The organism is Aquitalea sp. ASV11 (assembly GCF_016429185.1).
Lineage (GTDB): Bacteria > Pseudomonadota > Gammaproteobacteria > Burkholderiales > Chromobacteriaceae > Aquitalea > Aquitalea pelogenes.
This window is the reverse complement of sequence record NZ_JAELUD010000002.1, coordinates 57,441-115,111: the sequence shown is the minus strand read 5'-3', so window position 1 is coordinate 115,111 and position 57,671 is coordinate 57,441. Positions and strand designations below refer to the sequence as shown.

At 55.8% G+C, this 57,671-nt stretch carries 53 protein-coding genes, 1 tRNA gene and 2 pseudogenes (2 of these 56 cut by a window edge); 31 read left to right on the top strand and 25 right to left on the bottom strand.

Going from position 1 to position 57,671, the window contains the following annotated elements; all coding sequences use genetic code 11:
* The 9 genes from JHD62_RS01580 to JHD62_RS01540 form a co-directional block, all read left to right on the top strand.
* A protein-coding gene (locus JHD62_RS01580) for a hypothetical protein (RefSeq protein ID WP_199101491.1) crosses the window boundary here: on the top strand, nt 1-375 show its 3' portion. 18 nt of this gene lie to the left of the window's left edge; only the last 375 of its 393 coding nucleotides appear in the window; its start codon lies off the left edge, out of view; the stop codon is at nt 373-375.
* A gap of 9 nt (nt 376-384) precedes the next feature.
* Nucleotides 385-1,200: a hypothetical protein gene (locus JHD62_RS01575; RefSeq protein ID WP_199101490.1), complete on the top strand. Its 816-nt coding sequence runs from the start codon at nt 385-387 to the stop codon at nt 1,198-1,200.
* Complete coding sequence (locus JHD62_RS01570; RefSeq protein WP_199101489.1) at nt 1,197-1,721, top strand: phage tail assembly chaperone; 525 nt, start codon at nt 1,197-1,199, stop codon at nt 1,719-1,721. Before JHD62_RS01575 ends, JHD62_RS01570 begins: the two co-directional genes overlap by 4 nt.
* Entirely contained in the window at nt 1,661-2,065 is a 405-nt protein-coding gene (locus tag JHD62_RS23030; RefSeq protein WP_370541008.1) for a Com family DNA-binding transcriptional regulator, read from the top strand. The genes JHD62_RS01570 and JHD62_RS23030 overlap by 61 nt, the downstream gene beginning before the upstream one ends.
* Entirely contained in the window at nt 2,037-2,867 is an 831-nt protein-coding gene (locus JHD62_RS01560) for a DNA cytosine methyltransferase (RefSeq protein ID WP_199101487.1), read from the top strand. Before JHD62_RS23030 ends, JHD62_RS01560 begins: the two co-directional genes overlap by 29 nt.
* Nucleotides 2,868-3,062: 195 nt before the next feature.
* A complete protein-coding gene (locus tag JHD62_RS01555; RefSeq protein ID WP_199101486.1) occupies nt 3,063-4,568 on the top strand; it encodes an ATP-dependent endonuclease in 1,506 nt (501 codons plus the stop codon).
* Nucleotides 4,547-4,993: a hypothetical protein gene (locus JHD62_RS01550; RefSeq protein WP_199101485.1), complete on the top strand. Its 447-nt coding sequence runs from the start codon at nt 4,547-4,549 to the stop codon at nt 4,991-4,993. Before JHD62_RS01555 ends, JHD62_RS01550 begins: the two co-directional genes overlap by 22 nt.
* Nucleotides 4,990-6,654, top strand: a complete 1,665-nt coding sequence (locus tag JHD62_RS01545; RefSeq protein ID WP_199101484.1) for an ATP-dependent helicase — start codon at nt 4,990-4,992, stop codon at nt 6,652-6,654. The genes JHD62_RS01550 and JHD62_RS01545 overlap by 4 nt, the downstream gene beginning before the upstream one ends.
* 406 nt (nt 6,655-7,060) lie before the next feature.
* Nucleotides 7,061-7,300: a hypothetical protein gene (locus JHD62_RS01540; RefSeq protein ID WP_199101483.1), complete on the top strand. Its 240-nt coding sequence runs from the start codon at nt 7,061-7,063 to the stop codon at nt 7,298-7,300.
* Between the two features lie 1,470 nt (nt 7,301-8,770).
* Here the strand turns inward: JHD62_RS01540 and JHD62_RS01535 are convergent.
* The 5 genes from JHD62_RS01535 to JHD62_RS01515 form a co-directional block, all read right to left on the bottom strand.
* A complete protein-coding gene (locus JHD62_RS01535) occupies nt 8,771-9,307 on the bottom strand; it encodes a GNAT family N-acetyltransferase (protein WP_199101482.1) in 537 nt (178 codons plus the stop codon).
* 310 nt (nt 9,308-9,617) lie between these two features.
* Complete coding sequence (locus JHD62_RS01530) at nt 9,618-10,355, bottom strand: metallophosphoesterase (protein WP_199101481.1); 738 nt, start codon at nt 10,353-10,355, stop codon at nt 9,618-9,620.
* Between the two features lie 106 nt (nt 10,356-10,461).
* Nucleotides 10,462-10,710 carry a hypothetical protein gene (locus tag JHD62_RS01525; RefSeq protein ID WP_199101480.1) on the bottom strand — a complete coding sequence of 83 codons (249 nt, stop codon included), beginning with the start codon at nt 10,708-10,710 and terminating at the stop codon, nt 10,462-10,464.
* A 169-nt stretch (nt 10,711-10,879) separates the two neighbouring features.
* Nucleotides 10,880-11,719, bottom strand: coding sequence for an oxaloacetate decarboxylase (locus JHD62_RS01520; RefSeq protein ID WP_199101479.1), 840 nt, complete (start codon nt 11,717-11,719; stop codon nt 10,880-10,882).
* A 275-nt stretch (nt 11,720-11,994) separates the two neighbouring features.
* Entirely contained in the window at nt 11,995-12,777 is a 783-nt protein-coding gene (locus JHD62_RS01515) for a helix-turn-helix domain-containing protein (RefSeq protein ID WP_199101478.1), read from the bottom strand.
* Between the two features lie 100 nt (nt 12,778-12,877).
* Between JHD62_RS01515 and JHD62_RS01510 the strand changes: the two genes are divergently transcribed.
* The gene (locus JHD62_RS01510; protein WP_199101477.1) at nt 12,878-13,636 is read left to right on the top strand and encodes an alpha/beta fold hydrolase; all 759 of its coding nucleotides are present in this window, start codon (nt 12,878-12,880) and stop codon (nt 13,634-13,636) included.
* Between the two features lie 3 nt (nt 13,637-13,639).
* Here the strand turns inward: JHD62_RS01510 and JHD62_RS23025 are convergent.
* Nucleotides 13,640-13,939, bottom strand: a pseudogene (locus JHD62_RS23025) (LysR substrate-binding domain-containing protein); the annotation flags it as partial.
* Nucleotides 13,940-14,640: 701 nt separating this feature from the next.
* Between JHD62_RS23025 and JHD62_RS01500 the strand changes: the two are divergent.
* Nucleotides 14,641-15,345 (top strand): hypothetical protein, encoded by a 705-nt coding sequence (locus JHD62_RS01500; RefSeq protein ID WP_199101475.1) that lies wholly within the window; start codon nt 14,641-14,643, stop codon nt 15,343-15,345.
* Between the two features lie 178 nt (nt 15,346-15,523).
* On the opposite strand, the gene JHD62_RS01495 is transcribed toward JHD62_RS01500, so the two are convergent.
* From JHD62_RS01495 to JHD62_RS01485, 3 genes are all read right to left on the bottom strand, one after another.
* Nucleotides 15,524-16,363 (bottom strand): metal ABC transporter permease, encoded by an 840-nt coding sequence (locus JHD62_RS01495; protein WP_199101474.1) that lies wholly within the window; start codon nt 16,361-16,363, stop codon nt 15,524-15,526.
* Nucleotides 16,356-17,087: a metal ABC transporter ATP-binding protein gene (locus tag JHD62_RS01490; RefSeq protein ID WP_370541013.1), complete on the bottom strand. Its 732-nt coding sequence runs from the start codon at nt 17,085-17,087 to the stop codon at nt 16,356-16,358. The genes JHD62_RS01495 and JHD62_RS01490 overlap by 8 nt, the downstream gene beginning before the upstream one ends.
* 62 nt (nt 17,088-17,149) lie before the next feature.
* Nucleotides 17,150-18,025, bottom strand: coding sequence for a metal ABC transporter solute-binding protein (locus JHD62_RS01485; protein ID WP_199101472.1), 876 nt, complete (start codon nt 18,023-18,025; stop codon nt 17,150-17,152).
* Between the two features lie 157 nt (nt 18,026-18,182).
* Between JHD62_RS01485 and JHD62_RS01480 the strand changes: the two genes are divergently transcribed.
* From JHD62_RS01480 to JHD62_RS01425, 12 genes and pseudogenes are all read left to right on the top strand, one after another.
* Complete coding sequence (locus tag JHD62_RS01480) at nt 18,183-18,854, top strand: DUF1826 domain-containing protein (RefSeq protein WP_199101471.1); 672 nt, start codon at nt 18,183-18,185, stop codon at nt 18,852-18,854.
* 34 nt (nt 18,855-18,888) lie between these two features.
* Nucleotides 18,889-20,100: a zinc metallochaperone GTPase ZigA gene (gene zigA / locus JHD62_RS01475; RefSeq protein WP_199101470.1), complete on the top strand. Its 1,212-nt coding sequence runs from the start codon at nt 18,889-18,891 to the stop codon at nt 20,098-20,100.
* Between the two features lie 269 nt (nt 20,101-20,369).
* Nucleotides 20,370-20,774 carry a Fur family transcriptional regulator gene (locus JHD62_RS01470; RefSeq protein ID WP_199101469.1) on the top strand — a complete coding sequence of 135 codons (405 nt, stop codon included), beginning with the start codon at nt 20,370-20,372 and terminating at the stop codon, nt 20,772-20,774.
* Between the two features lie 51 nt (nt 20,775-20,825).
* A complete protein-coding gene (zigA, locus tag JHD62_RS01465) occupies nt 20,826-22,043 on the top strand; it encodes a zinc metallochaperone GTPase ZigA (RefSeq protein ID WP_233160494.1) in 1,218 nt (405 codons plus the stop codon).
* A gap of 58 nt (nt 22,044-22,101) precedes the next feature.
* Nucleotides 22,102-23,016, top strand: coding sequence for a GTP cyclohydrolase FolE2 (folE2, locus tag JHD62_RS01460; protein ID WP_199101468.1), 915 nt, complete (start codon nt 22,102-22,104; stop codon nt 23,014-23,016).
* Nucleotides 23,017-23,155: 139 nt separating this feature from the next.
* Complete coding sequence (locus JHD62_RS01455) at nt 23,156-23,755, top strand: 6-pyruvoyl tetrahydropterin synthase family protein (RefSeq protein WP_370541007.1); 600 nt, start codon at nt 23,156-23,158, stop codon at nt 23,753-23,755.
* On the top strand, nt 23,752-24,312 hold the full coding sequence (locus tag JHD62_RS01450; RefSeq protein WP_199101466.1) for a hypothetical protein: 561 nt from the start codon (nt 23,752-23,754) through the stop codon (nt 24,310-24,312). The genes JHD62_RS01455 and JHD62_RS01450 overlap by 4 nt, the downstream gene beginning before the upstream one ends.
* Before the next feature lie 26 nt (nt 24,313-24,338).
* Nucleotides 24,339-25,067: a PIG-L deacetylase family protein gene (locus JHD62_RS01445; RefSeq protein WP_199101465.1), complete on the top strand. Its 729-nt coding sequence runs from the start codon at nt 24,339-24,341 to the stop codon at nt 25,065-25,067.
* A pseudogene (thrS, locus tag JHD62_RS01440) lies at nt 25,064-26,983 on the top strand (threonine--tRNA ligase); the annotation flags it as partial. The gene JHD62_RS01445 and the pseudogene thrS, both read left to right, overlap by 4 nt.
* Nucleotides 26,984-27,093: 110 nt before the next feature.
* Entirely contained in the window at nt 27,094-28,485 is a 1,392-nt protein-coding gene (locus tag JHD62_RS01435; RefSeq protein WP_199101463.1) for a dihydroorotase, read from the top strand.
* Nucleotides 28,486-28,507: 22 nt separating this feature from the next.
* Complete coding sequence (gene hisI, locus JHD62_RS01430; protein WP_199101462.1) at nt 28,508-29,017, top strand: phosphoribosyl-AMP cyclohydrolase; 510 nt, start codon at nt 28,508-28,510, stop codon at nt 29,015-29,017.
* A gap of 12 nt (nt 29,018-29,029) precedes the next feature.
* Nucleotides 29,030-29,998 (top strand): succinylglutamate desuccinylase/aspartoacylase family protein, encoded by a 969-nt coding sequence (locus JHD62_RS01425; RefSeq protein ID WP_370541006.1) that lies wholly within the window; start codon nt 29,030-29,032, stop codon nt 29,996-29,998.
* A gap of 783 nt (nt 29,999-30,781) precedes the next feature.
* Here JHD62_RS01425 and JHD62_RS01420 read toward each other — a convergent pair.
* From JHD62_RS01420 to JHD62_RS01370, 11 genes are read right to left on the bottom strand one after another with little or no spacing between them, the layout of a single operon-like run.
* Entirely contained in the window at nt 30,782-32,998 is a 2,217-nt protein-coding gene (locus JHD62_RS01420) for an ATP-binding protein (RefSeq protein ID WP_199101461.1), read from the bottom strand.
* A gap of 9 nt (nt 32,999-33,007) precedes the next feature.
* Nucleotides 33,008-34,207, bottom strand: coding sequence for a methyl-accepting chemotaxis protein (locus JHD62_RS22945; RefSeq protein ID WP_199101536.1), 1,200 nt, complete (start codon nt 34,205-34,207; stop codon nt 33,008-33,010).
* A 2-nt stretch (nt 34,208-34,209) separates the two neighbouring features.
* Nucleotides 34,210-34,575: a response regulator gene (locus JHD62_RS01410; protein ID WP_089085452.1), complete on the bottom strand. Its 366-nt coding sequence runs from the start codon at nt 34,573-34,575 to the stop codon at nt 34,210-34,212.
* Nucleotides 34,572-34,823 carry a hypothetical protein gene (locus tag JHD62_RS01405; protein WP_178970577.1) on the bottom strand — a complete coding sequence of 84 codons (252 nt, stop codon included), beginning with the start codon at nt 34,821-34,823 and terminating at the stop codon, nt 34,572-34,574. The genes JHD62_RS01410 and JHD62_RS01405 overlap by 4 nt, the downstream gene beginning before the upstream one ends.
* A complete protein-coding gene (locus JHD62_RS01400) occupies nt 34,814-37,168 on the bottom strand; it encodes a chemotaxis protein CheA (RefSeq protein ID WP_199101460.1) in 2,355 nt (784 codons plus the stop codon). The genes JHD62_RS01405 and JHD62_RS01400 overlap by 10 nt, the downstream gene beginning before the upstream one ends.
* Complete coding sequence (locus tag JHD62_RS01395) at nt 37,168-37,539, bottom strand: response regulator (protein ID WP_089085449.1); 372 nt, start codon at nt 37,537-37,539, stop codon at nt 37,168-37,170. The genes JHD62_RS01400 and JHD62_RS01395 overlap by 1 nt, the downstream gene beginning before the upstream one ends.
* Before the next feature lie 11 nt (nt 37,540-37,550).
* The gene (locus tag JHD62_RS01390) at nt 37,551-38,393 is read right to left on the bottom strand and encodes a protein-glutamate O-methyltransferase CheR (protein ID WP_199101459.1); all 843 of its coding nucleotides are present in this window, start codon (nt 38,391-38,393) and stop codon (nt 37,551-37,553) included.
* A gap of 4 nt (nt 38,394-38,397) precedes the next feature.
* Entirely contained in the window at nt 38,398-39,012 is a 615-nt protein-coding gene (locus tag JHD62_RS01385; RefSeq protein ID WP_199101458.1) for a HEAT repeat domain-containing protein, read from the bottom strand.
* A complete protein-coding gene (gene cheB, locus JHD62_RS01380; protein WP_199101457.1) occupies nt 38,978-40,102 on the bottom strand; it encodes a chemotaxis-specific protein-glutamate methyltransferase CheB in 1,125 nt (374 codons plus the stop codon). The genes JHD62_RS01385 and cheB overlap by 35 nt, the downstream gene beginning before the upstream one ends.
* 19 nt (nt 40,103-40,121) lie before the next feature.
* Complete coding sequence (locus JHD62_RS01375; protein ID WP_199101456.1) at nt 40,122-41,690, bottom strand: chemotaxis protein CheW; 1,569 nt, start codon at nt 41,688-41,690, stop codon at nt 40,122-40,124.
* 23 nt (nt 41,691-41,713) lie between these two features.
* The gene (locus tag JHD62_RS01370; protein ID WP_199101455.1) at nt 41,714-43,636 is read right to left on the bottom strand and encodes a methyl-accepting chemotaxis protein; all 1,923 of its coding nucleotides are present in this window, start codon (nt 43,634-43,636) and stop codon (nt 41,714-41,716) included.
* A 672-nt stretch (nt 43,637-44,308) separates the two neighbouring features.
* On the opposite strand from JHD62_RS01370, the gene JHD62_RS01365 reads away from it, so the two are divergent.
* Together JHD62_RS01365 and JHD62_RS01360 are read left to right on the top strand one after the other, a co-directional pair.
* A complete protein-coding gene (locus JHD62_RS01365) occupies nt 44,309-47,164 on the top strand; it encodes a PAS domain-containing methyl-accepting chemotaxis protein (RefSeq protein ID WP_199101454.1) in 2,856 nt (951 codons plus the stop codon).
* Nucleotides 47,165-48,625, top strand: a complete 1,461-nt coding sequence (locus JHD62_RS01360; RefSeq protein ID WP_199101453.1) for a chemotaxis protein CheW — start codon at nt 47,165-47,167, stop codon at nt 48,623-48,625.
* A gap of 108 nt (nt 48,626-48,733) precedes the next feature.
* Here JHD62_RS01360 and JHD62_RS01355 read toward each other — a convergent pair whose 3' ends face one another.
* Nucleotides 48,734-48,928 (bottom strand): hypothetical protein, encoded by a 195-nt coding sequence (locus JHD62_RS01355; protein ID WP_199101452.1) that lies wholly within the window; start codon nt 48,926-48,928, stop codon nt 48,734-48,736.
* A gap of 307 nt (nt 48,929-49,235) precedes the next feature.
* Between JHD62_RS01355 and JHD62_RS01350 the strand changes: the two genes are divergently transcribed.
* The 3 genes from JHD62_RS01350 (at nt 49,236) to JHD62_RS01340 (ending at nt 51,884) form a co-directional block, all read left to right on the top strand.
* Nucleotides 49,236-50,855, top strand: coding sequence for an EAL domain-containing protein (locus JHD62_RS01350; RefSeq protein WP_199101451.1), 1,620 nt, complete (start codon nt 49,236-49,238; stop codon nt 50,853-50,855).
* A gap of 443 nt (nt 50,856-51,298) precedes the next feature.
* Complete coding sequence (locus JHD62_RS01345) at nt 51,299-51,574, top strand: hypothetical protein (RefSeq protein WP_199101450.1); 276 nt, start codon at nt 51,299-51,301, stop codon at nt 51,572-51,574.
* Between the two features lie 34 nt (nt 51,575-51,608).
* Entirely contained in the window at nt 51,609-51,884 is a 276-nt protein-coding gene (locus JHD62_RS01340; protein WP_199101449.1) for a hypothetical protein, read from the top strand.
* A gap of 44 nt (nt 51,885-51,928) precedes the next feature.
* Here the strand turns inward: JHD62_RS01340 and JHD62_RS01335 are convergent, their stop codons facing one another.
* The 3 genes from JHD62_RS01335 to JHD62_RS01325 all read right to left on the bottom strand — a co-directional run bounded on the left by JHD62_RS01335 (nt 51,929) and on the right by JHD62_RS01325 (nt 53,951).
* Nucleotides 51,929-52,147 (bottom strand): hypothetical protein, encoded by a 219-nt coding sequence (locus JHD62_RS01335; protein ID WP_199101448.1) that lies wholly within the window; start codon nt 52,145-52,147, stop codon nt 51,929-51,931.
* A 519-nt stretch (nt 52,148-52,666) separates the two neighbouring features.
* A tRNA-Ser gene (locus tag JHD62_RS01330) sits at nt 52,667-52,757 on the bottom strand.
* 63 nt (nt 52,758-52,820) lie between these two features.
* Complete coding sequence (locus JHD62_RS01325) at nt 52,821-53,951, bottom strand: GNAT family N-acetyltransferase (protein WP_370541004.1); 1,131 nt, start codon at nt 53,949-53,951, stop codon at nt 52,821-52,823.
* A gap of 73 nt (nt 53,952-54,024) precedes the next feature.
* Between JHD62_RS01325 and JHD62_RS01320 the strand changes: the two genes are divergently transcribed.
* The 3 genes from JHD62_RS01320 to lolA all read left to right on the top strand — a co-directional run bounded on the left by JHD62_RS01320 (nt 54,025) and on the right by lolA (nt 57,465).
* Entirely contained in the window at nt 54,025-55,620 is a 1,596-nt protein-coding gene (locus JHD62_RS01320; protein ID WP_199101447.1) for an NAD+ synthase, read from the top strand.
* A gap of 68 nt (nt 55,621-55,688) precedes the next feature.
* Nucleotides 55,689-56,696, top strand: a complete 1,008-nt coding sequence (locus JHD62_RS01315) for a hypothetical protein (protein ID WP_199101446.1) — start codon at nt 55,689-55,691, stop codon at nt 56,694-56,696.
* Between the two features lie 160 nt (nt 56,697-56,856).
* Entirely contained in the window at nt 56,857-57,465 is a 609-nt protein-coding gene (lolA, locus tag JHD62_RS01310) for an outer membrane lipoprotein chaperone LolA (protein WP_045848680.1), read from the top strand.
* Nucleotides 57,466-57,495: 30 nt separating this feature from the next.
* On the opposite strand, the gene JHD62_RS01305 is transcribed toward lolA, so the two are convergent.
* A protein-coding gene (locus tag JHD62_RS01305; protein WP_199101445.1) for an alpha/beta hydrolase crosses the window boundary here: on the bottom strand, nt 57,496-57,671 show its 3' portion. It continues 742 nt past the right edge of the window; the window shows 176 of its 918 coding nt (coding positions 743-918); its start codon lies beyond the right edge, outside the window; the stop codon is at nt 57,496-57,498.

The following is a 57,671-nucleotide window of genomic DNA, read 5'->3' as shown; positions in this document are numbered from 1 at the left end:
CCGGACCAGCTGTTTCACGATGGCGACCCGTCAACCGGCGCGCTGGGCAGCATCGTCACCGCCGCCTGGCTGAACAGCATGCAGGGCGAGCTGGTGAGTGTGATCGAGGCGGCCGGTATCAAGCTGGATGCCGCCAGGACCGACCAGCTACGCCAGGCGATTGCCAAGCTGGTGAGCGATGCCGCCGCACCGGTCAAGCATGGCCATGCGTGGGCAGACATCAGTAAGACGCCTACCACACTGGCAGGCTATGGCATTACCGATGCTGCCAGTAGTCATGAACTGGCCCAGGCGCTGCTTACCCTGCTGCCCCGGACCGAGTTTGCCGGCCAGTGGGACAGTCGCCTGGCCCAGCGCATGACCTTCCAGTACTGAGGCCACGCCATGCCCAAAACCTATCTCGACGGCAGGGAAATCAAGCGCTGGTGGCTGGACGGCCGCGAAGTCAGCCGCAGCTATCTGGATGGCCGCCTGGTGTTCCAGAAAGAAACCGTCATCCGCATCAGCGCCCACGACCACGGCGTCACAGCGCAGTCCGTACTTAACCGCATTCAGAATGCCTATGGCGGTGCGCCGCCAGCCGGGGCCTGCATCCGCTTTGTCATTGAATCCGGCATTCAGCTGGTGGCTGCCAATGTCGGCGAATGTTTCCAGCTGGACAGCAGCTGGTGGAACGGTGTGCTGGCCAGTTGCCAACTCATCATAGAAAACCACGGCTTCATTCTGGGTCGGGGTGGCCAGGGTGGCGATACCGGCGCCGGTTGGCAAAACGCCGGAGAGACCGGAGGCCCGGCCATCACCAGCCAGGGTGTGCCGCTGCTGGTGGCCAATTACGGCGTGATTGCCGGTGGTGGCGGTGGCTCCGGGGCCACCGGCTGGTATGACGGCGGCAGCGGCAACTACAACTCCACCGGCGGTGGCGGTGCACCTTTCGGATCGGGTGGGCCAAACAATAGCGGTAGTAATAACAAATGGTGGGGTAGTGCCGCCAGCTTCGACACGCCGGGCCGCAGTGGTGCCGGTAGCGGCGGTGATGTGCCGGGCGGCAACTGGGGCGAGCCAGGCGGTGACGGTCTGTTCAAAAAAGCAGGTGGCGCACGTAGCGCCGTGCCCGGTGGTGCAGCCGGGGCCGCCATCATTTGCAACAACGCCGCCTTTGGCTGGATCAAGCGCGGCGACATTCGAGGAACTACACCATGAACAGCCTGATTTTTGATGGCCACATCACCCGCCTGCAACGCGCAGGTGACACCTTCCACACCAAACAACAGCCAGTGCTCACCCCACGCCCGGCCACCAAAGATGGTACCGAACAGGGCCTGCCGCTGCGCATCCGCTACCTGCCCACCTCACCGGCCGACAAGTCGGTGTGTGAGCTGGATGACGCCGACTACACCTGGCAGCTGACCGCCCAGCAATGTGCCGAGCTGGATAGCTTCATTGCCGACTTCGACCCGGCCAATGCCATCGCCTGGCCAGCACCGCTGCCGCCAGATGAACAAGAACGGCTGACCCGTGCCGAACGCGACCGCCGTCTGCTGGCCACCGACTACCTGCTGATGCCGGACTACCCCATCAGCGCGGCCGACCTGGACGCGGTAAAGGCCTACCGCCAGCAGCTGCGGGACTTGAGCAATGCGCCAGACTGGCCACAGATTGAATGGCCAGCACTGGCTTTGACGGGAGAGGAGCAAGCGGCCACAACAAAACAAGCCGAGTAGAAATAGAGAGAGACAGCGACCGGATGGGTGCGTCAACACCCACCCGGCCAGCTGACCCGCAGAACGACCCTGCAAGTCACCCCAAGGCTGCCACTTTCTGCGCAGAAAGCCCGGACAGTCTAACGGTTAAACGGTCCTGGACCACCTTGCCGATGTCACTACCCGAAATCCGCTGCGGCCACTGCGGCCGCAAACTCGCCGAGGGCCACGTGCTGGTCCTCAGCATCAAATGCCCGCGCTGCCGGGCACACAATCATTTGAAGGCCGCCGAGCCTCCTGCCAGCGCGTCATCGCACGCCACTGCAAAGGAAGCACATGCATGGCCCACAACCCACCATCGGTAGCCTGTTCGCCGGTATCGGCGGCTTCGACATCGGCTTTGAAAACGCCGGTTTCACCACCGCCTGGCAAGTCGAAATCAACCCCGTCTGCCGCGCCGTCCTCGCCGACCGTTTCCCCCACGCTCCCCAGTTCGACGACGTGCGCACCGTCGGCAGCCACAACCTCAGCGCCGTTGACGTCCTGGTCGGCGGCTTTCCCTGCCAGGACCTCTCCACCATGGGAGCCCGGCAAGGCCTGGCCGGCCAGCGCTCTGGCCTGTTCTTTGAAGTCTGCCGCCTCGCCCGTGAGCTACAGCCTCGCTGGCTGGTCCTTGAAAACGTCACGGGGCTGCTCTCTTGCCGAGATGGCCAGGATTTCCAGACAGTCATTTCCACGCTTGCCGAATGCGGGTATCTGGGATGCTGGCGGGTGCTGGATGCTTCATGCTTCGGAGTCCCCACAAAACGCCGTCGCGTATTCATTATTGCCGGTCTTCACGAACAGCCCCCCATCGAGCTGCTGGCTGACGCCAGCCCAATGGCAACAGTTCCTGGCGCGCCGCCAGCGCAACAATCCGGGCTCAAGCCTTTCCCTACACTACTTGCCGGACAAGCCCCCAGCCAGATCCCTATCCATGGTGCAGGCCTCATTGCTCAAGCCGACGGATGGGATTCGATGGCTGACCGGGCCAGAGCGTCTGAGCATCATGGGCTTTGCCTCGGACTGGATGCGACCAACTTTGCAGAGGCTCAAGCTGCCGGCAACGCCGTTGTGCCGCAAGTCGTGGAATGGATCGCCCGGAAGCTGAGGGGGACTTATGTGTAGGGCAGGAGGGTAAGCAGGAGGAAGGGGGCGGAAGCCCCCTTCTGTTTGGCTGGATGTCGGCCAAAGCAGACATTTATGCTCTTATGCTAGCATGACTGGTGTCAGCTACAAGCTGTCACTCGGCGAGTTATCGACTGATGAAACCAGACGTTTCGACGCCACAATTTACTCGCTCACCCAAAGAGGCCAAGAGGCATGAAACTGCAGACGCTTCGCCTGTGTAACTTCCAATCTTTTGGTCTAGTGCCCACTGATATCTCGCTTGAAGAAATCACCTACCTGATCGGCCCTAATGGTTCTGGAAAGACGGCTGCGCTACAAGCTTTGTGTCGGTTATTTGCCTTCGATCCGTCACTGCGTCGGATTCTGCGCTCGGACTTCCATGTTCCCCTCGATGAAGAGGTTGCCCCTGATGAGCGATACCTCTGGATCGAGGCTGACTTTCTCTTTCCGGAACTCGCAGAAGATGAAGACAACTCGACTGTAGCTCCACACTTTGGCCATATGCGACTGGACGAACCCGATGGCATTCCTCGCGTGCGCTACCGCCTCAGCGCCACGATGGGTGTGGACGGCGATATCGAAGAAACCTTGGTGTACGTGTTGGACCTAAATGCCGATGGTTCGCCGCTCAGTACCGCACAGGTTCCAAGAGCCGAACGCAACCATATCCATGTTCATTACCTACCTGCACGACGCGACCCGGCCGACCATATCGCTTATGGCGCCAATGCGCTTCTGGGACGCATGTTCCGCGCCGTACACTGGGATAACGAGCGTGTCGCAATCAAGACGCTGACCGATCTGATTAGTGACAGCTTGGCAGCCAACCCCTCTGTCAATGCGTTCAGTGAGAGTCTGAAAACAACATGGGCCATCCTGCACAAAGGCAAGTTCTTCGCTGATCCCAAAATCACATTTATGTCCTCCGAGATTGAAGCCTTGTTGCGCCACATGTCGGTTTCATTTGCCCCTGGACACGATGAGAATCTAGTCGACTTTTCTCGGCTGAGCGATGGTCAGAAGTCGATGCTTTATCTGTCTCTCGTGCTATCGTCTCAGGCCATCGGGCGCGCAGTTCTTGCAGGCGAGGACGAGTCTTTTGACCCGGACAAGTTGCGCCCACCTATTTTTACGCTGATTGCAGTTGAGGAGCCTGAGAATAGCCTTTCTCCCCACTACTTGGGGCGAATCGTCAGTGCCTTGAATGTCATGGCGGAGAACGAGGATGCTCAAGCCCTCATCGCTACTCATGCGCCATCGATGCTGCGCCGAGTAACGCCTGAGCACATCCGCTATCTGCGGCTTACGGAGGCACGACTATCACGTATCACGCACATCCAGTTGCCCGAGGCGACCGATGAGGCGCACAAATTTGTACGTGAAGCGGTTCAGGCATTCCCCGAGATCTACTTCTCGCGTCTTGTTGTCTTGGGCGAAGGGGATAGCGAAGAGATCATGTTGCCACGCCTGCTTCAGGTCAAAGGTGTACCAGTCGATGAGTCCGCAGTCACAATAGCGCCACTGGGAGGCAGGCACGTCAATCACTTTTGGCGCCTACTTTCTGCACTGCAAATCCCGTACCTGACGCTGCTTGATTTGGATGTAGCCCGCTATCAAGCGGGGTGGGGCGAATCAAATATGTCAATGATCAACTTGCGAAATTTGAGCCGGCAAAGGTGCTTCCCGAAGATTGGATAATTGCAAAATGGAATGATGATAATGTGCCGTTGCGCACTCATCATTTCTTCAAATATGAAGACGGGCTAAAAAATGTATTCGAAAAACTTGAAGAAGGTGGCGTATTCTTCTCATTTCCGATGGACCTCGATTTTGCAATGCTTCTTGCCTATCCAATGGCCTACAACGTCGAGGAGGAAGCACCCGACGAGTCAACCATCAAAGCCGTTTTGGGCAAGAGTCACTTCGATTCATCCCAATACAGCAAAAAAGAACTTGAACTCTTCGGCACTTATCATCAACGCTTCAAACTTGGCAGCAAGCCAGCGGCGCACATCGATGCGTTGGCTCAGCTAAGCAACGAGGAGTTGCTTGAAAAAATGCCTGAGTCGCTTGGCAGACTGGCTGACGCCGTCATCGCCAAACTCGCCGAGCTGCCCGAGTGATTGCGGGCGATGCATGGCAGCCCGCGGATGGGCTGACGCTTGAACCCAATGCGCTGCGTGCAGCTAAGGCTCGGAAGCGCTGCCTCGCGCTCACGGCTGGACCAGGCGCCGGCAAGACCGAGATGCTTGCACAGCGGGCAGACTTTCTCTTACGCACAGGCACCTGCCGATATCCCAAGCGGATTTTGGCGATCTCATTCAAGGTAGATGCCAGCAAGAATCTGAAGGAACGTGTTCAGCGTAGATGCGGTTCAGACCTCGCCTCGCGTTTCGATAGTTACACCTTCCATGCGTTCGCCAAACGCATTATTGACCGATTTCGTCCCGTACTGACTGGCAAGGATGCTCTTGAAGCAGGCTACAAAATCGGCAATCAAAAGATCACTAACAAACAGATCGAGTTCAATGATCTCGTACCACTCGCGATCCAGATACTCAAGAAGTCGAAATTCGCCAGAAACGCTATCCGTCAGACCTACAGTGATGTCTTCCTCGACGAGTTTCAGGACTGCACGGGTCAGCAGTATGAGCTGGTAAAGATCGCCTTCCAAGGCACGCGCATTCGGCTTACAGCCGTCGGAGATACAAAGCAGAAAATCATGGGCTGGGCCGGCGCGCTGGATGGCATCTTCAAAACGTTTGCTGCAGACTTTTCTGCAGCACCGCTCAATATGTACCGCAACTTTCGCTCGAAGCCACGCCTGCTGCGCATGCAAAACGAGGTTATCAGAATGCTTGACCCTTCCTCTGTTATGCCCGAGGAACAGATCGTTGGTGATGACGGGGAGATTTTGGTCTGGAGCTTCGAAAATAGCCGCCAAGAGGCGGAATACTTGGCAAATCGGATAGTTGAGTGGGTTGGGGTCGAGCAGATTCCGCATTCAGAAATCGCCGTGCTAATAGCCAGGCAACCGGAACTGTATGCTGACCATCTCATGGCAGCTCTGGAAACCAGAGGCATCCCTTATCGTAATGAGCAGCAGATTCAGGACATCACAACAGAGCCAGCCGCGCGTTTGGTGGTCGATTACCTGTCCTGCATCTATGGCAAGCGCGAACCCGAAGCCTGGGTTCGGTTAATGAACCAACTGCTCCCTTTTGCCGATGATGAAATCCAAGCAAACGTTCGACGGGATTTCGACCGATTGATCAAGGCACAGCGCAAGAGTGCATTGCTCCTTCAGTCGATTGATGAACCCTCGTCTGGGTGGTGGGAGTCGGTGCGAGGTTTTTTGAAGAAAATACCCATCGAAACTCTTGTGGCACTTTCTTCTGATTATGAATCGACTGATCGGCTTAGAAATGTTGTTCGAGACACAAAAGCACACATCGAAGAGTTGCTCAAACTCGAACCAGACTTGCCCAAAGCCCTTGAGCGCTTTTCGGACGATCAGTCGGTACGTATCCTGACTATTCACAAGAGCAAGGGCTTGGAGTTCGACTCAGTCATCATCCTTGGCGTCGAAAATCAAACCTTTTGGGGTAAAGCCGACGAAGAACGTTGCGTATTTTTTGTCGGGGTGTCACGCGCTAAAAGGCGCCTTGTACTTACCCATGCAACTCAACGTGAGCGGCCTGTTGGACATACCAAACGCTGGGATGTTGTCCGCGATGCACAGAGCGAATATTTAGGCTATGCCATTCCGTTAGTAAGCCAGTAACAATCCACCGTTGGCAGTATTTCAGCAAGCCATCTCGATACCAAGGGGAGCCAAACCAGACTGGTTGGTTAGGATAAAAGTAGCCATTTTCTTTTTGGAGCATGAATGGCTGCTAAAGCTGACGACCTGATACAGTGGCTACTTGGCTGGCAGCAGATCGGCCTAAACGGTCGGCCAAAGCAGCAACCGGGAAAGTCAACTTAAGGCTGGACGCACTCGGTCGATCTTCTCCGGCTTGTGACGGCTTTGTTGCCCCCTGGCGACATTCAAAAGCTACCGCCCTGCCGGCTTGGGCATCTGCTACTGTCATTCACGGCGCAGAATTCTGTATCCTGAAGATCTCAACCGATTAACTGCGCGCAGGGTATCTTTGCCCCTGACATCGGGGAGATTTGGAGAAGGCACGATGACATATCACGATTTTCCGCGTGCTGAGCGCTCGCAAGTTACAGGCATCAAGGCCGACTCGCTTACTGCAGCCCACAAGCTGGCGATGGTCGGCAATGACGGTGAAGTCTATGCGGTTCCATTGTTCGATCTGATGCTGAATCCAGCGAACGGGACAATCAGTTTTCGGTGCAAATGGGCCGGTGGAATGACCCGAATTGCCAATCTTTCTGATCGCATCGAAGTCGTGCGCACCTAACGGGAAGGATATGAACGAAAATCGTGAGGCGATCTCTAAGGATCGCTTTGTCGCTGCACAGTGGTTGCGGCAGTCAGCCGGGGGCTTTCTGACGTGGTCACGTGCTTCAGGTGAGGCGCAAAGCAGAGCGTCTACGATGGGCGAAGCCATTGCCCGTGTGGTACACCCATCGTGGTATTCCCACACACCGGGTGCGGTAGCACGAAGTCTTCCTGAATCTCTCAGAAATTGCGACTCGCTGTCCTTTTCTCAGATATCTGAGGCCGTTGCTTACGCAGGTTTGCATCTGCTAGACCGGTATGGGCGCGTAATGCAGGTACTAGAATACCTAATGCAGATCGGCAGGCTTCCACTTAGAAAGGCAGGCCTCAAGGTCTTAGAGGTTGGCTCCGGGCCTGCTCCTGCGCTCTATGCTGCTCATGACTTCTATTCCATGCTTCGAAACTGGCCTGGCCGAGGCAGTACTCGGATTGCAGGCGTCGCGTATGCGGATTCCTTAGAGCGTGGTGAGGCCTGGGACCCAATCCTTCACCACATCTCGGAGCATTTGTTGGTGATTCGAGGGGATATCCAAGGTGCAAGCGGACTACCTTTTCGGCGTGCTATTGGTGACTTCTCCGGCTTCGACACTCAGCGACGACACCACGAGGCAATTGCTCACCACGCCAGACGGCTTCTCTGCGACTTTGCTTCTGCTGACGAGCCCATCTCGCTAAAGACGGCATTCGGAATGGCATATCAGGACGGTGGGGGAGTCCCGTCAGCGTATGACTTAGTCTTCGTGTGCAACTTCTTGACGCAACGATCAATGACGCATCACTTCAATGAGGAGCTGCAAAGGCTAGCTCGCGCGCTGACGCCCGGGGGCGTGCTAGTAGTGATGGGCGCAACGGGCAAGCAATATCCTGCAATCTACGAAGAGGTGCGTCACATCGCTTCGGTAGCTCGGCTGACAGACATTAGCCCAGCCGACGTTTTTGATGCGAACCGCAGCCCATATTTGCAACTCGTGAGTGAACACACGCGAGCCAACGTTGCGGCAGCACTCTCCGAGTGTACTGACGAAGAACGACATGATGTCTGTTCGAGGCTACCGGAGGACCTCTGGAACCAGGCCGTTAATTTTGTGCTCCCTAAATACCAAGTACTTGTCTTCACTATGCAGAAGAGGCCTTGATCGGGGGGGATATCTTGATGACTTCACTGCCAGGCGATGACAGATCAACGACCGCCAGCAGTCCTTTCTCCCGTCCGCCACGATTGGCCGCAACCGCTGCTCAGCAGTCGTTCACGTAATACAACTTCACCGTCCGCTTGGCCGAACTGCCGCCTACCAGGCCTCGCTACGGGCTGTTAGTCGGCCTAAGCGGACGCTCGTCCTTTCAACAATGAATGGCCGCTGTTACATCAGAAAGAAGCCATCGAAGTAGCTAGCTAACCAGGGGCAATTCAAACGTTGTCAACTCTGCGTCATCCGGTAAGTTCAATAATTCGTTCCATCAGCAGACCTGGCCAGCCATCAACGTTGAATGGAGCAATGCATGTATAACCACAGGATTCATAAAAGCGAATCAGGTTGCCACTCCCTCCGCCATAACAATCAACCCGTAAGCGGTTCAGACCGGAAAGTCTGGCCTGGTCATCAGCAAATGCCATCAGTCGTCGACCAATCCCACGCACGCTTGAGCGGCGTGAAGCAATAAGTAGTCGCACGTAAACTTCAGGCTCATCAGCAGCGGGTACATAAGGCATGGCATCCCCCAGTACTAACGCAGCACATATTGAGCCATCTTTATTCTCTGCAACCCATGCACCAGGCAGTGAACATGCCTCAGTAATCTGTGCAATTCGTTGTGGTTGATTTGACCAAGGCTCCGTACCCCATTGCTTCGGATTGTTGATCTCAATAAACCAAGCGATGCATTCATCGAAAATACCTAACAAGCCCGGTGCATCCACCTTGCTTGCAGGACGAATTTTTATCCCATCAGGTTCTGTACTCGTCATGAGATGTTTTTTGTTCCGTTTCAAAATAGGTATTAATAAGCAGTACGCTCACTTACCTGGAGCATCGTGCTTAGTGGCCAGCGGTTGAATGATCGCAATCATGCTAGCATGATGCCATTTTCATTGACTAAGCCGAGTGGTGAGAGTGTCTGAAATTTTATGTAAACCAGCAATTGCTCACCGCCCAATCGATAGGCGGCGTCGGCCGAACGGCTGCCGGCCAAGCTGAAGGACTGTCAGTCGGTCGGCCAAAGCAGTTTGTGAGATTAGCTGGTAATAACGACCGCTTTACACAGAATTTCGGGCACGCTCACCGAACATAACCTGTTTTAAGCGGATGAACCCAATCTATACGATCATTTTGTGCTGCAAGTTCAGCAGCTGCATCCCAATCGTATTCGATAGCCAGCAACTGCGATGACCAGCCAGTAGTGCTTCGTTCAACGATGGCATAGCGTGCATGTGGCGAGCCCGTTTCCATGCGATGCAGATATGGATGTTCGTCTTCATATGCCTGCAAGCCAACACTACCTGGGTTGACGATGAGTCGGCCATCATCCAGCCTGACCGAGCGCGGTAGGTGAGTATGGCCGCAGAGAATCAAGGATGCATCAAAGTGTGCAAGCCGCTGCGCCACTTCATGTTTCATTGCAGAGCGACAACCAGACGCAGTAACCACTTCCAGCAGATAGGCCAAGTCACTATCTGGCGTGCCATGCACCATCAGTACATCATCAAACAGGCGTAGGGATTCCGGTAGACCGGCCAACCAATGCGTGTGCTTGGGCTGTAGCAGCGAATGGGCCATTTTGTCGGATGGGCCCATTCGGGTAGGGTCTCCGGCAAGTACTTGCCTTTCGTGATTACCTCGAATCGTCGGGAGGCCAAGCGGAATCAAGCGGTCTGCCGTTTCCACAGGTTGCAGCGCGCCTGACAGGATATCGCCAAGGTTTACGATGAGATCGATATCTCGTTGGGCAATGTCATGCAATATGGCGTCAAGTGCGCCAAGATTGCCGTGGATATCAGATAAAACTGCAATTCTCATTGAGTGATTCCGAATAAATGCTCAGCCAACGCAGAAGTTGGTCGCTCTTTGTGTAACCGTCTAATCGCGTGCTTTCGACCCGAAGCGGAAACAATCGAATACCCAATTAGAATTCTTGAAAGGGTGGCTCTATCTCCCCAAGCTCCCAGGTTTTCAACACTACTAACTGCTTTGATGCATCAACATGATATGCGACGAAAAATCCTTCCCATAGCTGGCTTTTAACCCACTGCATCCCCATTGCCGCGTCAACAGGTGTCCAGCCTGGAATGTGAAAAGAAAACTCAAATTCTTGCTCGCCTAACTCTTGTTTGAGTCTTGCGAGAAAATTTTCAGTTTCATCGCGCGTCGCCATATGCGTGCATTCTCGCTGTAGTAAATGACCAACAATATCGGTCCTGATTTTTCGGTAATCAACAGGGAGCGCCGACAACGGCCGTTATTGGCCGATATGAGTCAACGTATACGTATTGATGCGATTAAATTGAATTCCACCCCGGCCATCATTCTAAATTCTTATATCTTCAAGACCAGCCGGGAGATTCCACCATCAGTGTGTTTGTTTCATCAAAGGAAATAGATTTGTTGGCAAATGAGAACGTGCCATCCTCAATAATCTCTCTTGCTGCGTTGATCACTCCGCTCAACGCAGCGCGGCTAAGCGATGAGCCAAGGCTGACACGTTTGACTCCGAGAGCGGTTAGCTGCTCCATGGTGTAGGGATACCCACGCAGCCCCATTACCACATTGACCGGCTTGGTCACGGCGGAGCATACCTCGCGGATGGCTTCGGCATCGGGTAGGCCGGGGGCAAACAAAACATCAGCTCCTGCGGCTTCGTAGGCTTGTAAGCGGCGGATCGTCTCATCGAGATCCGGTTTGCCGTGCAGAAAGTTCTCTGCACGTGCCACTAATACAAATGGAAACGGCAGCTTGCGGGCCGACTCTGCCGCAGCGGCAATACGCTCTACCGACAAAGAGAAATCATAAATGGGATGTTCTTTTTGTCCGGTTGCATCTTCAATCGAACCACCAACCAGTCCGCATTCGGCAGCCAGATGGATTGTTTCTGCCACCACTTCTGGTGCATCTCCAAAACCATTTTCCAAATCGGCTGCTACAGGTAAATCCGTTGCTGCGACAATCAGCTGCGCATTGGCTAGGGTTTCAGTACGAGTGAGGGCGCCTTCGGCATCGCGTCTACCCAAGCTGAAGGCCAAACCTGCACTGGTTGTGGCCAAGGCTTCGAATCCCAACGATGCCAGGATACGAGCAGTGCCAGCATCCCATGGATTGGGAATGACAAACGCCTTCGCGCGCTGATGCAAGGCTTGAAAGCGTATTGCTTTATCGAGCTGATTCATTCGGGGACTCCCAATCAAACAGATGAAAACTCTATTTGAAATGCATGGCGTGGTGATACTGTTCTAGAAAGGGCGGCTTTGCCGAATTTTGGATGTATGCACTGCACATCTGGAACAGCCACTCCTAGCCGCCAGTGGCCATGATATCACATTGTCATTATCGACTACATTGGCCAAACTGCCGCAGAACTAGTCGGCGCGCACCAGGCTGTTGGTTGAAGTTGCCTGTCGACCTGGAGGAGAGTCCTGGTCGGCTTGCACATGGTTTTGCAGCATCAGTTGGCTTGCATTCTGACGTAAGCCTGCGGACTCACCCCAACTGTTTTGCGGAACAGGGCCGTGAATGCGGATGGGCTGCCATAGCCCAGCTCCAGCGCCACGGTAGTCACACTTTGCCCTCCCTCAAGCCGCCTGATGGCGGCCAGCAAACAGGCCTGCTGCCGCCATTGCATGTAACTGATGCCAGTTTCCTTCCTGAAAAACCGGGTAAAAGTGCTACGGCTCATGGCCATGCGCGCGGCCATGGCATCGGTATCCATCTGCAGTGTTGGGGCTGCCAATAGTGACCTGCACAACGCGGCAAGGCCTTCATCCATTGGCAACGGGGCATGCAAGGGCAACACGGTGGCCATCGATATCTCGGTGAGCAACAATCCCATCAGGTGATGGCTACGGCCCTCCATCGGGTACACCAAGGGGAGTTCAACCGCCTGCAGCAATAGTTGGTTCAGCAATGGACTGACCGCACACACCTGGCAGTGCGTGGCCAGGCCAACCCTGTCTGCTGCATCCACACTCACAAAGGTGTTGAGCATGACAACAGGCCCCAGCATCTGCATTTCGTGTTCGACACCCGCAGGCACCCACACAGCTCGCCCTGGCGGAACCAGCCAATGCCCGAAACGGGTCATCACACTGACGGCACCCTGCTGGGCATAAGCCAGCTGCCCTCGCCGGTGGCGGTGAGCCGGATAGCGGCTGCCCGCAGCAAATGCGCGCTCAATCACCACGACATCGCGGGGCACATCGCCCAGTAATTCAAGTTCGGCATCTCTCATGCCCCAAACTCTATGACATTTGACCTAGCAGCGAAAGCAGGTCAAACAGCTTGCGCTTACCCTGTGTGCTTTACACCATGCACTTTACACAGGGGGAATAATGCCGAACTCGTATCATCGCGTGGGAAATGGTTCACACCATGTCATCGTTCTGCATGGCTGGTTTGGTGACCGCCATTCGTTTGCACCACTGGAAGACTTGCTGGATCAACATGCATTCAGCTATCTGTTCATGGACTATCGCGGTTATGGCGACATGCGAGACAGCAAAGGTAACTTCACTATTGATGAAATTGCCCATGATGCTTTGGCACTGGCCGACACGCTGCAACTTGACCGCTTCAGCCTGGTGGGTCACTCAATGGGAGGAATGGCAATCGAGCGCATAGCCAGCCTGCAAGCGCAGCGGGTGATATCGATGGTGGGGATTGCCCCGGTTCCCTGCGGCGGTGTCACGCTGGACGATTTGGCCATCAGTCAGCTACACGCCGCAGCAAGCAGTACCGAGAAGCGCCTCGCCATCATTGACCGCAGCACAGGGCATCGCTTACCCCGAAAGTGGCTGGAATGGAAAGCGGCCTACTCATGGCAGCACGCCACCCAGCAAGCCTTCGCGGCATACCTGGCAGCCTGGCTGTACACCGACTTCAGCCATGAAATAACAGGCAAGGCCATCCCATTCAAACTGATTACCGGAGCACACGACCCGGTGTTCAACCGTGCATTGATGCAAGCCGCCACCATGCAACGCTACCCAAATGCCAGCCACGAAGAACTAGCCAATGCAGGCCATTATCCGATGAATGAAACACCGCTAGCGCTGCTGGGCAGCATGGAAGCGTTTTTGCAGCAGGCATAAAGTTTAGATGCTAAACGTACTGACCAAGGTGTCGATAAAGCTCCGTACTTTTGCCGTTGGTTTGCGGTGGGAAGGGTAGAGCACATGCATGGGCCTGGAAGGGCCCATGTAGTCGGGGAGAACCTGGATCAGCCGTCCTGCATCGATTTCAGGTACCAGTACGTCTGCGGGGCCCAGCATAATGCCAAAGCCTTCTGTTGCCGCATGCAGCAAGGCTTTCCAGTTATCGCTGCGCAAGCGGCCCTTGATTTTAACCTCATGGGTAGAACTGTTCCTGGTGAAGGCCCAGCGGCATGGCATGGCATGGCCGGTCTGTAAACAGAACCGGCCATATTTTTTGAAGGACTAACCGACCGCTTTGGCCGACCAACAGCCGGTGAGGTAACTTGGTTGTCGGCATTTCGGCCAAAGCGGCCTTTCCTCAGGTAGATGGGTACGGCTGGTTTACACAGAATTTCGGACATGCCCCTTTCTGGACCACCGCCAAATCGTACAACTAAGGGCTACAACTTATATGCTACCGTCGCTGTGAACATGGTACAAGGCGACTGCTCCGCAACGCGGGGTAGTCGTCAAACCCGTACATACCGGATATGTGTTCGCACCAGGCTTTCCCTTCATCACGACGCCTGCTTTGCTGACTGCCAAGCCGATATCCGCGCCGCCCATGCGCCTGCAAGGCCATGGCATGTCCGGTTCCAGCACCCCTCCCATCCGCCCGCTCCCAAGGGCATGCCTCGATAGGCTGACTCACCTTGCCAGCCGGCAACAGACCGACTTACTGCAAACTATCATTCAAATATCAATATTTTACGTATGAATCTGTCACAAAAAGCTGACGGCAAAACCTGCTTAAATCATTAGCAGCAACAAGAATCAATTAATGATATGTAAAAACAATAAAAAGAGTTTCTGTTATTTCATGATCTACTATAATCATCAGACATATCGTTAAAGCACCGTCCCGTCCTTTTCAGCCATCACCCGCTTACCAAGGAATTGACATGTCCAAACTGGCTTTTATTGGCACACTGATCGGAGCAGTCAGTCTCCCCAGCGTAGCTGCCGCGTTGAATGAAACCGACAATGTGACCATCAGCCAGGTACACAGGGTCGTAGCTGATTCGCTGCTGAACGGCCAGATTATTCAGCATTGTCAGCATAATCATCCTGAAAAAGCCTACCAGGCCATGCTTGGGAAGGAAGCCTTGCTGACAGAAAAAACCCTGGAGACACTGGCAGACAGCCTGCGCGACCATCAACAGTTCAAACAGGCTAGCCAGGTATATGCGTTGCTGGGTGAGCGTAATGGAAGCATCACCGCCAAAGCACAAGCTTCCATGAGCCTGGCCGATGCTGGTGATGTTGCAAACGCCTTGAGCATGCTTGACCAGGCACAGCCGTCCACCTTGAGTGACTCCCGCGATCTGACACGTGCCCATGCTTACATTCTCATGCAGCAAGCCGATTCGACGCGCACGCTGGATTACATCCAGCAAGGTCTGCGCCGCCTGAATAATGATGGTGTTTTGCTGCAACTGAAGCATGAAGTGCTGGCAAAAATGGGGCTGGAGACCATGACGGCAAGCGATGATCAGAACCTTCAATCAGTCCGCCAGGTGCAGATTGCCAACGGTACTTACCAACCTGTCCATCAAAGCAGTGGCATTTGTCTGTGTCAGCTTTGCCGTCCGGGACGTTTCTCCTGACGCAGTGATAACAAGCAACAAGCCCTGACAATGTCAGGGCTTGTTTTACATAGCGCAAGCGCCCATCAGCAATACTGCCATGCAACACACTTCACTCCACCGTTGCGGCGGGCCAGTGTCCGACCATCACGGGCAGCATCCTAAATGCAGCAACCAGCCGCAGATGATGCTGATCAAATCAGGCCGCCTGGCCTGCCCCACCCCCAGCCGATGGTGGCAGCCGGCGGCGGTTGCCCGGCATGCGCAGTACGGTAACCACCAAGTAAGCACTGCCACTGAGCGCCGAGATCCAGAAGCTGCTAGGCCAATCCGTATAGAACGCCAGGGTAATGCCCAGCCATGCTTCGGCCAGTGCCAGCAGCGCTGCCAGCAACACCCCGCTACCCAGGTGTGAAGTCAGCTTTTGCGCAGTTGCCGCAGGCCCTACCATCAGCGTGAATACCAGCAAGACGCCAACAATCTGGATACATTCCGCCGTGGTCAAGGCAACAATGGCCAGAAACAGCATGGACACCTGCCGCAGGGAAACGCCTTTGGCCTCTGCCAGCTCGGGTTGCAAACTGGCAAATACCAGGGGACGGGCCATGATGGCCAGCAACAGCAGGCAAGCCATGCCCAGCCATGCCAATGTCCACAGCGTTTCGGTATTCACCCCGAGGACGTTGCCAAACAGCAAGGCAGTGGCTTGTGTGGCATAGGCAGTAAAGAAATGAAGAAACAGCATCCCCAGTCCCAAAGCCAGTGACAGGATGGTGCCAATCACAATATCACTGCCCTGCAGGCGCTCACCCAGTGCCCCCATGGAGACACCACCGAGCAAGGTGACCCAGATCAGCCCCCACATGGGCGACAAGCCAAGCAGCGCTGCGCCAGTTGCACCGGCGAAACCAACGTGTGACAAGGCATGGCCGGCAAAGGTCTGCCCGCGCATGACCAGAAAGAACCCCACTACCCCGGCCAGCACGGACACCAGGCCGCCAGCAATGAAGGCGTTCTGCATGAAATCGAATTCAAGCATGGTGACAGTGCTCCTCTTTTTCCACTTCGACGTCCCCAGCCATCACGAAAATGCGGTTTTTCATGCGAATCACATCAATGGTGGAACCATACAAGCGCGATAACACCGGCGTGGTAATCACCTCGTCCACCTTGCCCAGCGCCGCCTGACCCCGTCCCAGATACAAAACCTGATCGATGGCACCAAGCAGCGGATTGAGCTCATGCGCGCTGAAGATCACGGTAATGCCCAGCTCTTGCTGTACCTGTTTCACCAGCGTCACCACCCCATGCTGGTGGTGCGGGTCCAGACTGATCAAGGGTTCATCCAGCAGCAGCAAGCGTGGCCGGCCCAGCAAGGCTTGCGCCAGCAACAGCCGCTGCCGCTCGCCCCCCGACGTTTCCATGAGCGGGCGCCGTGCCAGCTCGGTGGCCCCCACCATGTCGAGCGCCCAGTGCACTTCCTGGCGCGCGGCGCGGCTCAGGATAGGCAGTCCCCAGCGGTGGCCATTGCAGGCACTGGCGACAAAGTCCCAGCCACGCAAACGCATATTGCCGGCCAGGCTACGCAGCTGCGGGATATACCCTACCGCAGCATTACCGCGCGAGGCGGGCTCACCCAGTACCTGGATGCTGCCGCTGGCGGGTTGAATCAGGCCGAGTACCGTGCGCATCAGCGTGGTCTTGCCCGCCCCGTTGGGGCCGAGCATGCCAATGAACAGCCCTTGGCCAATATCCAGACTCACGTCCGACAAGACCGCTCTTCCAGCGCAAGAGACGGTCACCTGTTGTAAGGAAAGTGCCTGCATCACTTGCCGGACGACAAAGCCTGATTCAGCGCGTTCAACTGGCCGAGCATCCAGTCCTGATAATGCTTGCCGGTCGGTGCGGTCTCGGTAACGCCCACCACGGGAACCTTGGCTTCCTTGGCAATCTTCTGCACACGCTTGGCCGATTGGTCCGAAGCCTGGCTGTTGTAGAACAGCACTTTTACCTTGTGGGTTTTCAGGTCGTTTTCGAAGGCGGCAACATCACTGGCACTGGGCTCGGTGCTATTCATGACGGCCAACTGGAATTTCTCATTACGCATCTTGAAGCCAAGCGCGCTTGCCATATAACCGAAAACAGGCTCGGTGGCGGTTACCGGTGTGCCGGCGTATTTGTCGTGTATCGATTTTACTTTGCTGTTGAGCACCTGCAGCGAATCCAGGAAGCGCTTCAGGTTCTGTTGGTATTCGGCCTTGTTGGACGGATCAGCAGCCTCCAGCTCCACTGCAATCGCTTTCGCCACCAGCGGCATGGTGGCCGGGTCGTACCACAGGTGCGGGTTATCACCGGTTTTCTTTTGCATCAATTGACCCGCAACGATTTCCTTGCGGCCGGGTGCTTTGGCGGCTGACAGCAGCTTGGCCATCCACGGGTCGTAATCGATGCCGTTGTATACCACCAGTTTGGCTGCACTCAGGGCCTTGGCTGTTGATGCACTGGCTTCGAACAGGTGTGGGTCCTGATCCGGATTGCTCAGAATGCTGGTGACATGCACATGTTTGCCGCCAACTTGCTGGGCAACATCACCATAAAAATTTTCGCCGGCCACAACGTTGATCGGCAGGCCGGATGCCTGGGCAAGCAGCGGTGCGCAGGCCAGGGCCAGGAGTGAAGCAAGGCGGGTGATGCGATTCATGACTATTCTCACTTTCCGGTGTTATGTTATAACGCTTTGTCGATTTTATGTAATGATATAACATTGTGCAAACTATTTTTACGCCCGCCTCCCCCCGCCTGGCAGAACATGAAAGCCACTGACGGCGGCGGGCAGCGCGATGACAAGGACACCCACGATGACTGTCGCCCTCAACCCAACACCCTGCGCGACACCACCTACAAGGTCACTGTTCGAAGCAAGCCGACTGACCGACCTGGTGCACATTTTCGACGAAGACATACAGCTTTGCCTGTATCCACGCAGCCCGATAGAACCCATCACCCGCTACTTTGCCGCAGCAGGCGAGCAAGGCTTGCTCGGGCTGGGATTCCGACTGGTGGCCACCCCCGGCCAGGCACTGGATATTCCGGGCCTGGCCGCCCTGCCCGGACGTGACGCCCTACTGCAGGACATGGCTTATCTGCTTGATATCTATGCCGAGTTGATTGGCTGTCCGCAGGTTGGCATACGTCTTGAAGTGCTCGACCGCGCCATGTGCCCGCGCTTTCATGTCGACCGGACAGGTGTGCGCATGCTGTGCACCTACTACGGCCAGGGTACCGAATGGCTAAGCGAAGACGCCGCCGACCGCAGCAAGCTCGGCCGCCTGGCTCAGGGCATGCCGGATGAGACTTCCGGACTTATCCGTAACCCCAAGGCCATCCGGCAGGCTCCGCCCTTTGCCCTGCTTCTGCTCAAGGGAACGCAATGGCAGGGCAATGATGGCCGTGGCGCGATTCATCGCTCACCGGCACCGGACCCACTTCAGCCATGCCGCGTGCTACTGGCGCTGGACGCCATTTGGTAGCCCGCCACCCAATTTGAACTCCCAAGGAACAACCATGCAAAAACTCCCTGTCACCGTGCTGTCCGGCTTTCTTGGCGCCGGCAAAACCACCCTGCTCAATCACATCCTCAACAACCGTGAAGGCAAGCGGGTTGCCGTCATCGTCAACGACATGTCGGAAGTCAATATCGACGCCCGCCTGGTGCGCGAGGGTGGCGCCGCCTTGTCGCGTGCCGAAGAAAAACTGGTCGAGATGAGCAATGGCTGCATTTGCTGCACCTTGCGCGAGGACCTGCTGATTGAAATTGGCCGACTGGCACGCACTGGCCGTTTTGACTATCTGCTGATTGAATCGACCGGCATTGCCGAACCGTTGCCAGTGGCAGAAACCTTCACCTTCCGCGATGACGACGGGGCAAGCCTGTCGGATATTGCCCGGCTGGACACCATGGTGACGGTGGTCGATGCACACAATTTTTTGCGCGATTACAGTTGCCGCGACCAACTGACTGACCGTGGCGAAAGCCTGGGCGAAGAAGACGATCGCGCCGTGGTGGATTTGCTGATTGAGCAAGTGGAATTTTGTGACGTCATCGTGCTGAACAAAACCGATCTGGTCAGCCCACAAGAGCTGGACCGCCTCGACGGCATTCTGCGCTCACTCAATCCGCACGCCGACATCGTGCACAGTGCGTTTGGCACAGTACCCCTCACGCGCGTGCTCAATACCGGTCGCTTCGATTTCGACAAGGCATCAGAGGCCGCCGGATGGCTGGCCGAGTTGCGTGGCGAGCATGTACCGGAGAGCGAGGAATACGGCATCAGCAGTTTCGTCTACCGTGCCCGCCGGCCATTCCATCCACAACGGCTATGGGACTGGTTTGCCTGCCAATGGCCGGGGGTGATACGTTCGAAAGGCTATTTCTGGTTGGCCAACCGGCCGGATTTTGCCGGCAGTTGGTCTCAGGCGGGTGCCATCTCGCGTCATTCCTGTGCCGGCCTGTGGTGGGCAGCGGTCGCCCGGGAAGACTGGCCGGACGACCCGGAAAGTCTGGCAATGATTGAGGCGCGCTGGGCAGCACCCTGGGGCGACCGCCAGCAGGAACTGGTGCTGATCGGCATGAAGATGGACCAAGCCGCACTGATTGCCGGGTTTGACGCCTGCCTGATGACCGATGCCGAACTGGCAGCCACGGAAAAAAGCTGCTCCGGCCTGGCTGATCCTTTCCCTAGCTGGGCGTTAAATCCGGAAGAAAGCGTAGCCTGAGACAAGGGGAAAATCTTCATCGATGCTGAAAATGCCCTCATGCTCATGGTAATCGCGTTCCGGCAAGGCACCATGCTTGCCGGAATACGCGGAATGCTAGAGAGCATGCCACCGATCAGCCGAAAATTAAGCACCTAACCCTGACCGATCCAAACTGGATTGACTGAGACTCCATACGTTTTGTTTGCATACTTAATTTGTTTTTTGTTATGTTATAACATAATTTTTCTACCTCAGCACAGCACCCACCCGCTCGACAGGAGAGCTCCGTGCAACTGACTACCAACCAGCAACGCGTCCTGGCTGTGCTGCAACAAGCCAATGGTCCGCTCACGGCTTACGCTTTGCTAGACCGGCTGCGCGAACAAGGATTCAAGGCTCCCGCACAGGTGTACCGCGCTCTGGAACGCCTTGCCGAACATGACCTGGTACACCGCCTGGAGAGCCTGAATGCCTATGTTTCATGTGCACATCCGGGTTGTTGCCAGCATGACTTCAGAGCCTTTGCAATCTGCGACAGCTGCGGACATGTTGATGAATTTGCTGACCTGGAGCTGCAGCGTTGCCTTGCCAACTGGGTAAAGAACAATGCCTTCACCTTGCACAAATCCATCATTGAACTGCATGGCGAATGCACAACATGCCACGCAGCCCGCGTCGTGGAAGGGCGCTGAGCGCCATCGCCAATATCTGCCACAAAGCACGCTTTCTTTCGGGACTTCATCATGAGTAGCCTATCTCCAATGTCACCTCAGAGCACCAGACTTCCTGTCACTGTCCTGTCCGGCTTTCTTGGTGCTGGCAAGACCACTTTGCTCAACCACATCCTCAACAATCGTGAAGGACGGCGTGTCGCGGTCATCGTCAACGATATGAGCGAGGTCAACATTGATGCCGCCTTGGTACGTGATGGCGGCGCCGAGCTGTCACGCACCGACGAGAAGCTGGTGGAGATGAGTAACGGTTGTATCTGCTGCACCTTGCGTGAGGATCTGCTGGTGGAGGTGGATCGCCTCGCCAAGGAAGGCCGCTTCGACCAGTTAGTCATCGAATCCACCGGAATTTCCGAACCCTTGCCCGTAGCCGAGACCTTCACCTTCGAGGGTGAGGACGGACGCTGTCTGGGTGAAGTGGCCCGGCTCGACACGATGGTGACGGTGGTTGATGCCTTCAATTTCCTGCGCGACTACAGCTCGCGGGACAGTATCCGCTCGCGTGGCGAATCACTTGGTGAGCAGGATGAGCGCACGGTGGTGGACTTGCTGATCGACCAGATTGAGTTCTGCGATGTGATCGTGATCAACAAGACTGACCTGATCAGCGACGAGGAGCGCGAGAGGTTGCTGGCGATCCTGCGCAGCCTTAACCCGCGCGCACGCATCGAGGTGGCTGCCTTCGGCAAGGTGCCGCTCGATCGCGTGCTGGATACAGGCTTGTTCGACTTTGACGAAGCCTCCAAGGCTCCCGGCTGGTTGCAAGAACTGCGTGGCACACATACCCCGGAAACAGAGGAATACGGCATCCGCAGTTTCATCTATCGCGCGCGTCGTCCGTTTCATCCGCAACGCTTCTTCGACTGGGTGGAAAACGAATGGCCCGGCGTGGTGCGCTCCAAGGGTTTCTTCTGGCTTGCTGCTCATCCGACACTGGCAGGCAACTGGTCGCAAGCCGGCGCGGTAGCACGACACGGCCCTGCCGGCTACTGGTGGGCCGCCGTGCCTCCCGAACACTGGCCGGATGACCCGGAATTCCTTGCCCATATCCGCGAGAAATGGGAGGACCGCGTGGGCGATGCCCGCCAGGAACTGGTGCTGATTGGCATAGACATGGATGAGGCTGCCTTGCGTGCCCGTTTTGATGCCTGTCTGCTGACTGACGAAGAAATGGCCCAGGGCCCCAAGGCATGGACAACCTGGCATAACCCTTTCCCCGATTGGCCCTGATTGGGCCGTACACCCCATGCCCTGAAACGGGCTGGGCCACCCCTACTGGATGTAAAGCATGAATGCAGCACTTCCCGATATTTCACTGACCGACATCGCTCCCCGTCTGAGTCCACTGGCCTGGGTCGGCATGCAGGGCATCGATCTGCCCGTTACCGTGGTCGAATCCGCCTACCAGCGCACGCTGCATGCGCGGGCCGATGTGCAGGTTGATCTGCCGTCCCCACAGGTAAAAGGTATCCACATGTCCCGGCTTTACCAGCTGCTGGATACGCTGGGACAGGACGAGGCATTGTCTCCAGCAAGCCTGCGATACTTGCTCCAGGCCATGATAAACAGCCATCAGGACTGCGATACCGGCAACGCACGGCTGGGCCTGAATATGGCACTACTAGTGCAGCGTCCGGCACTGGTTACCCAAGGATTGTCCGGCTGGAAATCCTACCCAGTGCGCATCGATGCGTCGCTGATCCGTGACAGGTTCACCTGCCGTGTGCAGGTTACTGTGGGTTATTCCTCGACTTGCCCTTGCTCTGCTGCCTTGTCACGTCAGATCATCGAACACAGCTTTCTGGCTGCCTTTGATCAGCAATCCCCGGTCAAGCCGGCCGACGTGGCTGCCTGGCTGCATCAGCATGCCACGATGGCAACGCCGCATAGCCAGCGCAGTGAGGCGCTGGTGGCGGTGGACGTGACGGATGCGGCAGAAACACTGGGCATCCTCGCACTGATCGACCACATCGAACAGGCTGTAGGCACTCCCGTGCAAACGGCAGTCAAACGCGTCGACGAACAGGCATTCGCGGCGCTCAATGGCCAGAACCTGATGTTTGTCGAGGATGCAGCACGACGCATCGAGGCCGCACTGACCGACTACGCGAATCCCAGCGTGCATGTCCGCCATCTGGAGAGTCTGCACCCCCACGACGCGGTTGCCTGGGCAGTGCCGATGCGTGACGGAGTATCCGCATGAGTAGCACATGGTCTGGCAGCCTGACTCCCGTCAGCAGCAAGCCCACTTCACGCCAGTACGGGCAGCTTACCTGCCGCAGCCACGGTGATACGCCCCCCCCGTACGCGAATACTGCTGCCACAGCGGGCAATACTGAACAGTGTGGTGGCCAGTGCTGATTCGCAAGCTATTCAAGTTTGAAAGTGCGCATATCGTGCGCGGATGCAGCACCAGACGGTGTTCGCACTCCATTCATGGCCACTCGTACAAGGTGGAACTGCTGCTGGAAGCGCATGCGTTGGACAACGGCCAGATGGTCTATGACTTTGGTTTGCTCAAAGGCCATGTGCGTGACCTGATCGATGCTTTCGATCATGCCCTTGCGCTCTGGTCTGGAGACGAACCTGACTATCTCTCCAGCATGCGCCAGCACTCTGAGCGCTGGGTACTCCTTCCCGTATCGCCAAGTGCAGAGCAGTTCTCACGGCTGTTCTTTCGTTTGGTCGATGCGGTACTGACCCTCACAGAGATGGCCAATGGTGAAGCCCAAGTGCGGCTGCACTCGGTCATCGTTCATGAAACCGAAACCGGTTATGCACAGTGCTTCCGGGAAGACGCGCACAACCCACGCATGGGGTGTATCGACCTGGACGCCATCGTGTTCTCACCGGCGATCACCCAAAACTGGCACCAACCCGACCTGATGGCATGCATCAAGCGCGGTCAAGCCTTACCCCCGCTCATGGACCCATCCACATGATCAGAAAAAACCCGCGTGGCGACCTGCCGCAGATTCATCCCAGCGCCTTTGTCGATCCAACCGCCATCCTGTGCGGACTGGTGGTTGTCGAGGAAAACGTGTTCATCGGCCCCTATGCCGTCATCCGTGCTGACGAGATGGACGCAGATGGGCATATCGACCCCATCGTGATCGGCGCCCATTCCAATATTCAGGACGGGGTAGTGATTCACTCCAAATCCGGCGCGCGTGTACAAATCGGCCAGCGCAGTTCCATTGCCCATCGTGCCATTGTCCACGGGCCCTGCACCATCGGCGATGGCGTGTTCATCGGATTCAACAGTGTTCTATTCAATTGCACTGTCGATGACGGCTGCGTGGTTCGCTACAACGCCGTCGTTGATGGCGTTCATCTGCCTGCCGGTTTTTACGTGCGCTCGACCGAACGCATCGGGCCGGAAACCGACCTCTCTTCGCTGCCGCAAGTTCCCGCTGCCGCCAGCGAGTTTTCCGAAGACGTAGCGCGCACCAACAACCAGCTGGTGCAGGGTTACAAGGCCATCCAGAACGAGTTCTAACCATTCAAAAAGAAAAGAAGATACCCATGTCGAACAAGCAAACTGCCCTGGTTGTCAGCGCCCACTCCGCCGATTTCGTCTGGCGTGCGGGCGGTGCCATCGCTAGCCATGCCCAACGGGGCTGGCAGGTCAAGATCGTTTGTCTGTCTTATGGAGAAAGAGGTGAGTCGGCCAAGCTATGGCGCCAGCCCGGCATGACTCTGGAAAAGGTGAAGGCTGCGCGTCGAGACGAGGCCCAACGCGCCGCTGACATTTTGGGTGCTGAGGTGGAGTTCTGGGACATTGGCGACTATCCCATGCGCGTGAACGATGAGACCTTGTTCCGTTTGGTGGACCTGTACCGGACACTGCAACCGGCTTTCGTGCTGAGCCACTCGGTTAAAGACCCCTACAACTTCGATCACCCGTTGGCCATGCACATCACCCAAGAGGCACGCGTTATCGCGCAGGCCGAAGGTCATAACCCTGGTCAAAAAACTCTTGGTGCACCACCTGTTTATGCTTTCGAGCCACACCAGCCCGAGCAATGCGGTTGGGAGCCGAACACCTTCCTGGACATCACTGAGGTATGGGACGTCAAACGCCGCGCCATTGAGTGCATGGCAGGTCAAGAGCATCTGTGGCATTACTACACCCGCGTGGCCCAGCAGCGTGGCGTTCAGGCCAAGCGCAACATCGGCATCACGGCTTCCCGCAATATCGAGTTCGCCGAGGGCTTCATGCGCCTGACGCCGTCGGTGGTGGAGACGCTATGACGGCCAATCCCATTTGCACGCCGGTGACAGTCACGCTGCCGGACGGAAGCTTACGCAGTTTTGATCATCCTGTTTCCGTCATGGAGGTGGCCCAGGCGATCAGCTCTGGTCTGGCGAAAAACACGGTGGCAGGCAAGCTTGACGGAGGCCTCGTCGATGCCTGTGAGGTTATCGAACACGATGCCACCCTGCACATCATCACGCCCAAGGAGGATGAGGGGATTGATATCATCCGGCACTCCTGTGCACACCTGGTCGGTCATGCTGTCAAGCAGCTCTACCCGAGCGCGAAGATGGTGATCGGTCCGGTCATCGAAGACGGCTTTTACTACGACATCGCCTATGAACGCCCATTCACCCCCGAAGACCTGGCGGCCATCGAATTGCGGATGAAGGACCTGATTGCACAGGACTACGACGTCATCAAACGGATGACCCCACGTGCCCAGGTAATTGAGGTGTTCAACGCGCGAGGCGAGGAATACAAGCTCCGCCTGATCGACGACATGCCGGATGAACAGGCAATGGGCCTGTACCACCATCAGGAGTATGTGGACATGTGTCGCGGCCCCCACGTGCCCAATACCCGCTTCCTGAAGCATTTCAGGCTGACCAAGGTATCCGGTGCCTACTGGCGCGGCAATGCACAGAACGAACAACTCCAGCGCATCTATGGCACAGCCTGGGCGGACAAGAAGCAGCTGGATGCCTACCTCCTGCGCATGGAGGAAGCTGAGAGACGCGATCACCGCAAGCTGGGTCGAGAACTGGATCTGTTCCATTTTCAGGAAGACGCCCCGGGCGCTGTGTTCTGGCACCCACGCGGCTGGGTTGTGTTCCAGGAATTGATTGCCTACATGCGCCGTCGTCAACAAGACGCTGGCTATGTAGAGGTGAATTCGCCAGACGTGATGGATCGCAGCCTGTGGGAAATATCGGGCCATTGGCAGAACTACCACGACCATATGTTCACCACGGAGACCGAGGACGGTCGGGCGCTTGCGCTCAAGCCCATGAACTGCCCCGGCAGCGTATTGCTATATCGCCACGGCCTCAAAAGCTACCGCGACCTGCCGATCCGCATGGGCGAGTTCGGCAAGGTGCATCGCTACGAACCTTCCGGTGCGCTGCACGGACTGCTGCGCGTGCGCCACTTTACGCAGGACGATGCCCACACCTACTGCACGCCGCAGCAGATGGATGCCGAGTGCCGCGAGGTCGTGGCCCTGGTGCTCGACATTTACCGCCAGTTCGGCTTTGAGGATGTACGCATCAAGCTCTCGACTCGGCCTGACAATCGCATGGGGGATGAGGCAACCTGGGACTTGCTCGAAGGGGCCCTGCTGCGTGCCTTGGACAATATGGGTCTGGCCTACCGCATCAACCCCGGTGAAGGTGCCTTCTACGGCCCCAAGCTTGAATTTGTGCTGCGAGATGCCATCGGCCGCGACTGGCAGTGCGGAACCCTCCAGGTGGACATGAACCTGCCCGAACGCTTCGGCATCGAGTACGTCGACGAGGATGGCCAGCGCAAGCGCCCAGTCATGTTGCATCGTGCCTTGTTTGGCTCTCTGGAGCGCTTCACCGGCATTCTGATCGAACATCATGCAGGCCAGTTGCCCGCCTGGCTGGCACCTGTGCAAGCGATGGTGCTGTCGATTACCGAAGAGCATGCCGGCTACGCACAGGACGTCGCACGCTTGCTGCAAGGCGCCGGCCTGCGCTGCCAGGCCGATGTGCGCAACGAAAAGATTGGCTACAAGATTCGCGAGCAAACCTTGCAGCGCATTCCCTTCCTGTTGGTCGTCGGCGCCAAGGAATGTGCAAGCGGCACGGTCGCCCTGCGCAGCCGTGACGGGCGAGACCTTGGTGTGCTGCCGTTACCACAGGCGGTGGCCAGGTTGTTGACAGAGGTGCAAGCGCCAGACATGCCCGCGCGCAAAGAGGCGCAACGGCGCCTGTGCACTCGGCTGAACGGCCTTCCCAGCCGGAGCGAAGGAATCATCGACCCACAGGAAGTCAAGTGATGACAAGCCTCGATAACACCATCGCACCACCGGCATACCGCCATGCCGAACTGCTGATACGAGGTGGAACGGTCATGACGCCGGGCGGTGCCGAGCGTATCGATGTGGCCTGCAGCAATGGTCGCATCGTTGCCTTGGGCGATCTGCACGGTAGCTGGAATGCAGACACCTTGCTTGATGCCACCGGCTTGCACGTGTTGCCCGGCGTGATCGACAGTCAGGTACATTTTCGCGAACCGGGCCTGGTGCACAAGGAAAACCTGGAGGCAGGAACGCGCGGAGCGGTGCTGGGCGGTGTTACCGCCATCTTCGAGATGCCGAACACCACTCCGCTGACGTTGACCACGGCCGATCTGCAAGCCAAGCTCGAAGCTGCTGCGGGCAGGGCATGGTGCGATCACGCCTTTTACATTGGCGGCTCGGCTATCAATGCAGAACAACTGGCCTTGCTGGAGCAGCTGCCCGGCTGTGCTGGCGTCAAGGTGTTCATGGGCAGCTCCTTTGGCGACCTGCTGGCAGACGAGGATACGGTACTGCGCAAAATTTTGCGCCACGGCAAACGTCGGCTGGCGGTGCATGCCGAAGACGAGGCACGGCTGCGTGAACGCAAGGCACTGGTCCAGACCAGCGGCGACGTTTGCCAACATCCCCATTGGCGTGATGTGCAAAGCGCGTTGCAGGCAACCCAGCGCATTGTCCACCTGGCGGCGGAGACGGGGCGACGCCTGCATGTGCTGCATGTGACTACCGCCGAAGAGATGGCCTTCCTGGCCATGCACAAGGATCGGATCACGGTGGAAGTCACGCCTCACCACTTGACCATGCATGCCCCCGACTGCTACCAGCGACTGGGCAGCCTCGCCCAAATGAATCCGCCTGTGCGTGAAAAGCACCACCAGGAAGCACTGTGGCAAGCCATCTGCGAGGGGGTTGTCGACGTGATTGGCAGCGATCACGCCCCGCACACCCTGGCTGAAAAGACGAGGCCCTACCCAGAATCCCCCAGTGGGATGACCGGCGTGCAAACATTGCTGCCGCTGATGCTTGACCATGTAAACGCCGGCCGCCTGAGCCTGCAACGGCTGGTGGATCTGACCAGCGCCGGCCCGGCCCGCATTTTTGGTATTGCTGGCAAAGGCCGGATCGCCCTCGGCTATGACGCCGATTTCAGCATGGTCGATCTACAGGCACGGCGTGTCATCCGCAACGACTGGATTGCCAGCGTCAGTGGCTGGACGCCATACGACGGCCACGCTGTCACCGGCTGGCCCATCCACACCGTGCTTCGGGGGCAGCCAGTGGTGCTGGATGAGCAACTGCTTGGCAAGCCTGCAGGCAAGGCAATCCACTTTCTGGATGCCCACTCCGACCCCAACGTCGGCATTGACTGATTCCAATATCTGAGAAAATCATATGAATACATCCAAGCCCACTCAAACTCCGACACCGCAAACCTTGCACTTTGAGTCGCGCATTTCGGTCGAACAGGTCGAAGAAGGTTACGACCTGGCCCCAAAATTTGATCGCGATGGTCTGATCACCTGCGTCACCACCGATGCTGCGACGGGTGAAGTGCTGATGGTCGGTTACATGAACCCCGAAGCACTGGAACGCACCATTCTTAGTGGTGAAGCGCATTACTGGAGTAGAAGCCGCCAGGTGCTGTGGCACAAAGGTGCGAGCAGCGGCCTGGTGCAGAAGGTGATCGAAATCCGTATCGACGACGACCAGGATGCCGTGTGGCTACGTGTGTCACTCTCCGCCGGAATACACAGTGCACCCGCCAGTTGCCACGTTGGTTATCGTAGCTGCTTTTACCGGACCGTTGCGCTGCAAAGCGGCAAGATTGGGTATGCGGAAACAGAAAAAACATTCGACCCAAAGTTAGTCTACGGCGATGCCCCCAACCCGACCCTTTTGTAAAGTGACCGCAGCGTGTCTGAATTGCCAAATATCAACAGCATTGCCATCCATCAGTTCGCCAGTCTGGGCGCGGGTCCGAAGCTGATCGTTCTCGGAGCGGTACATGGCAACGAAGTCTGTGGCACCCAGGCAATCCGGCGCTTGATCAGGGAAATCGAGAGCGGTGCAGTCTGCATCCATCGCGGTAGCCTGACGCTGGTGCCGGTAACGAATCCACTCGCTTATCAGTTCAAGCGCCGCCACGGTGATCGTAATCTGAACCGGAACATGCGCCTCACCCATACACCACAAGACTATGAAGATCATGTAGCCAACATGCTGTGCCCATTGCTGCAAGCGCATGACGTTCTACTTGATCTGCACTCCTTCCACGCACCTGGCAGGCCATTCGCACTGATCGGCTCACGCAACAATGTTGGCGATCTGGAAACCGTTGGCAAGGCTGACGCAGAGGAAGCAATCGCACTACGTCTGGGCGTGGACAGATTTGTCGAAGGCTGGCTGGAAACCTACGCAAAAGGTGTCGAAGAGCGCCAGCAGCGGGGTGTGGATGCATGTGTCGATTATGGCGTGGGCACCACGGAAACAATGCGCCGTTCCGGTGGCATTGCAGTCACCCTTGAGTGTGGTCAGCATGATGAGGGCGCAGCGCCAGAGGTCGCCTATCAGGCTATTCTGAATACACTGGCGCATCTGGGCATGGTGCATCAGGTCGCCCCTGCTGCGGCCATGCAACCTGAAACCATCCGTCTCTATCAGGTGGTGGACCGCTTGCATCCTGAGGATCGTTTCAGCAAAGACTGGTGCAGTTTTGACATCATCAAGCGTGGCGAACCCATTGCCTGTCGCCACGATGGCAGCACCGTACTTGCCGATCGCGATGGTTGGATTGTTTTCCCCAACCCTGCAGCCCTAGTCAATCAAGAGTGGTTCTATCTGGCCGAAGCGTCTGATCGCCTCTCATCCGATTCAGAGGACTGAATGCGCCATTGGCAAGATCAAAAGACAATCCTCGACACAGACAAGGGCCTGTCCGAAGTTCTATGTAAACCGGCCGTTGCCTAGCAAGCTGGGGAATGACCGCTTTGGCCGAACTACAGACTCGACACCCTGCCTTGACGCAGGGTGTTTTCATTTTTAGGTAGTGGTGGAGCATGGAGAACTAGGACTTGACCACCCTCCTCCATCACAGGAAAAGGTAGCAGGAAGGATGCGTTAGATTTTTGCGCACCGGTGACAAAAGAAGCGCAAATAGTGCCAAAAACCCTGCAAATCGGCGGTGACAATTAAAGTGCAAATCAGTGCCAAAACTGCCGCAAAGTTACAAGTGCTCAGCTTAGGAGTAATATTTAATGCAGGTTTTTATGCAGGACAAACCAAACAGGCAACAAAAAAGCCCTGAATAATCAGGGCTTTAATGTAGACATCTGGCGGAGAGGGGGGGATTCCAAATTCAATCCAAAAATCCCCTTATTTTCTTGGCACTTTTCATACTTCTACACACCAAAACGACAGCCTTTGTGTAGAAGTCATTATCCCATTGTAGTATATGCATTCACGCTTCGTAAAATTATTTAGGTAACATGGTATTGGCAAGATAAAAGACGAACCTAATTTTTTACTCACCTCGTGACCAAAACGGTCCGTACGCCCTTCAAAGAAATATGCCTGATTCCGGTGTAATAAAGGCCATGCCATTTTTCAAAGCCAAAGTTGAATACAGTCCTCAGGGGCATTAAGAAAGCTGCACGACCTGCAGCTGATTCAGGCCTTGCCAGCAAGCACTTCTCCAGAACACTGCAGTGCATATAAAGCAGCAATTTGAGCATGCGCCTCCTGCTGCAATGGACATACCAGTTTGTCATGCAATGCTTGTGCAACTTCACTCATGTGATGAGCCCCTATCTGAATTGAGGCAGTGGCTATTCGGGACAGCAAAGCCCTGGCCTCGGGCAGGCGGCAATTTGACAGTGCCGGCCACAACAGTTTGAGGTCGTCCGCATTGTCTTCCAGAAACATGGTCAGTATTTCTTGCTCACACACCACGTCTGCGCCTGACAAGGCGACGAGTGCATGATGGTCCACAGTAAAATGGTGATGCTCAGAAGGCCACTCCCGACAAACGGCGCGCATCAGGTCCAATTCATCGGTAAAGGAAAGAATTCCGGACTGTGGCGGAACGGCTTGCTTGCCTGCCAGAACCCATAATGATGACTGCTCCGTCTCTGACAACAAGCGCGACAGCCTGCTACCAGCAAAAGTCATGCTGTCATCCGCTTGAGCGCAGTAAATGATTCGCCTCGGCTGAAGACTGCTGATCATCAGGGCGGCATCTTCGAGTGTCGTTGCCAGCATCAGCTGCATTCCTCTTTCCTGCAACAAATGACCGACTACATCTGCCAGCATGGCAGACGGTGCAATCATCAATACCGGGTGATTCTTCCCTCCCGGCTGAATTGATATTTTTTCTCCCTGACGCAGGGGGATTTGCACCGTGGCACTGATGCCGCCTCCGCTATTGGATTCCAGTTGCAGTGTTCCGCCCAGCAAGCCAATCAGCGACCGTGCCAATGCCAGTCTCAAGCCAAGGCCATCATGCGAGCGGGCAGTACTACCGTCAGTTTGCGTAAACAGCTCACCTACTCTGGCAAGCTCGCTTTTGCTCATGCCGATGCCACTGTCTTCAATCCTTATCACCAGCTCATCCCGAGCCGTAGCGGTAAGGCAATCCAGGCTGACTGATACCTGGCCAACCCTGGTAAACTTGACTGCATTGTCGAGCAGCTCGGCAATGCTTTTACCCAGGTAGCGCCGGTCACTCTTGATCAGTACATCAGCTGGAAGCTTGTTGCTGTAGCGCACGTCCAGCTGCTTTGCCGCCGCAGCAGATCGACAGCTCAGCAACAGTTCATCCATCAATCCATTGATGGAAAATGTTTGCGCCTCAGCCCGGATGGACGCGGTTTCCAGGCGGGTCCAGGCCAGCACATCGTCAATCATGCCCAACAGCTTGTTGGCTGCAGTTTCAATTTCCTGGGCATAATCGCGCTGCTCTTCATCCAGTTCCCCCATGCACAGCAGCTCCAGCATGCCCAGGATGGCATGCATCGGTGTGCGAAACTCGTGGCTCATCACGGCAAGGAATGAAGACTTGGCCTGACTGGCCAGATCTGCCTGCTTCCTGGCTTCATCGAGACTGACATTTATCTGGTGATAATGGCTCATGTCAGTCACTGCCAGAATCATGCCGCCAAACGCTGCCCCCGCCCGTACCAGTTGCCCGTCAATAATCAGACTGCGCTCAGTACCGTCCATGCAGCGCATGGTTCTTTCAAATCGGAATGCCTCGCCACCGGCGAATCCTTGCCGGATGATCCCTTGCAAGGCACGGTATGTTTCCGGCTCCGGGAAACACTCGGACAGCTGGTTGACGACTTCAATATCTGCACACAGCAAGTGTCTGCCAGAGGGGTTGATGCGCAAAATCGTTTCTGATGCATCAATATGCAATAACGGCACGGGTACGGCGATGAACAGTGCCTCACTGAGCTGCAGCAAATTGCGTTGCAACTGCTCTGCATGCTGTTGACGCTGTCTGTCCGAAGCCAGCTGTTCACACAAGGCCAGCCAGCCGAGCCACATGGAATCCGGCTGGATGGCTTCTTCACCATCATGCAGCAAGAGGCCGCACCGTCCACCGGTCAGCACCACCGGACAGGACTGGATGCCCGTTTCAGGCCAGGCAGCATCACCGTAGGTATAGATGCATGCATCCCCGACAGGACCGGGAACCTGCAAAGACCAATGCCGCGCGTGACACACCGCGGCCAGTTCATCCCCAAGTACGGCAAAGAAATCCGCCGGGCTGCAATCCCGTCCAATCATTCCCGCCAGACGCAAGGGAATATTGCTCTGCTGCGAGCCATCCTGACTAGCCTGACGGTGGTGATGTCTTACCCTGGATAGTCTGGACGTTTCCATGTGGCACCATCAGAAAAGTTCGACCTTTGGGGCCTCATTTTCGACTTTCCCGCCCATCCTTCTGGAAAAGTCCTCGCGCTGAACATGCATTACATGCCCCTCCCCCAGCTGCCTGACAATGGTGCTGATATCGCTCACTGTCATATCCACACCCTGCTTTATGCTCGCGGCCATTTGCTGCTGATGCTCAGCCGAGCTGGCAGCAACGCGCACCAGGTGCTCCAGTTGCTGCCGCACGATATCCTGAAACTGCATTTTCTCCAGTGCCAGCCCCACGCCACCCGCAATGGCCTGGACTGCCGCATGCACGTGAGAGGTGAAGCCTTGCTGTTCCTGCACCACTGCGGTCAGGTGGTCATTCATTTGCAGGAACTGACTGGAAATAAGGGAAAGTTTTTCACCTTCGCGTTCATGCAGGTCCATACGCATGATCTGTTCCAGTTCTGCCGCAATGGCAGCGGTGACCGCAGCAATGCCATCGGTAATCTGCGCAGCAGCACTGTCGGTCTGGACCGAGAGGTTGCGGACTTCATCTGCCACCACCGCAAATGCGCGGCCATGCTCACCGGCACGTGCGGCTTCGATTGCTGCATTCAGTGCCAGTAAATTGGTCTGGTTGGCTATTTTGCGGATCAGTTCGGCATAGGGTTGCAGCCGCTCTACCTCGACAGAAACCTTGGCAATACGCGACTGTTCCTCCTGTTGCCGCGTGGCTCTTTCTCGTTGCATATTGCCCAGCTCGGTGATGGATTCACGATTCATGCTGGCTTCCTGACGGGAGGACGCCACCAGCCCGGATGCATGCTCCAGGAAGTTGCCGGTTTCCGAGACAATCTGTCGACTTGTCTGCTCGATACCCTGTAACCCTTCCATAACGCCGATGGCTGCGGCTTCCGTCGTGCGCTCTATGCCTTTGAGCTGGTCTTGCAGGAAACCGTTGAGGTCTGCATATGCATGCAGCTGGGTGGCTACCTTTTCAGTCTGCTGATCATTTGCTGGCTGTTGTACCGGTACGGGCGGTACAGAGACACGCGGTTCGGTCAGCAGGCAGACAGCCAGCACCACCCCTTCAGCAAGCACCATGTACCAGCTGACACTGCCCGACCAGCACAACAGGACTGTGGCCAGCAGGACCACCACCAGACATGCCCAACGCACGAGAGACAGTTTCGCGCGCGGGCCAGGGGCAGGTTCTGTTTCGCGCATCATGTTCAAGCTCCTGGCAGCACCTGGCGAATCACCTTGAGCAAATCCGCGCCGGTAATGGGCTTGACCAGCCAACCGGTGGCACCATGTTGTTTTGCCACATCCCGACTGGCCTGCTGGGTTTCGGTAGTCAGCGCCAGAATGGGCGTGAAGCGCAGCAACTTTCTGGCTTCCTTGATGAGCTCCAGTCCATTCATGTTCGGCATGTTGATGTCGGTAATCATCAGGTCAGGGCGCAGCCCGGTCTTCAGTTTGTCCAGACCCTGCACACCATCCGCGGCCGTCACCACGGTAAAGCCACTCATTTCAAGGGTCTGGCGCAAGCTCATGATCATGGTTGCGGAATCATCGACCAGCAGAATGGTTTTCATGCCTCACTCCTTTCACGCTGCAACAAGGGAAATACATAGCCGGCCATGAATCCATCACGCGGTGGCTTGAAATGTACGATGCGACTGACCAGCAATGCCTGGAACACAGCGGCATGAATGTGCTCGCAATCTTCCAGATCGACTGTTGCGGCTTCCTGGTCTGCCAGCCAGACCAACAGTGTCTCGGCATCTTCGACACCAACCTGTCCGACCAAACGGGCAGAGTGCCCTTCAAACATCAGAGGCATAGCAGCAACTCCTTGGGATTGATCACCATCAGGACGGTACCGTCTCCCAGCAAGGCCGTACCCGAATACACGGAAAGTTGTGCCAGGATGCCCTCCATGGGCTTGAGAATGATGTCCACGGTTTCGCGGAACTCATCCACGACAATGCCTACGTTTTCCGCACCCATGCGCAGCACCAGAACCGCCAGCTCGTCCTGCTCGTTGGCCATCTGCTCTTCATGCAGCGCCAGCAAGGCATTCAGGCCGTACAGGGGAACAATACGGCCACGCAACACGGTGGAGCGATTGTGCTTGAAATGACGGATCTGGCTGCGCGCAACCCTGACGGTTTCCACCACCATTTCCATAGGCACACCGAAAATCTGTCCGGAAGACTCGATAATCATCACATTGGTGACGGCCATGGACAGCGGCAGAGCAAGTTGCAACAAGGTGCCCTCTCCGACCTTGCTTTCCAGCTGGAAACTGCCATGCACCGCTTCAATGGCGGAGCGCACCACATCCATGCCCACGCCTCGCCCGGACAGGTCGGAAACTTGTTCGGCTGTGGAAAATCCGGGATGGAAAATCAGCTGGATTGCATCCGCATCGCTCAGGCTTTCAGCCTTGGCAGCGTCTATCAATGACTTCTCCATGGCCTTGCGCCGGACCTGGACCGGATCTATCCCCTTGCCATCGTCACGAATCTGGATGATGACCCGGTCTGCCTCCTGATGGGCGCTGATGCGGATGCAACCCTGGGCGGGTTTGCCGGCAGCAAGACGGGCCTCGGGTGATTCGATGCCATGGTCCAGGCTATTGCGCAGGATATGGATCATCGGCTCGGCCAGCCGCTCGATGACATTCTTGTCGGCTTCGGTGTCTTCCCCTTCAAGAACCAGCTCCACCTGCTTGTGCAGTTTTTTCGACAAGTCACGTACCAGACGGGGGAAGCGCTGGAAGATGGTACCCACCGGCATCATGCGTACCTGCATGATGGCATCCTGCATTTCTTCGGCAATGCGGTTGATCACCAGATACTGGGATTTGATTTCGCGAGCCAATTCGCGGTTACCGAACTGGTTTTCCGCCTTTCCAGCCAGGTATGGCAGCGCATTCTTGGCCACCACCATTTCGCCAATCAGGTCCATCAGACGGTCTACCTTTTCCTGGCTGACCTTGAGTACCCGGCTGGCCTTTTCTGCAGATTCATCCGTACGCCGGCCAGCATCCTCCTGTACCGGGCCGGCAACGGGAGCACTGCCTGCCAGGGCACTGCTGGCGCCATCGACGAAACCTGCCGGATTACCATCTCCGCCGCGCAGCAAACGCAGGACAGGTTCGGCGCTCTTGAGCTCGATGCACCGGTCATAGGCCTGGGACAGTGCTTCCAGCATGGGTTGCGACTGCTGATAGCGATAAAGATTGGCCAGGGTCTGCACCACGGACTGCAAACGCCCTTCCCAGATGCCCGCATCCGCCGGCAGTTCAAGAATCTTGCGCTGCGTTTCAACAATCTTGAGCCAGGCCGTGTGCTCTTCTTCTGACAGGGGACGCGAGTCAGACTCGGCTTCATCCAGATAGAAGACCGGCCGGAATGTCGAGCCCTGCAATTGCCGTACCTTGGTATAGGGGGCCATGTAGCGGAACAGCTCTTTGAGTGCCTGACCATCCATGCGGCACAAAAAGCGGATTTCCAGATTACAACGATAGATGTCCAGTTCCGCCATGTCAGGCCAGGGGCTGACGGGTTGAATGTCCAGCCAGCGCAAACCCTCTACCTGGCGCAACTGCAACAGCGGGTCTTCGCCACTGAAAAAGCATTCACTGTCCGGTTGATAATGCACGGCACTCAGGGGATGACTCTCACGGGCAGCATCATGCTTTTCCTGTTCGAGCACGTTGGCAGGAAAGGACTGCAACCAGTCGGCAACCACTGCCGGGCTCTGTGGCTCAAGCGGGCGCACCGCCGTTCCAGGCGCCCCCAGACAGCCTTTCAGAGCAGTAGCAATCTGCGCGGCCCTGTCATCCCGCAGCGCTTGCAACTCACCAACGGTGTCCAGGTCGTCCAGGCAGTCGGACACGAAGTCGGCCCACTCCAGCAAGATATCTGCATAGTCGGCCACAAAAGGCAGCACGCCGTTGCGAACCTGGTCCAGCAGGTCTTCGGCATGGTGGGTAGCCCCGGCCAGTGGCGTCAGTCCCAACAGCCCGCTGTTGCCTTTCAACGTATGGATGCTGCGGAACAACGCATTGATGACTTCCTTGTCATCCGGAGCATGCTCCAGTTGCAGCAAGGCACGGCCGATGGTTTCCAGCCCTTCGCGTGCCTCCTGCACAAACTGTTCAAGTAAAGGGTTGTTCATCAGTCAGGCTCCCCCAGTAACAGTCGTGTCAGCAAGGTCAGCTCCACCGGTTTGGCCGGCTTGATGATGTAACCATTGGCGCCTGCCATATAGGCCACGACTACATCACCTTCCTTGGATTCGGTGGACACCATGATGGCCGGGCTTTGCATCAGGCTCAGGTCGGCACGCAAGGTCCGTACAAAGGTATATCCGTCCATCTTGGGCATGTTGATGTCGACGATATAAAGGTCGTAGGGCGACTGCATGGCCTTTTCCAGCGCCTCGATACCATTCACGGCCTCGTCCACGCTCAAACCGGCATCGGTGAGTATCTTGCGGTGATAAAGTCGCACGGTGGCGGCATCATCAACAATCAGTACGCGTTTCATACCTGAGCCTTTCAACCGAAACGAGGTTTCTGGTAAACGATGGCATCCGGAAACTTGCGCACCGTGAAGAGTGGAGAAATACGGCTCATCGACTCCGAGTGCCCCAGACAAATGAAGCCGCCATGATTGAGAGAGTCGTAAAAGGTATCCGCCGCATCCTTGCGTGAGATGTCATCAAAATAAATCAGCAGATTGCGACAAAAAATGATGTCGATATTGCTGAAGCGCCGCGTGTCATTACGGTCATTCAGGTTGACCCGGCTAAACTCGATGGACTGGCGCAGGTCTTCGATAATCTGGTAACGCTGATTGCTCTGCGGTTCGAAATAGCGGTCCAGATAGGTTTTCGGCAGATATTGCAGCGAACGCATGCTGTATATGCCTTGTTTGGCCGAGTCCAGAATCGATGTATCGATATCCGAGGCCAGGATCTCCACATCGAACTGTTCTATCTTTGGCCACAGCTCCAGCAGGAAAATGGCAATGGAGTAAGGTTCCTCCCCCGACGAAGACGGGATGGACCAGATACGAATGGTGTCTCCTGGCTTCTTGTGCGCGGCCACCTCTTCCAGCATGGAGTTCACCAGGCAGTCAAACTGGTAGGACTCCCGGAAAAAGTAGGTCTCGTTCACCGTCATGTCATTGACCAGTTGCTGCAACTCCTCGCCACTGGCCTGAAAACGCAACATGGTGAAATAGGTACGAAAGTTTTCCGAACCGGACTCCCTTACCCGTTCCGCCAGGCGCTTGTCGACAAAGTAACGCTTGGACTCGTCGAAATAGATTCCTGTCTTGCGATAGAAGAATTCGCGGAACTTCATGAAATCTTCTGTCGTGATCAGCGGCTGTGCCATGGTGCTATTCCTGACGGATGCGGGCTTTGGCCATGTCGACAGCAAAGCAGATGAAAGGGTCGTCGGCAAACCGGTTTGCTGCCGACTCCAGGGAGGCCAGGGCATGTGGACTGCCTACCTCGCCCAACAGGTCAATTGCAGTGGCCACGACATTGCAATGCATGTCCTGTTCCACCACGCCGATCAGCCAGCCCTCAACGCCAGGGTGCTTTAGCGACTCCAGAATATTGACCGTGAAAATGCGTACATCCGGGTCGACATCACGCAGCAGGGTTTCCACCAGACTGGCAGTGGCATCCGGCATTTCCTGCAATACCTCGATGACGCCGTTACGCAGCATCGGATCATCGGAACGGAGAAAATCAGCCAGGTGTTGCGCCACTTCGACACCACCCAGGCGACGCAGGCTGCCCAGCGCTGCATCACGCACCGCACGATCCGACTCTGCCGGCAAAATACGGCACAAGGGCAGTACGGCTTCCGGAAACTGGCCCAGCGCCAGTGCAGCTTGCCGACGCTCGTCGACTGAAACACTGGACAACCGGGTAATCAGATCGGCAAATGACAGCGACTCTGCCGCATCCTCAATAGCCGGCGTGACACTTTTCTTGAGCGCCATGACGCTTCTCCCCTTGTTGGCACCAGGCAATAAGCTGGCTGGCAATGGCATGTGCAGGCAGAACAACGCTGGCACCGCCGCGGCGCGCCAGTTCCATTGGCATGCCGAATACGATGGCGGTTTCCTCCGACTCGGCAATGGTCCGGCCACCAAGCTGATGCAATTGGGTCATTTCATCGGCACCGTCATAGCCCATGCCGGTGAGCATGACCCCAGTCAAATGTGATGCGGGCAGACAGTCCATCGCCGAACGAACCATCACGCTGACCGAGGGATGCCATAACACTGCCGGGTCTGCCGGACGTGGCGTTGCCATCACCAGCGACTTGCGACGGGACAATTGCAGGTCTGCACCGCCGCGTGCGATGTAGATATGACCACCGCGCAAGGGCATGGCGGCGTGCACCTCCTGTACCGGGAGTACACAGTAGCGATCCATGCGCTCGGCAAAACTCTGGGTGAAGCCGGCTGGCATGTGCTGCACCACCACCACCGGGTGGGGAAAGTCGGCCGGCAGCTGGGGGAGAATCAGCTCCAGCGTTTTGGGGCCACCGGTTGATACCCCAATCAGTACCATGCCACTGATTTCACCATCGTCAACGGGTGCAGTGGCGGTGGGCTGGCTGAGTCTGCGTGGTCTTTGCGGCACGGTATCCATGGCCGGCTGTTGTGCGATTTTGCCCAGCCGTGCGGAGGCGGCAGCCCGTGTCTTGACGATCAGCTCGTCACGGATGCTGCCAATATTCAGGGAAATCGTTCCTTCGGGCTTGGTGACTACATCGACAGCGCCAAGTGCCAGGGCTTCCAGGGTTGCCATTGCCCCAACGCGGGTAATCGATGACACCATTACCACCGGGGTCGGCCGGGCTGCCATGATCAGCGCCAGTGCCTGCAAACCATCCATCTGCGGCATGTTGACATCCAGCGTGATGACGTCGGGTTCCCACTCCATCAGCTTGGCAATGGCTTCTTTGCCGTTATGTGCCGTTTCGGTCAGCATGTCCTCTTGCTCGCCAAACAATGTGGTCAGATGCCTGCGCATCAGTGCCGAATCATCGACGACGAGTACCTTGATCTTTTTGCTTCCCATCCTCACCTCCTCCCCGCCGTCAGGCGGGCTGCTCCAGTGACATTTGCAGCGAGCCGACCTCCCCGTCGTCCAGCAGCATTCCCGGGTCTATCATCATGATCAGACGGCCCTGCTTTTGCAGATTGGCCACCCGGCAGATCAGCCGGCTGCTTCCTTCACCCATGTCAGGCGCAGGCTCGAAGGAATGGCGGGGTACTTTCAACACTTCGGCAACGGAATCCACAATGAAACCTGTGCGCAAGCCGCGCAGCAGATACACCATGATGCGCTGCCGTTCACTTCTTTCGATGGAGCCCAGTCCCAGACGCCGGCGCTGGTCAATCACCGGCAATACCGTGCCTCGCAGATTGATGACGCCTTCCATGTAATCGGGTGCGGTGGGCAGAAATGTCAGCTGCTCCGGCACGCGGACGATTTCCTGGACCGACATGATGGGCACACCGAATTCCTCCTTGCCCAGCCGGAACACCACCACCTGCTCGTCCTCGTCATGACCATCCGCATCAGCCACCAGACCGTCATCACTTGCCATATCACTCTCTCCCTCTTCTGCAGCATCGGTCCGTGCCAGCTCTACTTCATCGAACATCTGTCCGACATCCAGAATGGAAACCAGCCGCCCCCCATCCTCAAGCCGGCAAATGGCATTGATTTCGCGGGTCTCGCGGCGATTCCACATGCCCGGCACTTCATCAATCAGGTTGAAAGGCACACGCAATACTTCGCTGACACTATCGGTCACCAGACCAACCATCTGCTCACCGCCAAGGTGAATCACCACCACGCGGTCCTGCTCTCTGTCCTGGTCGTATGGCATGCCAAACAATCTGCGCAGCGAAATGAGCGGCAAGAGTCGGGAGCGCAAAGTAACCACGCCCAGCTGTGCTGCCTCGGACTGCGGCACCCGCACCAACTGGCCATCCATCTGGACGATTTCCTGCACATCCTGGATATCAATGGCGTATTCCTGACCATCCACACTGAACGAAACAAGCTGACGTTCATCGTCGCTTTCATCGCACAACATTTCCTGCTGCGATACGCTCAGGGCAACTTCAGACCCACCATGCTCCTGTCGCAACTGAATGCCGGAAAAATGACGGTCAATCAGAACCTGGAAATCAAGCAGCAGAATGAGGCGTCCGTTCCCATCCTTGATCACACCTTGCAGAAACTCACTGCGTGCACTGTCGGGCAAGGTGTCGGTAGACTGGATATCTTCGTCACGAGCGCTGACCACGCTGGCCACGTGATCCACCAGGAAACCAAGCGGCATACCCAAATTGATGACCAGCGCACGGGTTGCTTCATCCGCCGCACGGTCCGGCAGGCCGAACAATCTGCGCAGAGAGAGGATGGGTAACACCTTGCCACGCAAATTGGCCAAGCCGTCCAGGGCTGTCGGTGCCAGTGGCAAGTGGACAATACCGGGAACCCGGATGATTTCCTGTACCGGCGCCATCGGGACGGCAAACAGCTCCCCCTCCACGCAGAAGGTCACATAATGGCTGCCATCCGCACCGCTGACTTCATCATCCTGCGGTGGCTCCAGCTGCAGCTCGGCAGCCTGTTCATCACTTGTAGACATGGTGTCTTTCTCCAGCCGATGGCTTAGCCGTTGCTCTGCAGCTCATCCGCCAGAGAGGCAATCTCTTCGATTGCAGCAGACAGCTCTTCAGCGCCTTGTGCCTGCTGTTTGGCTGCTACGCTCGCCTGCTCCGCCGCCTTCTCAGCTTCGGCGGATGCGCCGGCAATCTGTTCGACACCGCCTTTTACTTCCTTCACCATGGCAACAATCAGCTGCGACTTATCCAGAGCAGACCTGTTGCTGGCCAGGATATCGGCAACATCGATTTCTATTTGCTGCATGTCCTGCACCACAACTTTGGCTTTGTCTGCCTCCGAGATGGCACCTTGCATGATTTCTTCGATATCCCGCTGCACAAAGCCGACCTGGTCCTGGATGTCCTTCACCATGTCCTTGATGCGGTCGGCATTCTCGGCCGAGTCATGTGCCAGATTCCGGATATCTGTCGCCACCACTACAAAGCCCTTGCCGAACTCGCCTGCGCGCGCCGCTTCAATCGCACCATTCACCGCCAGCATGTTTGTCTGGATCGACACCGTGGTAATGGCATCCACAATCTTGTCGATACGGCGTGAAATCAGTGCCAGATCCTTGATTTGTTTGAGACTGCCCTGACTATCGGACACAGAATCCCCGATTACCTTGATAAGGCTGTCAATCAGCTTCTTGTTCTCATCCAGCAATTCCTGGATGTTGTTGGCTTTTTCCAGCGAGGATTGACAGCGAGCCTCGGTCAGCTTCAGGCCGGACTCGATCTGGTTGATGGCGGAAGATGATTGTGCAGTGGCTGCTGCCTGTTGCTGGGCACCTTTGCGAATCTGGTCCAGCGCCAGCATGACCTGGGAACTGGAACGATTGATTTCCTGGATACTGGCAGACAACTCTTCGGCAGCAGCCGCCACGTCTTCCGCGCTCTTGTTGATATCGGTGGAGTTCTTCAGCTCATCCGACAGTTCAGACAGACTTTGCGCGGCCTGCTCGCACTCGGACAGCGCCAGGCTTTGCTCGCCAACGGTTTTGTTGCTCTCTTCGCAGGCTGCAGATTGCTCCTCAGCCGCGGCAGCAATCGCCTCTGCGCCCTGCATGGCTTGCTCACCCGCCTTTTCCGACTCGCTTGCCGCATTCAGCAGGGTTACGGCATCTGCGGCAATATCCTGACAAGCCAGGCGAATCACCTCCAGCTGGTTGGTAATCACAGTGCTTCTGTCTACCTCCTGCTCAATGGTGGTGGCAGCCTGATTGATGCGGGTAGAGATCACATTGACTTCTTGCTGGATTTGCGAGACCAGCTCCTGGATTTCCTTGGCACTTTTTTCCGAGGTTTCAGCCAGCGTGCGCACTTCGTCGGCCACAACGGCAAACCCTTTGCCATGCTTACCGGCACGTGCTGCTTCGATGGCGGCATTCAGAGCCAGCAGATTGGTCTGGTCTGCAATGCGGGCAACTGCCTTGACGATATCGCCAATATTCGAAGCCTGACGCTCCAGCTCACCCACCATCTGGGTCGAAGTCTTCTGCCGTTCGGCAGCCAGCCTGATATTGCCAATGGTCAGCGATACCGAACCATTAATCTGGCGGGCAATCTGCTGCATGGCCTCTGCCTTGCCCTTGGCGCTATTGGCAGCGACTTTCTGCTCGGCAATATCCCGGCTCATATGGTCAATGGCGCGCAAGGACTGCTGGGCAGCTCCGGATGCCTGCTCCGCACCACTTGCAATCTGGTCACTGGCCCGGCGCAGTTCTTCTGCCGCTGAAGCTGCCTGATTGATGCCGGAAGCCAGTTGTGAACAGGCAGCAGCAATGCGTTCTGCCGCCTGTTGCTGCTTGGCCAGAGTTCTGGCTTTGCGACGCTGTGCTTCTGCCTCGCGCAAACTGTTCTGACCGACCAGCCTCTTCACCTCCGGATCTGCTTCAACCTTGACCGGTGTCTTTTTAACCAAAGCCATCTTGACCTCCCTAGCTCCCGCTAGCCGCTGATTTGAGTGAAATTGGATGTTTTTAAATCATTTGATTAAAAAGCATCGGCACCATGCATTGAATAACTTACTTTTATCTTTGTTAGCAGAGCTGGTTTACTTTTCAAGAACAATATCTTCGTCATAGATGTGACGCTTCTTCGTACCTGTGCAGCTCGGAGATCAAGCAAATGGACGACTGTGACTTGTCATCGCGCCAAGCCGGAATGGCCAAGGGGTGTCCACCTTCCAGACTGATCGAAACGGTCAGCACAGCTGCTACTTCATCTGCAACCGCATTTTCGAGAGGCATGAAGTGCGACGGGCTACTGTTAAGGGCGGCATTGCCAGGCAATGTCGGCACTGATCCCTGAATGCAGAAGAAGAGATGTGGGATGGGCGTTGGCTGACGAGATGTCGGCAAGATCTGCTGTTTTATCCGGGTGCGCAGGGGTGATGACTCAGACATGCAGGAAGCTGTCTTGTCTGCAAGCGGAGGAAGCGGTCATGGATGCCATCACTCATGCACTGAGAATGCAGAATTGCGCAACTTGATTGTATTTATTTAAAAAAAAGCCGATTTATTGCATTTTCTGACAAATACATTGAAAAGTTGCACCGAGCGATACTCCTGTCTATAGAACATCACAGGAGGTGTGCCACATGATCAATGAAGCCACTGCCCGCATCAGCGAGGCGCTACGCGTTTGCGGAGGAGAAGCCTCCAGTGAACTGCGGGACATATCCGAATTCTTCAAAGCCATCAACCGCAATCAAGCTATTGTCGAGTTTGACTTGCACGGCATCATTGTTGAAGCCAATGATAATTTCTTGCGCTTGTTCGGTTTCAAGCGGGATATGTTGATTGGCAAACACCACCACGCCATCTGGATTGAATCGCAGGTCAACAGCGGTGAATACGATGCGCTATGGAAAGCCTTGTGCAATGGAGAGGCCGTCAGTGGCGAATTTCACCGCAAGAAAGCCAGCGGCGAAGATATCTACATCCAGGCGTATTACAACCCCCTGCTCAATGAAGATGGTGCCCCTTACAGGATCATCAAATTCACGGCGGACATCACCGCGCGAAAAAAGGCCCAGCACGAAGATCAAGGCAAAGTGTATGCAGCCGAGCAGTCGCAATGCGTTATCGAATTTGACCTCGATGGCCGCATCGTCGCTGTCAACGACATTTTCCTGAGATTGATGGGTTACTCGCACGAAGGGGTAATCGGCCAACATCACAGCATGTTCTGCCCGGTAGAAGTTTCCCAGAGTGATGCCTACGAAAATTTCTGGAATGCGTTACGTGAGGGACGGGCACAAAGTGGTGAGTTCCTGCGCCTGAATCACCGCCACCAGCCCGTATGGCTGCAGGCAACCTATACACCCATCCTGGGGCTGGATGGCAAGCCTTTCAAAGTGGTGAAGTACGCCACAGACATTACCGCAGCCAAAGAAAAAGCCCTGGAAGATGAAGGCAAGGTGAATGCAATTTCCCGCTCCCAGGGCGTCATCGAATTCGATATGGCAGGTATTGTCCAGCAGGCAAACCAGAACTTCCTGAAACTGATGGGTTATGAGCTGGATGAAATCAAGGGCCAGCATCATCGTTTGTTTGTGACCGAAGAAGAGGCAGAGAGCCCTGCCTATCGGGCATTCTGGCAGAAAATGAACAAGGGTGAGTTTGATGCTGGCGAGTATCTTCGTATCGGCAAAAATGGTAAGCGCATCTGGATACAGGCTACTTATAACCCTATCTTTGACCTGGAGGGAAAGCCGGTCAAGGTGGTGAAATATTGTAGTGACATTACTTCGGAAAAGCAGGATGCACAGGAGAACCGCAGCCGTTTGAAGGCCGTCAGCGAAAGCCTGTGCTACGCAGAACTTGATCGTGAAAGCAATTTCATTCAATGCAACGAACAGCTATGCCAGGTTCTTGGCTATACCCATTCCGAAATGCTTGGCAAGGGTCTGCAAAAGCTGCTGTTTGAAGAAGACCAAGATAGCGCAGCCAATCAGGACATCTGGCGCGAGTTACACCGTGGCCATGTCCACTGCGGTGAAATGCGCTTTCAGGCTGCTGGACGGCAAGAGGTATGGATCAGCCTTACCTTGACTCCCGTCACTGGTCTGGCAGGGGAATTGTCCAAAGTGATTCTTCTGGCACGTGACATCACCAAAGAGAAACTGGAACGGCTGGAAACCGAGGGAAAACTGTCGGCCATTAATCGTGCCCAGGCGGTGATTGAGTTTGACCTCAGCGGTAAGGTGCTTGGCGCCAATGATAATTTCCTGGCCTTGATGGGCTATCGCCTGGAGCAAATCCAGGGGATGCATCACCGGATGTTTGTTGATCCACAAGAAATATCCAAAGCAGATTACCAGAACTTCTGGGAGCGTCTGGCACGCGGGGAATTCTTCTCGGGGGAATACAAGCGAATTGCCAATGGCGGAAAAGAAGTATGGATTCAGGCAACCTACAATCCGGTTCTCAATCCCAGCGGCCAGCCAATCAAGGTGGTGAAGATTGCCAGTGATATCACCCAGGCCAAACTGCATAATGCCGAATACCGGGCCAAGGTAGATGCCATCAACGCTGGACAAGCCATGGTGGAGTTCGACTTGCAAGGTAATATCCTGACGGCAAACCGTAATTTCCTCGCTGCCATGGGCTATACGCTGCGAGAAATCCAGGGGCATCACCACAGCATCTTCTGCACCGCTGAATATACTCATAGCGCGGAATATCGCGACTTCTGGTTAAGTCTGAGTGAAGGAAAGTTCATCAGTGGACGCTTTCACCGGGTGGGAAAGTTCAGTCGCGATGTATGGATTCAGGCCACATACAATCCCATTCTCGATCTGAACGGCGCAGTCTGCAAAATCATCAAATACGCTTATGACGTAACCAAAGAAGTGCAGATGGAGCGTGAAATCTCGCAGAAATCCCGCGAAATGGCAAACAGCGTCAGCATTCTGGTGGAAAGCATCAATATGGTGGCGACCCTCTCCGGACAAGCTTCGGTTCTTTCCGGGCAGGCTGCATCCGTGGCCAGTGAGGGAAGTCAGGCACTGGAACAATCCTTGCAGCTGATTGCGAAGATACGCCGTAGTGCTGATCGCATCGCAGAGATTGTCGGTGTAATCAGTGAAATTGCCAATCAGACCAACCTGCTGGCATTCAATGCAGCCATCGAAGCGGCGCGGGCGGGTCAGCACGGTGTAGGTTTTTCTGTTGTGGCAGCCGAAGTCCGCAAGCTGGCAGAACGCTGCTCCAAAGCGGCACAGGAAATCACCGAGCAGGTTCAGCTGGCAGACGGCCAGGTTGATCAGGGCATAGAGGCCAGTCAGCGTGCTGCCAGCAACTTCAAGGGAATCCACCATGGTGTAGAGCAGACAGCAAGCAGCATCCAGGAAATTGTCGATGTTACCCGGCGCCAGGCAGAGCTGACCACGGAGGTCAAACACTTGATTACCTCGCTTGCCCGCAACGGCGGCAATACCGGGAGCAATTAAGTGACTTCCCGTCGTTACGGAATTTTCGCCGTCAACGATAGCTTGCTGGCACTGGATATCGAATGCCTGAGAGAAGTGGTGCCCTGCCCGGTACTCAATAGCATGCCGGGCAGGCACCCTGCTTTGAAAGGGTGTTTCAGCCTGCGTGACGTACTGATTCCTGTCATCGACCTTCGGGTTTTGATGTCAGATGGCAGCGAATCAGCAACACTGCATAACGTGGTTGTGGTCACGACACATAATCGCGTGCTTGGTCTGCTGGCATCGGATGTTCAGCAGGTCGTGGATTGTGAAGCGCAACTGGTTGTGGATAGTGACAAGGAGCACATCATCACGGGTGGCTTCACGCTTCCGGGGGATCAACGGCCAGTCAGTGTAATTGATGCTGACAGATTGTGTGCCTTGCCGGGCATCCCGGTTACCGAGCAAGGGCAGGCCGAAACCGACATGGCGGATAACAACACCATCGGCGGTACAATTCATCACCTGATGCTGATGAGTAGTGGTGGGGTGCCGCTTGCCATTGACGCCACCGTTGTTCACACCATCATCCTCAACCCGGTCATTGAAAGCTCACCGATAAAGTCCGGTTTTTGTCTGGGCATCATCCGTTATCAGAATTTGCGTATTCCCGTACTCAGTTTGCTGGGAACATTGGGGATAGATCAGCCGGGCGTGCCTCCCAGGCAGGCCTTTGTCATCCGCTATGAGGATGGCTATCTTGCATTTACCGTTGAAAACATTTTCGACGTCGTCAAACTGAGTCATTTCCATCCCATGCCACTGCCAGCACGCTCCTTCAAGGACGCTGCCAACTTTATTGGCGTGGTGTCTGTCCATGATTTACCAGCCGATACGCTTGGCATCAACAACGACGGCCAGCAACACTTTCTGTTGATTGCCGATACCCAGCTGCGCAACCGGCAAACACTGCGTGATATCGCTCACATCACCATGCCGGATAACGCTCCCCAAGCGGATAGCCTGCAAGCAGGTGACGGCCCCGGAGGAAAACAAACCCTGCATGTTCTGACTGTGGACGTGAATGGTGAGATTGCCTGCCGGGTGGATCAAGTCTTGCAAATCCTGCCGTGGTCTGAAGGTAAATTACTGACTTGCTCCGGAGGGAAGCAGGCAGGCCTGGTTGTCAGTCGTGAACAAGCCATCCCGACTTTTTGTCTCAGTTCGGTGTTAGGGGTGCCGCAGTCACCCGTCAGCAACACCGCCAGCATTCTGGTGGTGCAAACAGAGTACGGCATTGTTGGTTTTTCAGTACCCAGGCTGATTACCATCGACAATGGCCGCCCTATCCCTCAGGCAGAATCATCATCTACTACGGACGAAAATGCATGGGTAGCGGATGCTGCATCAGGCCATGTCTCACTGCAAACAGCCCATGGACCTCGTTTACTCACCTTGCTTGATTTGCAAAAACTAGGGCAATACTGCCTGAGCCAATAAAAATCAGGTCTGCATGGCGGGTACTAGCGCGATACTCCGGGGCCACCTTAATGTGCTGACGGTCCTTGCCACCATTCAAGCAGGCACACTCCAAAGTACACGTAGAAATCAGCTGCTTTGTGCTGTTTTTTCCAGACAGCGCAACGCTTCCTCAGCCAACTCCCATTGGTCAGCCAGCAAGAATAACTCTATCGCACTGATCTTTCCTTGCCGGAAAGCCAGATGTCCACTCTCCATGGCTGCAAATGCTTTGCGTTCCAGAATGGCCGCTTCCTGGACATGCAAATCATCAGGTATCGGCATCAAGCATCTCCTTGGTTGAAAAGGAAGAAAAGTAAACCGACCATGGCTTACTTGAACTTGAGAGTTGATACAAGCATACCGATACCATTGAAATGAAAAATACGCAAAATGGATTATTTGCGCAAAAAATCAATGAAAATGATTTTTGTGGACTACATTTTCTGCATCTGACTGAACACCGTTATCAGCATTAGTCCAAGGTTCGATGAACTCAACTTGTTTTACATTGAGTGAATTACAAATCTGTAAGAATCACGCAATCAAATAGTGAGAAATTTGGTCAATCCTGGGGAAAGTAAGGCCAACTGTGCTCAATCGTCTACGCAAACATGTCGGTGTACATGCCTGTGGCTATGGCATCGCCTGTGGTGTGCTGGCAAGTCTGCTGGGCCTGTTCACGATAGCATTTGTGTTGGCGCTCGTTGAAAGCAACACACTTGCCAAGTCACATCAGCGACTGGAGCGCGCCATTTCCAGTGTGACCGATGAGGAAGAATTTCTCTTACACCATCTGAACAAGCACCTGCGTCCTGATTGCAGCGATGCTGCACTTGCTCAAGCACGCCAGCTGGTTTTTGCCACCCGCTTCGTTCGTGACATCGGATTTGTAGACCATCAGAATCGGCGAATATGCTCGGCTGTCGCTGGTATTTTACCGGAGCCGGCCCCTCTGGAGTTACCGACCCTGCGGGAAATCCGGAATGGGGTGGATCAGTCCATCTGGTTCAATTTCCCACTCGCAATGGGTCCGAACCATTACAAAGCCTTGATCATGCAGCAGGGACAATTTTTTGTGGTGGTTAATCAGCAGAGCTTTTCAAGCTTGATCAGGGATGTAGACGTACTTGGTTTACAACTAGCGGATGCACTACCCAGCAGGGTCTATCAGAGTGACAGAATCACCCCGTTCTGGAGCACTTACTTTGATGAACAGACAGCACTGAAACGGCCAAAGCAGGGATTCGACTGGACCATCATGAGCTTGGTCCGTACCGATTACATTCCGGGCACACCGTGGGTCATTCAGTCCTACTTGTCAGGCCAGGACATTTTACTGCGCCAAGAGCCGATGTTTGTGCTCTTGCTGGTGACCATCATGTTCTCCGGCTTATTGATTACCGCTTTTGTCACCCCTGTTCTGGCACGCCAAAAAAGCATTGGTGCCCGGCTACGCAATTTGCTGAAGGAAGGCGGAATACAGTGCTACTACCAGCCTATCGTTGATCTCAAATCCAGGCATTGGATTGGCTGCGAGGTGTTGATGCGCATTCGTGATGGTGACTGCATCGTTGCCCCACAAGAAGCACTACCGGAAATCGTCAGACAGGGACTGGAATGGGAGCTGGACACCTATATGCTTCAGCACGCCATGGCAGAGTTGGCACAGAGTATGCCCATCACAAATGGCTTCAAGGTTGCGGTCAATCTGATGCCCAAAAACATCTCATTTCATGCATTGGCCAACTTCCTGAGTCCGTTACTGAGAGCACTAGACAGACCAGACTTGCAACTGGGTCTGGAAATCGTGGAACACAGCTACGATGACACGGTAATCCATGAAATCGCTGCCTTACGCAAGGCAGGCTTTGCCATTTCAGTAGATGACTTCGGGACAGGCTATTCGAATCTGGGCAGAGTTAAACATCTGGCACCTGATGTCCTTAAAATCGACCGGACTTTCGTGCATGAAATGGAAGATCACGTGTTACGTTCCAGCCTGATACCGGAAATCGTGAGTATTGGTCGGGCAGTCGGTTCGCAGTTGGTTGCGGAGGGAATTGAAAACGAACTGCAAGCAGAGCAATTGCAGCAGTTGGGAGTCGACTACGGGCAAGGTTACTTGTTTGCCAAGCCATTACCGCTGCAAGCATTTGTAAAAGCATACATGGCACAAAACACCTTGCTGCAAGACTCAACACATACGTAATGATTGCAATGTCCGCCATACGTGTCGGGCACACTCCAGCCACACCAGAACACCGGGCGGAGTTTGAGTTTGCCGGCTATAACCGCGCGCCCAATTAGGCAGGTCAAGCCAGTTTGCTTTCACTCACAGTCACTTGTCAGTCAACATCCAATACGCCGGTAAAAAAAATGCTCCACCTTGCGTATGGAGCAAATTTACAACAGGAAGAGAGACAACTTGCAGAACGGCAAGCCCTTTTCGGGCTTGGCAAATTTTGACATGAAATTATGTCTTTATCGTGACTGCCACCACGATGCTTCATACTCAGTGATGAATTGCGCGTCACTGGGCACCACCCCTGCTTCAGATCAAGCCATAAGCAAAAACAAAGAAAAAAAGAAATTGAATGGCATATAATTGCAAAGTTTGAAAACGTATACACGCTGCAGCCTGGAGGTAGCATCATGAATGCCGCAAAGAAAATTCGCCGTCTGATTGATAGTGGAGAAAACCCAGAACAGGTACAGGTTCTCAAGCAGTTGGCTATCGCTTTGCAAATGAAAGAAAGCTTCAGTATCGACAAGTTGTATCAGATAGATCAGCGCTACTTTGATGTAGCCATGGACTTGCTAAAGGAATGGCGCTTTGACCATCACATCGCATCCCGCAGTAAGCTGATTGATTTGCTGATTGTGGAGGCACTGCCCGCAGTTACACCTGCAGAAACACAGACAGCATAATTTGCCCAGGTCGCAGACAGCTACAGGAGACACAATGTTCACCGATACAGTGGTCTATCTGGGCAAAACGATCCGTATTTTTGCCATCCACCATGCGGGCGACAACAAATGGGAAGGTTGGTCAGGCATCAGCTTTACTGATGACGAGCGTTTTCTCGCTATCTATTCAGGTCTGATGGATCTGCAAGAGAGTAAAGAAGATGCAATAACAGTAGCTCTTCATGCTGCCATGGCATGGTGTGATGCTGTTGATATGGGCCTGATCCCCTCTCGACATCCAGCCCATCAAACCGAACAAAATACAGTTTGAGTCCCGATAACCATCCAGTCCGGTGCGAATGCAAGATGGTTTGTTCATTCTTGCAACGTGACACCTGGCGAACGGTATGGTGGCTGCTCGCCCGCAAAGTATATCTGCCGGCCGAATTCAACCAGCATGGCAAGCTCGTACTCATCAAGACTGTTAGCCAGCGCGGACACCAGCTTGGCGTATTCGATGGGAAGCTGAATCCAGCCCAAACCTGGCCCAGAAGGTGGTCGAGTCATCATTTCAAGCACTTCACTGGTATTCATCCTACCCTCCGGCGCTGACGGAAGCTGATGGCGATGAAAATACTACCATTTTCGGGAAAAAATCAATCGCGTTGACTGGTAGGGCATGTCTTGAGCATTGGCATGCATAATCAAGAAGCAACAAGGGTAGTTTTCGGAGAGTAAAGAGTTCCTGGATAGCACTTGAAGTTATGAAATTTTGCCATCCGCAGAAGGACGAGGAGCTCAGAACCCAGTGGTCAGAATACGGTGTGCAATTGATGAAGCAGGAACAGTGCAGGCGTTAGAAAGTCATGATTTTTTGCTCCCAGTGACAAAAGAAGCGCAAATCGTGCCAAAAACCCTGCAAATCGACGGTGACAATAAAAGTGCAAACGAGTGCCAAAACGGCCGCAAAGTTACAGTCTGAATCCAACTTATCGGCCGACTTCGTCCAATAGCGGCCTAGAACAGCAAGCATCAAGTGGCCCACCCAATGGCCCACCGTTTTTCGGTTAAAACAAAAAAGCCCTGAATAATCAGGGCTTTAATGTAGATGTTTGGCGGAGAGGGGGGGATTCGAACCCCCGTTAGGGTATTACCCTAAACACGCTTTCCAGGCGTGCGACTTAAACCACTCATCCACCTCTCCAGATGGCTGCTGAGGCTGTATTTACTGCGTTTCGGCCTCAGAGGCTGCGCAGTATATAAGCCCTTAAGCAGCTGTGCAAGGCTTTTTGTAAGCGTCATGCAAAAAAAGCGTGGTGTGATAATCGTGGATGGCGGCGCGCTCGCGTGCCAGCCAGTCGGCAATGGCACGGCGAAATTGCGGGTGGGCAATCCAGTGAGCCGAGTGGGTAATGACCGGGGTAAAACCACGGGCCAGTTTGTGCTCGCCTTGCGCGCCGCCTTCGAAACATTGCAGCCCATGCTGGATGGCGTATTCGATTCCACAGTAATAGCACAGCTCGAAATGCAGACAGTCGACGCTTTCCAGCGCACCCCAGTAACGGCCATAGAGCGTGCCGCCGTCTTGCAGGCACCAGCTGGCGGCAATTGGCTGATTTCCCCTGCTGGCGATGAACAGAACGCAGTGGCTGGGCAGTAAACGCCCTGTCATGCGGAAAAAATCCAGGTTGAGGTAGGGCGGTGAGCGGTGTTCCAGATAGGTCTGGCGGTAGCAGCGTTCGAAGAACTGCCAGTGCTGATCGGTAATTTCTGCACCGCGTAGTACTTGTATGCTGATGCCGGCATCACGCACCTTGCGCCGCTCCTGGCGGATTTTCTTGCGCTTGCTTTGCGACAGTGCCGCCAGAAAAGCATCGAAATCGGCATAACCCTGGTTTTGCCAGTGAAACTGCACACCGTGGCGAACCAGCCAGCCGGCCTGCTGCAACAGCGCCAGCTCTTCTGCCGCAGGAAACAGCACATGGGCAGAGGACAGTTGATAGTCCGCCACCACTTGTTGCAAGCCGTCGATCAGCGCCTGCCGGGCTTCGCCCTGCCCCAGCAGGCGCGCGCCGGTTACCGGGGTGAAAGGTGAGGCCAACAGCAGCTTGGGGTAGTAATCCAGCCCGGCGCGTTGCCAGGCTTCGGCCCAGGCCCAGTCAAACACATATTCGCCCCGCGAATGGCTTTTGAGCCAGGCCGGTGCCAGGCCTTGCAGCTGGCCGTGCTGCTCGCTCCAGATGGGCAAGGGCTGCCAGCCGGTGGCCGCGGTAGCACAGCCACTGTCATGCAGCGCGGTCAACCATTGCCGCTGCATGAAGAGGCCGGCATTTGCGGCAAGGCGGTCCCATTCTGCCGCATCCAGGGCATTGAGTTGATCGGCCAGTTGCAGATTCACGTGGTTTCCTTTCGGGCAAGTGCGCATTCTTGGGGTAAAATCGACACTATCCAAACCCATGGTTGTGTTCAACATGCGTATTGCGCTCGCTCAGTTCAACCCCGTTGTTGGCGATATCGCCGGCAATACCCGAAAAATTCTCGATCTGGCCCAGGCTGCCATCGCCCAGGGGGCGGATGTGCTGGTGACGCCGGAGCTGGCGCTCACCGGCTACAGCCCGGAAGACCTGCTGCTGCGTGACAGCTTCTATCAGGCCTGTTCGGCCGCCATGGACCAGTTGCTGGAGCTGGATGGCATTACGCTGGTGATTGGCCATCCGGTCAAGCTGGGTCATGAACGTTTCAACGCGGCCACCGTGCTGCGCGACGGCAACCGCCTTGGCCAGTATCACAAGATGTTGCTGCCCAATAACGAAGTGTTTGACGAGTGCCGCTACTTTACTCCGGGTGCCACGCCACTGGTGTTCCAGCAGGGCGAACACAAGGTGGGTGTGCTGATTTGCGAGGATGTGTGGTCGGTAGACCCAGCCGCCGAAGCCGCCGACGCCGGGGCGGATGTGGTGGTGGTGCTCAATGCCTCGCCTTTCCATCGCAACAAGATTGAAACCCGGCACGAAGTGCTGCGCTACCGTAGCGAAGAAACCGGCCTGCCGTTTGCCTATGTCAATCTGGTGGGTGGTCAGGACGAGCTGGTATTTGATGGCGCATCCTTTGCCGTCAACAAGGCGGGTGAAGTGGTTGCCCAGGCTGCCGCCTATGACGATGAATTGCTGCTGGTGGATTTTGCCGATGGCGACCTGCAAAGCGCTCCGGCCAAAGCCGCCCTGCCCGACCCGCTGGCAAGCGTATACCGCGCGCTGGTGGTGGGCGTGCGCGACTACATCAGCAAAAACGGCTTCCCCGGCGTGTTGCTGGGCCTGTCCGGCGGCATCGACTCGGCCCTGACACTGGCCATTGCCGTGGATGCGCTGGGCGCAGACAAGGTGCATGCGGTGATGATGCCGTCGCGCTATACCGCCGATATTTCCGTCATTGATTCGCGCGACATGATTGGCCGCGTGGGCGTGAAGTATGACGAAATTGAAATCTGGCCCATGTACGAAAGCTTCATGAATGCGCTGGCCGCCAATTTCAACGGCCTGGCGGAAGACACCACCGAAGAAAACCTGCAGGCGCGCATTCGCGGCACCTTGCTGATGGCACTGTCCAACAAAACCGGCAAGCTGGTGCTGACCACCGGCAACAAATCTGAAATGACCACCGGCTACTGCACGCTGTACGGTGACATGGCCGGCGGCTTTGCCGTGCTGAAGGATGTGGCCAAGACCCTGGTGTTTGCCCTGTGTCGCTGGCGCAATACCCAGGGTGAAATCATTCCGGAGCGCATCATCACTCGCCCGCCTTCTGCCGAGCTGCGCCCGGATCAGAAAGACCAGGACAGCCTGCCGCCTTACGACGTGCTGGATGCCATCATGGCGCGCTATGTGGAAGAAAACCTGTCTGCCGAGCAAATCATCGCCGACGGGTTTGCCGAAGCCGATGTACGCAAGGTGGTGCGCCTGCTGAAAATCAACGAGTACAAACGCCGCCAGGCTCCGGTGGGCCCGCGTGTCACCCAGCGTGGTTTTGGCAAGGACTGGCGCTACCCCATCACCAACAAGTTCAGTTGATGACTAACGGGCGGCAATGGCATGCTGCCCGCTCCCCTGCAAACATAACAAATGACTCCGGGATAAACATGAACCTTCGCCCTGCACTCGCCGCTCTTCCCCTTGCCGCCTTGTTGCTTACCGGTTGTGCCAGCCCGCTGGCCGGCAAACCGGCAGACCTCGCCACTCGCCAGATATTGCGCCAGAACCTGCAAAACGCCAGTTACAACTTCAGCGGCGAGCTGGGCTTTACCTCGCTGCACGGCAGCAGCGCCGATGATGCCAAGCCGCAGCTGTCCTACACCATCAACCAGATAGCGCGTTCCACCAAGGTGGCCATCAATGGCGCGCTGGACCAGACCAGCAAGCGGATGGAACTGATTCCATCCTTCCGCTTTGAACGGCGCAATCTGCAAGCCAGCCTCAGCCTGCCGCTGGAATTGAACCTGCAGGATTTCTCGCTACTGGTGGACCCATCCGCCTTCGACCTCTTTGTGCCCGAGCTGTATAGCGAGCAAACACGTTTTGTCCGCTTCAAGCTGCCCGGCGACATCGCCGCCAGAATTCCGCTGGATGCCATGATAAAAGCCCTGCCCGGCCTGGTGGATGAAGGTTACGGCACGGTGGACAAGCAGGTATTTGCACTGGAGCCGCTGGATGACACCGCCCGCCAGCTGGGCGCCAGCTACCAGTTGCGCATTGCCATGAATCCGCTGCAGGAAAGCCAGGTGGTGGTGCATATCGTGGATGGCCTGGTCAAGGTGATCCAGCAGGAGGCCGAGCGCCAGGGCCGTCCGGAAGATGGCAAGCAGGCTGCCGCCGCCGCGCAATTGGTTCGCGCACTGACGCAGCGTTCGGCTGCCGACTTGCAAGCCACCCGCACTGTGTCGCACCTGTATGCCAACCGTCAGGGCCAGTTGCTGGGGATAAACCAGGAAATCACGCTGGACACCCCGCAGCTGCGCGGCCTGGCCTATCTCCACATGCGCTACAGCAATCACGGCAAGCCGGTGTTTGCCTACCAGCCAGCAGCGTCAGACATCATCGACTACGACAAGCTGCCCAAGCCGCAATGGCTGCAGGACCTGACCAAGTAATCGTCCCCAACACTCCTTAACAGCATGACCCGAACCGCCGCCCCCACTTGCTGTCACACTTTGCTGCCCAGCAAGGAGTGCATGACAGGGGCGGCGTTTGCCATCCGGCAGTTGCCGGCACTGTCATGACAGTCACCTGCAATTGCCCCAAGGACTCCAGATGAAAAAATTTGCCCTGGCCATGCTGGCCACCGTGCTGACCTTGCCGGTACAGGCTGCCGCCATTGCCCAGCTCAAGGCCTTTGTCAATGACACCAAAACCCTGTCCGCCAGCTTTACCCAGGTGGTCAGCGCCAAGAACAAGAAAGAAGAAGTCTCCGGTCAGCTGGAAATCTCCCGTCCCGGCAAATTCCGCTGGAGTTACAACAAGCCGTACGAACAGCTGATTGTCGGTGATGGCAAGACACTGTGGATTTACGACAAGGACCTGGCCCAGGTCACCCGCAAGAACCTGGACGGCGCACTGGGCAGCAGCCCGGCCGCACTGCTGGCCGGCAACAATGCAATCGAACGCGACTACATCCTGAAAGAAGCGGGTAAACAGGGGGATGTGGAGTGGCTGAGCGCCAGCCCGAAAAAACAGGACAACACCTTCAACGCCATCCGCATGGGCTTTAGCAACAAGATGCTGGTGGAAATGGAGCTGACCGACAGTTTTGGCAATAACACCCGCATCCGCTTTGCCAATCAGCAGAAAAACCCTGCCCTGGCAGCCAGCCATTTCAGCTTCACCCCGCCCAAGGGGGCTGACGTGGTCAGCGGCGACTGAACAGCCGCCAACTGACATGTAGCGGCCGGCTCAGGGTGACGGTTTCCAGCCGGACTGCTGCAAGAAACGGTCAACCTGGCGGGTATAGTCGCCAGTCACGCCCAGCTGCTGGTTGATCTGCGCGTGGCTCAGGTCCTGCGGCAATATCTGCACCACCACCCCGGCCTGCCTGCCTTTGTCCGCCAGGCCATATGCCTGCTTGCAGG

Excerpts from the sequence above, each read along its gene's own strand:
- JHD62_RS01575 (WP_199101490.1), top strand. The coding sequence starts at position 385 with ATGCCCAAAACCTATCTCGACGGCAGGGAAATCAAGCGCTGGTGGCTG.
- JHD62_RS01570 (WP_199101489.1), top strand. The coding sequence starts at position 1,197 with ATGAACAGCCTGATTTTTGATGGCCACATCACCCGCCTGCAACGCGCA.
- JHD62_RS23030 (WP_370541008.1), top strand. The coding sequence starts at position 1,661 with ATGGCCAGCACTGGCTTTGACGGGAGAGGAGCAAGCGGCCACAACAAA.
- JHD62_RS01560 (WP_199101487.1), top strand. The coding sequence starts at position 2,037 with ATGCATGGCCCACAACCCACCATCGGTAGCCTGTTCGCCGGTATCGGC.
- JHD62_RS01555 (WP_199101486.1), top strand. The coding sequence starts at position 3,063 with ATGAAACTGCAGACGCTTCGCCTGTGTAACTTCCAATCTTTTGGTCTA.
- JHD62_RS01540 (WP_199101483.1), top strand. The coding sequence starts at position 7,061 with ATGACATATCACGATTTTCCGCGTGCTGAGCGCTCGCAAGTTACAGGC.
- JHD62_RS01535 (WP_199101482.1), bottom strand. The coding sequence starts at position 9,307 with ATGACGAGTACAGAACCTGATGGGATAAAAATTCGTCCTGCAAGCAAG.
- JHD62_RS01530 (WP_199101481.1), bottom strand. The coding sequence starts at position 10,355 with ATGAGAATTGCAGTTTTATCTGATATCCACGGCAATCTTGGCGCACTT.
- JHD62_RS01525 (WP_199101480.1), bottom strand. The coding sequence starts at position 10,710 with ATGGCGACGCGCGATGAAACTGAAAATTTTCTCGCAAGACTCAAACAA.
- JHD62_RS01520 (WP_199101479.1), bottom strand. The coding sequence starts at position 11,719 with ATGAATCAGCTCGATAAAGCAATACGCTTTCAAGCCTTGCATCAGCGC.
- JHD62_RS01515 (WP_199101478.1), bottom strand. The coding sequence starts at position 12,777 with ATGAGAGATGCCGAACTTGAATTACTGGGCGATGTGCCCCGCGATGTC.
- JHD62_RS01510 (WP_199101477.1), top strand. The coding sequence starts at position 12,878 with ATGCCGAACTCGTATCATCGCGTGGGAAATGGTTCACACCATGTCATC.
- JHD62_RS01500 (WP_199101475.1), top strand. The coding sequence starts at position 14,641 with ATGTCCAAACTGGCTTTTATTGGCACACTGATCGGAGCAGTCAGTCTC.
- JHD62_RS01495 (WP_199101474.1), bottom strand. The coding sequence starts at position 16,363 with ATGCTTGAATTCGATTTCATGCAGAACGCCTTCATTGCTGGCGGCCTG.
- JHD62_RS01485 (WP_199101472.1), bottom strand. The coding sequence starts at position 18,025 with ATGAATCGCATCACCCGCCTTGCTTCACTCCTGGCCCTGGCCTGCGCA.
- JHD62_RS01480 (WP_199101471.1), top strand. The coding sequence starts at position 18,183 with ATGACTGTCGCCCTCAACCCAACACCCTGCGCGACACCACCTACAAGG.
- zigA (WP_199101470.1), top strand. The coding sequence starts at position 18,889 with ATGCAAAAACTCCCTGTCACCGTGCTGTCCGGCTTTCTTGGCGCCGGC.
- zigA (WP_233160494.1), top strand. The coding sequence starts at position 20,826 with ATGAGTAGCCTATCTCCAATGTCACCTCAGAGCACCAGACTTCCTGTC.
- folE2 (WP_199101468.1), top strand. The coding sequence starts at position 22,102 with ATGAATGCAGCACTTCCCGATATTTCACTGACCGACATCGCTCCCCGT.
- JHD62_RS01450 (WP_199101466.1), top strand. The coding sequence starts at position 23,752 with ATGATCAGAAAAAACCCGCGTGGCGACCTGCCGCAGATTCATCCCAGC.
- JHD62_RS01445 (WP_199101465.1), top strand. The coding sequence starts at position 24,339 with ATGTCGAACAAGCAAACTGCCCTGGTTGTCAGCGCCCACTCCGCCGAT.
- JHD62_RS01435 (WP_199101463.1), top strand. The coding sequence starts at position 27,094 with ATGACAAGCCTCGATAACACCATCGCACCACCGGCATACCGCCATGCC.
- hisI (WP_199101462.1), top strand. The coding sequence starts at position 28,508 with ATGAATACATCCAAGCCCACTCAAACTCCGACACCGCAAACCTTGCAC.
- JHD62_RS01420 (WP_199101461.1), bottom strand. The coding sequence starts at position 32,998 with ATGGAAACGTCCAGACTATCCAGGGTAAGACATCACCACCGTCAGGCT.
- JHD62_RS22945 (WP_199101536.1), bottom strand. The coding sequence starts at position 34,207 with ATGATGCGCGAAACAGAACCTGCCCCTGGCCCGCGCGCGAAACTGTCT.
- JHD62_RS01410 (WP_089085452.1), bottom strand. The coding sequence starts at position 34,575 with ATGAAAACCATTCTGCTGGTCGATGATTCCGCAACCATGATCATGAGC.
- JHD62_RS01405 (WP_178970577.1), bottom strand. The coding sequence starts at position 34,823 with ATGCCTCTGATGTTTGAAGGGCACTCTGCCCGTTTGGTCGGACAGGTT.
- JHD62_RS01400 (WP_199101460.1), bottom strand. The coding sequence starts at position 37,168 with ATGAACAACCCTTTACTTGAACAGTTTGTGCAGGAGGCACGCGAAGGG.
- JHD62_RS01395 (WP_089085449.1), bottom strand. The coding sequence starts at position 37,539 with ATGAAACGCGTACTGATTGTTGATGATGCCGCCACCGTGCGACTTTAT.
- JHD62_RS01390 (WP_199101459.1), bottom strand. The coding sequence starts at position 38,393 with ATGGCACAGCCGCTGATCACGACAGAAGATTTCATGAAGTTCCGCGAA.
- JHD62_RS01385 (WP_199101458.1), bottom strand. The coding sequence starts at position 39,012 with ATGGCGCTCAAGAAAAGTGTCACGCCGGCTATTGAGGATGCGGCAGAG.
- cheB (WP_199101457.1), bottom strand. The coding sequence starts at position 40,102 with ATGGGAAGCAAAAAGATCAAGGTACTCGTCGTCGATGATTCGGCACTG.
- JHD62_RS01375 (WP_199101456.1), bottom strand. The coding sequence starts at position 41,690 with ATGTCTACAAGTGATGAACAGGCTGCCGAGCTGCAGCTGGAGCCACCG.
- JHD62_RS01370 (WP_199101455.1), bottom strand. The coding sequence starts at position 43,636 with ATGGCTTTGGTTAAAAAGACACCGGTCAAGGTTGAAGCAGATCCGGAG.
- JHD62_RS01365 (WP_199101454.1), top strand. The coding sequence starts at position 44,309 with ATGATCAATGAAGCCACTGCCCGCATCAGCGAGGCGCTACGCGTTTGC.
- JHD62_RS01355 (WP_199101452.1), bottom strand. The coding sequence starts at position 48,928 with ATGCCGATACCTGATGATTTGCATGTCCAGGAAGCGGCCATTCTGGAA.
- JHD62_RS01345 (WP_199101450.1), top strand. The coding sequence starts at position 51,299 with ATGAATGCCGCAAAGAAAATTCGCCGTCTGATTGATAGTGGAGAAAAC.
- JHD62_RS01340 (WP_199101449.1), top strand. The coding sequence starts at position 51,609 with ATGTTCACCGATACAGTGGTCTATCTGGGCAAAACGATCCGTATTTTT.
- JHD62_RS01335 (WP_199101448.1), bottom strand. The coding sequence starts at position 52,147 with ATGAATACCAGTGAAGTGCTTGAAATGATGACTCGACCACCTTCTGGG.
- JHD62_RS01320 (WP_199101447.1), top strand. The coding sequence starts at position 54,025 with ATGCGTATTGCGCTCGCTCAGTTCAACCCCGTTGTTGGCGATATCGCC.
- JHD62_RS01315 (WP_199101446.1), top strand. The coding sequence starts at position 55,689 with ATGAACCTTCGCCCTGCACTCGCCGCTCTTCCCCTTGCCGCCTTGTTG.
- lolA (WP_045848680.1), top strand. The coding sequence starts at position 56,857 with ATGAAAAAATTTGCCCTGGCCATGCTGGCCACCGTGCTGACCTTGCCG.